This is a genomic window from Bacillus sp. KNSH39 (assembly GCF_052656585.1).
Map to the genome: position 1 here is coordinate 5118409 of NZ_JBQXYO010000001.1, position 57671 is coordinate 5176079.

Here is a 57671-nt window from a genome sequence, read left to right on the forward strand (position 1 = left end):
ATTCAGCAGATTATGAGGAAGTATACGAAAGGCTACGATTATACAAAGAGGAAGTGCTACAAGGAGAAGAAACTGAAGTAAATGCAATACAATCCACATTATCATTCACTTCTTCTATAACGGAAAAAGAGTTTTGTGGGATGGTAGAAATGGCGAAAGAACATATAAGAGCCGGAGACATATTCCAAGTCGTACTGTCACAGCGTTTACAAAGTGAATGTATTGGTGATCCATTCGCGTTATATCGAAAACTTCGAATTGCAAATCCATCACCATATATGTTCTATATCGATTTTCAAGATTATGTTGTACTCGGTTCTTCGCCAGAAAGTTTGCTATCAGTAAGGGAGGATAAAGTGATGACGAATCCAATTGCTGGTACAAGACCGAGAGGGAAAACGAAGAGGGAAGATGAGGAAATCGCAAAAGAACTGTTAGACAATGAGAAAGAGCGAGCAGAGCATATGATGCTTGTAGATCTTGGGCGAAACGATATTGGTAGAGTGAGCGAAATCGGCTCGGTTACGATAGATAAATATATGAAAGTAGAAAAATACTCTCACGTTATGCACATTGTATCTGAAGTTTACGGAACATTGCGAAAACAAATGAGTGGATTTGATGCATTAGCGTATTGTCTACCAGCAGGAACAGTGTCGGGAGCTCCGAAAATTAGAGCGATGGAAATTATAAATGAGCTAGAGAATGAAAAAAGAAATGTATACGCGGGTGCAGTTGGATACGTTAGTTTTTCAGGGAATCTTGATATGGCGCTCGCTATTCGAACGATGGTCGTAAAGGGTGAAAAAGCATACGTTCAGGCAGGAGCGGGAATTGTTTATGATTCAGACCCAGTAGCTGAATATGAAGAAACGTTAAATAAAGCGAGAGCACTATTGGAGGTAATGAAATGATTGTACTAATTGATAATTATGATTCATTTACTTATAACTTGTATCAACTGTTAGGTGAATACGAAGAAGATATTGTAGTCGTAAGAAATGATCAAATAACGATAGAACAGCTAGAAGAGATGAATCCAAGAGGAATTGTACTTTCACCAGGACCAGGAAAACCAGAGGATGCTGGCATTTGTATCGATGTCATCCGCCATTTTTATAAGAACGTTCCCATATTAGGTATTTGCCTTGGTCATCAGGCGATTATATCAGCATTTGGAGGAGACATTGTTAGAGCAGAACGTATTAAACATGGAAAAACATCACGCGTGAAACATAATGGAACGTCAATTTTTTCATACGTTACACAGCCGTTAACAGCGATGCGCTACCATTCCCTTGTTGCAGCGCAAACGAGCTTGCCAGAGTGTTTTGACATATTAGCGACAGCGATGGACGATGGAGAAATTATGGCAGTTCGTCACAATTATTATCCGCTATTCGGATTACAGTTTCATCCGGAATCAATCGCGACAGAAGAAGGCGGAAAGTTAATACGTGCCTTTTTAACAGAAGTGAAGGAGGAGGAAAGAGTATGAATAGCTATCTTCGTAAATTAGTGGAGGGGAAACATTTAACAGAAGAGGAAATGTATAGAGCAGGGCTTCTTTTATTAAATGAAAACATATTGGAAAGTGAAATTGCAGCTTTTTTAGTCTTACTGAAAGCGAAAGGTGAAACTGCAGAAGAAATATACGGCCTTGTTCGAGCTCTTCGCGAAAAGGCACTACCATTTTCGAACCATATACAAGGAGCGATGGACAATTGTGGAACGGGTGGTGACGGTGCTCAAACGTTTAATATTAGTACAACATCGGCATTTGTACTGGCAGGAGCTGGCGTAAAGGTTGCAAAACATGGTAATCGTGCTGTTTCTAGTAAAACAGGAAGTGCGGACTTATTAGAAGAATTAGGTGTAAATATTAGCAGTACGCCAAGCGAAATTGATTATTTACTAGAGCATGTGGGCATTGCATTTTTATTTGCACCAGCGATGCATCCAGCACTAACGCGCATTATGAAAATAAGAAAAGAGTTAAACGTGCCGACGATCTTTAATTTAATTGGTCCTTTAACAAATCCGGTAAATTTAGAAACACAATTTGTCGGCATTTATAAACGAGATATGTTACTACCAGTTGCGCAAGTATTACAGAAGCTGGGAAGAAAACAAGCGCTTGTCGTAAACGGAAGTGGATTTTTAGATGAAGCATCATTACAAGGAGAGAATCATGTTGTCATTTTAAAAGATAATGAAATAGTAGAAATGAGTATTGATCCAGAAAAGTATGGTTTTTCAAGAGTGAAAAATGAAGAAATTAGAGGGGGGAATTCAAAAGAAAATGCAAAGATTACGCTTGAAGTATTGAGCGGAGAAAAGAGTGTTTATCGCGATACAGTTTTATTAAATGCAGGTCTAGCTCTTTTCGCAAATGGAAAAACGGAAACGATTGAAGAAGGAATTAAACTCGCGGCACATAGCATTGACTCTGGAAAAGCATTAGCCAAATTAAACTTATTAATTGTAGCAAGCAACGAAAAATTAGAAAGGGTGAACTAAAGTGGGGACGATTTTATATAAAATTGTAGAACAGAAGAAAAAGGAAGTTGCGGAGTTATATGAAATATATACACCAGTAAAAACAAAAAGAAAGACACATTCACTTGTAGAAGCGTTACAGCAGTTTACTGTCATTGCAGAAGTAAAGCGAGCATCACCATCAAAAGGAGATATCAATTTACACGTTGACGTACGAAAACAAGTGGGAATATATGAGAAATGTGGTGCAGGAGCAGTATCTGTTTTAACAGATGGTCAATTTTTTAAAGGATCGTTTCACGATTTACAAACAGCAAGAGAAGAAAGTAACATTCCGCTTTTATGTAAAGATTTCATAATTGATAAGATTCAAATCGATAGAGCGTATGAAGCGGGAGCAGATATTATTTTACTAATTGTAGCAGCGTTAACGAAAGAGAAGTTAAAAGAGTTGTATAGCTACGTGTTAGAAAAAGGATTGGAAGCGATTGTTGAAGTTCATGATGAACAGGAATTAGAAACTGCGATTGTATTAAATCCGCACGTTATTGGCATTAATAATCGTAATTTAAAAACGTTCGAAGTAGATTTAAGCCAAACTGAAAAGCTTGGAAAAAGATTGAATGAGGAGAAATTATTTTGGATTAGTGAGAGTGGCATTCATTCAAAAGAAGATATTATCCGTGTTAAAAGAGCTGGAGCAAAAGGTGTATTAGTTGGAGAGGCACTTATGACATCATCTTCTATTAGTAGTTTTTTTGAAGATTGTAAGGTGAATATATGAAAGTGAAAATTTGCGGCATCACTGATGTGGAAACAGCGAAAAGTGCGTGTGAATATGGCGCAGATGCACTCGGATTTGTTTTTGCAGAAAGTAAACGGAAAATCACTCCAAAGAGAGCGAAAGAAATCATTCTGGAGCTTCCAGCCAACGTGTTAAAAATCGGTATTTTCGTAAATGAATCAGTAGAAGTGATCCAGAAAATTGCAGATGAGTGCGGGTTAACACATGTACAACTACATGGGGATGAAGACAATTATCAAATTAGAAGATTGAATATTCCGTCTATAAAATCGCTGGGAGTAACTTCAGAGAGTGATATGGAAAACGCTCAAAGGTATGAAACGGATTATATATTATTTGATAGCCCGAAAGAAAAGTTTCATGGAGGAAATGGAAAGACATTTTCATGGGAACTACTTGGGCATATGCCAAAAGAATTGCGAAAGAAAATGATATTAGCTGGTGGATTAAACGCTCTTAATATAGAAGAAGCAATTCGAACTGTTCGGCCATACATGGTCGATGTGAGCAGCGGAGTAGAGACAGAAGGAAAGAAAGATGTAGAGAAAATAAAACAATTTATTATAAAAGCGAAGGAGTGTTCCAAATGAACTACGCATATCCAGATGAAAAAGGACATTACGGTATATACGGAGGACGATATGTTCCAGAAACGTTAATGCAATCTGTACTAGAACTAGAAGAAGCATATAAAGAAGCGATGCAAGATGAAGCATTTCAAAAGGAATTAAATCATTATTTAAAAACGTACGTCGGAAGAGAAACACCGCTATATTATGCTGAAAATATGACGAAGTATTGCGGTGGTGCAAAGATTTATTTAAAACGTGAAGATTTGAATCATACAGGAGCTCATAAAATTAACAATACAATCGGTCAGGCACTACTTGCAGTGCGAATGGGCAAGAAAAAAGTTGTCGCTGAAACAGGAGCTGGACAACACGGAGTTGCAACAGCTACTGTATGTGCTCTTCTCGGATTAGAATGCGTCATTTTTATGGGAGAAGAAGATGTAAGACGTCAAAAATTAAATGTGTTCCGAATGGAATTACTCGGAGCGAAAGTAGAAAGTGTAGCGGCAGGTAGCGGTACATTAAAAGATGCGGTAAACGAGGCGCTTCGTTACTGGGTTTCACATGTGCATGATACGCACTACATTATGGGATCTGTTCTCGGACCACATCCATTCCCGCAAATTGTACGTGATTTCCAAAGTGTAATTGGAAATGAAACGAAAAAACAATATGAGGCGTTAGAAGGAAAGTTACCAGAAGCAGTCGTTGCTTGTATTGGCGGTGGCAGTAACGCGATGGGGATGTTTTATCCATTTGTACATGATGAAGAAGTTGCTCTTTACGGCGTAGAAGCAGCTGGAAAAGGCGTTCATACAGAAAAGCATGCAGCAACTTTAACGAAAGGAAGCGTTGGCGTTCTCCACGGATCAATGATGTATCTTCTGCAAAACGAAGAAGGACAAATTCAAGAAGCACACTCTATTTCAGCAGGACTTGATTATCCAGGTGTTGGTCCAGAACATAGCTTGCTAAAAGATATTGGCCGCGTTTCTTATCATTCGATAACAGACGAAGAAGCATTAGAAGCATTTCAATTATTAACGAAAAAAGAAGGCATTATCCCGGCGTTAGAAAGCTCGCATGCTGTCGCATACGCATTAAAATTAGCTCCGAAAATGAAGGAAGATGAAGGACTTGTTATTTGTTTATCTGGCCGTGGTGATAAAGATGTAGAGAGTATAAAACGTTATATGGAAGAGGTGTAAAAAATGGGAGTAGAAAAAATTAAAGCAGCGTTTGAAAATGGCAAGAAAGCATTTATTCCGTACGTAATGGGCGGAGATGGTGGCCTTGAAAAATTAAAAGAAAGAATTCGTTTTCTAGATGAGGCTGGAGCAAGCATCGTTGAAATTGGTATTCCGTTTTCAGATCCAGTCGCAGATGGCCCAACGATTCAAAGAGCAGGGAAACGAGCGCTAGATAGCGGCGTAACATTAAAAGGCATTTTTCAAGCGTTAGCAGAGGTAAGGAAAGAAGTACAAATGCCTTTTGTTCTTATGACATATTTAAATCCGGTACTTGCATTCGGAAAAGAGAGATTCATTGAGAACTGTATAGAAGCAGGTGTAGACGGCATCATCGTTCCAGACTTACCGTATGAAGAACAAAATATTATTGCGCCGTTACTTCGAGAGGTAAACATTGCGCTCATCCCACTGGTTACCGTAACGAGTCCTATTGAAAGAATTGAAAAAATTACGAGTGAATCAGAAGGGTTCGTTTATGCTGTTACAGTAGCGGGCGTAACGGGAGTACGTCAAAACTTTAAAGAGGAGATTCATAGTTACTTAGAAAAAGTAAAATCACACGTCAACTTACCAGTAGTCGCTGGATTCGGCATCTCAACAAAAGAACATGTAGAAGAAATGGTTACAATATGCGACGGAGTTGTCGTTGGAAGTAAGGTCATTGAGCTTTTAGAAAATGAAAAGCGAGAAGAAATATGTGAATTAATATATGCAACAAAACAAAAAGAAGAGGCATAGTCTCTTCTTTTTGTTTTGCGTAATAAGTGTTAAAATATACAGAAAATACATATAATTCAGAGGGGGGAGAAGGCATGCTAAGACGTAAATTACTATATCTATTTTTAACTGTACCATTATACGCTTGGCTCATTAGCATGACGAAAATAGAGTTAATGGCTCTATTTTTAGGGTATGTATTCATCTTTTCCAACTTAAATCGCATTCAAGAACAGTCTATTTTAGAAATATGTCTATTTTCGATTAGTATAGAATTATTTAGTATCGTTTCGATTGTATTATTAAACGAACTATTTCTACGGATTCATTCATTTACATTAATGAAATTTTGGAATATTATATTGCAAGCAATATGTACTTACATTGTGTTTGTTGTGTTGAAAGAAATAGTCGGAAAGCAGACAGTTTTTCAGGATAATAGAAAATGGGAGTGAATGAAAAGGAGCCGTTTGGTTCCTTTTTTGAATCTGTTTTAAAAACAATTGAAAATTATAGCATCTGTTATATAATAGTTAAAAATTGTATTTTAAACGAAATGAGATGATAACATGGCCATATTGTTGGCACTTATCCCAATTATGATGATTTTCATTTGTTTATTTTTATTTAAACAAACGTCATTAAGGTCTTCGTTAATTTCTTATGCTGTGTCTGTTGGAATCGTTTTACTCTCGCCAACGTTTCAATTAGGGATAAGTGAAACTGTACACGCAACGATTAAAGGATGGTTAATTTGTTTTATTGTCGGGTACGTTTTATTTTTCGGTATTTTTTTATTTCACCTCATGAACAAAATGGGGTACATCGATCAAGTGGCACTTTTTCTAGAAGCAGTTACTCAGGATCGCTTATTACAAATGCTGCTTATGTGTTTTGGCATTTGCCCGCTTATTGAATCAGTAAGTGGATTCGGTATCGGCTTCATGGTTGCTGCACCTATTTTTCTTTCACTAGGATATAAACCATTTCAAGCTGTACTACTCTCATTCATCGGCTTACTAGCTAGTTCATGGGGCGCAATGGCAACTGGTACGATTATCGGTTCGCAGCTAATAAATATGCCTCTTACAACACTTGGCACAAATACAGCGCTATTAAGTATTCCGATGTTTGCTTACTTCGTTATTCTTTCTTTACACGTTGTTGGCGGCTGGCAAGCGGTTATAGAAAAGTGGAAAGAAGGAGTAGGATTCTTTCTATTATTTTCTCTCGGAATCTATCTTTCTAATGCATACGTAAGTGTTGAACTAGCAGGGATATTAAGTTCTATCGTTACGATTACATTTGGCTTTCTTATCATTAAATTAAAAGGAAAAAGTGGGCAAAATCTTATAACAGAACATGCGGCTGCAACGGAGAGAGAAATATCCATTATAAAAATTATTAGCCCTTATATATTTCTAACAGTTTGTATTTTACTTTCCCGCCTCGTTCCAGCATTACATGATTTGTTTAGATCATATGCGGTTCTTGATTTGAAATCATACTCTTACAAACTAGAGTTACTATATTCACCAGGATTTTGGCTCGGTATGACTTGCTTATTTACTATTATTTTCTTCCGCATCCCGTCTAATATTATTAAACAATCACTCTCACAAACGATCAAACAATGGATTCCTTTTGCGATTACGACGACAATGTTTATCGCCATTTCAGAACTAATGGGTGCATCAGGCATGCATTCATTACTCGCAAAGACAGCTGGTGATACATTTGGAACATTTTTCGTTTTCGTTGCGCCGTTTATTGGCGCTATTGGTGGATTTTTAACAGGTAGTAACGCAGGATCAAATGCAATGTTTATAAAACTACAAATGCAAACCGCACAAAACGTAGCACTCCCGTGGCAATATGTCACAACACTTCAAAACACCGCATCATCAGTAGCGACAATCGCTTGTCCATCACGGATTACACTAGGTGCTTACTTATGTAATATCCCTTACCGTGAAAATGAACTATTAAAGAAGACGACGTTAATGATCTTTGGTGCGGTTTTGCTTGTAGTGGTAGAGGTTATTGTTTGGTATATGTTGAGAAATTAAAAATCCTCCTAACATAGGAGGATTTTTTTTTTGAATGGATAATGTTTTAAATATGAAAAGCTTCTACTAGATGAATAGGAGATGAAATGTATGCCCTTAAAAAATTATGGTGTGTTAAAAGGTACCGTTATACAATCTAAGATCGGAAAAGGGAAAACTCCTCATTATCAAGTTCATTTACAAGGCGAAGCAGAAGTAGATTATCGTATTGCAATTAACGTAAAATCGCAAAGTTATCCGTCAGAAGTTTTATATTTTGCGAGTAACAATATTAAGTCAGAGGCGATTCATATTTTACCGACATTACCATTCGGTTTTACAGAAATAAAAAACAATGAACCGAAAGTAGCTTTAGATTATGTAAGAGGAAATCTATTTGACTCAAATCAAATGATTCCTTTGCCTCCCGAAAAAGCAGGAGCAGATAATGATTTAAATGAAAAAATAGAACGTTATATAAAACGAGCGATAGAAGAAAAAGCAATTATTTACGCATTTGGCGAAAGATGGGGACCAGAAGAAAATACACCAGATTCCTATTTTCATTTCAAACCAGGAAACGGTATACATGATATTCACATGAATCAAGGAAATGTAGAGAAATGGAAAGCTGATAATGGCATATGGCAAGACGGAGGAATACTCATTCACTTCGAGAAGGAAGAAGAATGGATTGGTATCTTTCTGGCATTCCAATCACAGTCATGGTGTACCGATGAAGAAGGGCATGCTCGTGTGCCTGTTGAGCATTGTGATTATAAGGGGAATAAGTGAGGAGAAGAGCTAGTCTGAAATGGACTAGCTCTTCTAGTTGGAGTACATTCTGTTCTAAAAAAATTGTTGTTAATTTGCAATACTAAATAATAGGGAGATGATTTGAATTTTTAAACATTATATATTAATATAATGTTATATGTATTGTTTAAAAATGCTAGGAGGAGATTTTTTCTTGGGTAAAACTGAATATTTAGAAATGTTGCGAAGGACAAAAGAATTTTTACAAAAGAATTTCTCTTTTATAAAAGTAGGATTCTTTGGTAAGCGGATTATTTCAATTATAATCATTTTAATATCATCGTCAGTGGCATATTTTTCCGGATATCTGTTTTTATGGGGATACTATTTTGGAGGTGAAAAGGACCAATCACTGTTATCAGTTGCAGTTAATTTAGTGCCTATTGATCGTGTGATAGCTTTTTCTGTGGGCTTCTTTTACATCATCTTAATTGGAATTATTGTTTTGTTTTTTGTAGCTATATTAAAAAATAAAGATAGTTTTGACTCAGCTTTTTTAATAGCGTTGGCATTAGGTTTAACAAACATAGCGATTGTATATTTTTTTGCAGCAGAAATAACATTTATGGCATATATTCAGACGTTATTACTTTGGGTGTTACCTTTACTTCTTGTACTTATAAGTGCAAATTTTTATTTTTGTTTTAAAGATTTTTATACTTTTATAAGTTATGAGGTATATTGTTACACTACATATATTAGTTTTATAATAATATCCAAATACTTTAATTTAACATCGCTAGGGGATTTATTATCCAGATTTGAATTTTTTATATTAATGTTTATTATTGGTGCACCAACGATATTTCTAATAAATCAGATAAAAAATCAAATGATTTTATTTACAGTGAAAAAAATATTGAAATCCATTGTGATAATTCCGATACTTTTAATGCTAGGGTTACATATTTATGTAGACGCATGGGCTAAAGCAATTTTCACTGTATTTATTATTAATACTATGATTTATATAAGAGTACGGAGGGGAGAAGATAAGACGACAAAAATATTAGCAGATGAAGGGCGTAGGGGAGTTACAAAGCCACTATATATTACGAAACCGTTCACGGTAATATTATATATGTTAGTGGTGTTTTTTATTATAAGTAATTTAACTCTATATTCTTTGGTTCAAGGAGGAAAATATATGTATTTAATTCTTCAACCAAATAATTATCAGACAATAGAGTATATATGGGATGGAAAATTGAAACGTATAAAGGGGAATATTATTTCTAGTCAAAATGATACGTATTATATATCAACAACTGAGAGAAAATTAATGATTTTAAAAACAAAGGATATAATTATAGATTCAAATCAATAAGAAGAGGGCGTTCAAAACGAACGCCCTCCTCTTATTTTATAAAACCCAAAACTAACAAGTGTAGAAAGGCAAGAGAACAGCAGTGCTACACTAGAAAACGCAATGAGATACATATTATATTTCATAACCTGTCCAATTAGCTGGTTACTGTCGTATTGAAATAGTCCTGCGATTATGTTGAATAAAAATAATACGATAAACATGACGATCACACCGTCTATTGATCCTTTAATATCTGGTTTACTTAAAGCGATATGTGCAGAAATACAAATGGCGATAAATAAAAATAGCCAAAAGGAAGGATTCAATAAATTACTTATTGTAAATAAGCTTTTCAATAATACAAACGTCGACAAGAGCATGTTTTGAACCATTTCTATATTAATAGAAGTAGAAGCGATTGTTTTTTCGAGAGTTGTATTAAATAAGAAATATGAATTCGGTACGAAATAGCGCATTAAAAGGATTAACGCAGTAATACCAGAAATAATAGGACCAATTCCAATGAAGAAGTTCCCAATTCGTTGATATACACTTTTTTGATTGTATTGATGTTGTACGTATCCTAAAGCACCTTGACTTGTATCTGTTGGGAAAAACTGCGTTCCTACAATTTTATGACGAAATAGCACACACATAATGGCATGTCCAAGTTCGTGAATCGGAACACCAATCCAAGCCGTTAAAAGGAATCCTTTTCTTCCGAAAGCTCTCGACCAATACATGCGTGTGAGAGATTCTAAATAGCCTAATAAAAATCCAATTACAATGATAACGCCAATTAAAGATAATAATTGGATTACGCTTGTAAGGAGTATTTGAAAAATTGAGGTTACCAATTCCATTGCCAGTCATCCAATCTGTTAAAAATATTATTTATTCTGTTTCATAATAGCATTTTTTTCAAGATTACTAGCACATATATTTTCTTTCGGAAGAAGGATTTCAGAATCTTTTTCTTGTAGTCATGTTTTATGTACAAATTCATATATTGAATTTGTAACACCCTATACGGTATATCCTTAAGGAGGGATAAGAGAATGAAATGTCCGTCATGTCATACAGAAAATGCAGCGGAGGCAAAATTTTGCGGGAATTGTGGACATTCGTTAACGGAAGAAGTAGTGGCAAGTAGTGGCCAAGAAGAAGGGCCGGAACAAGTACGTGCGGCACAAGCAAAGGAAGCTCGGCCAAATGAAACGGTAGAGCAAGCGAAGCGGTTCGCGAGCGGCTATTTTCAATTTTTTAAACATGCATTACAAGCACCCACAGCGATTATGAAAAGCGGCGCTATTGAAGTGCGAAATGGAATTGTAAGTCTTGTTCTTATTTGTTTTTTAGGAGCATGTATTTTTTATAGAATGATGAGTGCAGCATCAGCAGTTACGAGAACATTTGCACCAGATATATCTACTCCCACGTTTTTTGGAGAATCTATAACGGTCTTTTTCTTTTTATTAATTTTAACTTTATTTGTCGGATTTATTATTTTTGTAAGTGGTAAGATGATGAAATCGTCTTTTTCGTTTCTTGAAGTATTTGGTATATGGGGAACGATAGCGACGCCGACTATTGTCATATTAGTCCTTTCTTTTCTTTTTAGTTTCTTATTAATCTTTTTCTTACCTATATTATTATCCGTAGCTGCAACTTATATAGGGATTAGTATAACTGTAGCCGTATTAAAGCTAGACAATGGCGGATTAGATCTCGTTTACACACTTATTATTGCAAATGTTTTAATTGGAATTGCAACGTTCATTGTACTTTGGTCTTACATTAGTACGATAATTCAAGCCTTAACAAAGGGAATAACTGGCTTCTAATGAAAAGGTGGTTGACTGAATGAATGTATGTACAAAGTGCGGAGCTCAGTTTGAAGATGGTGTGCAATTTTGTCAAAACTGCGGGTCGAAGAGGGGACGTCCTGTAGTAAAGAAGAACATGAGCGGTGGTGCAAAAGTTGGCATTACACTGTTAGCGCTATTTGTTATAGTGATTATTGGATTGTATTTGTACGGATCGTCGTATTATACGCAGCTGGCACAAGTAGACCGGATGATTACGATTTTACAAGAGCAAGACGGAGAGAAATTAGCTGAGATCGTTACGGCAGATGATCCATCGGTTATGATAACGAGAGAGAGTTTAACGCCTCTATTTTCATATATAAAAGAAAATCCATCTTACGTAAATGAATTAAAAGGATATTTGAGACAAGGTGAAAAACAACGGGACGGAATAGAAAGAGTTGATTTTTCATTAACGAAAGACGGAAAGTATTTCTTTATATTTGATCGATATAAATTGAAAGCGAAGACGTACTATACAACTTTGCTTACAAATGAAAAAGGCGTATCGTTAAAAATGAATGGAAAAGAAATTGATAAGACAGATGACAAAAAGTTTGAGAAGCAATATGGGCCATTTCTTCCGGGAAATCAAGTGTTTCAATCAGATTATAAAAATGACTATGTAAAATTATCTCGTGAGGAAAAGGTTGTACTTATGAAACAAAGCCAATATAACGTAACGATAGATTTAACGTTGCAAGGTCAATATATTACAGTTCAAACGAACGCGCCTGGTGCAACATTGTACGTAAATCAAAAACCGGTTACAGCGCTGGCAGGAGAAGAAATTACATGGGGGCCTGTAGCGACTGATGGAAGTGCGACGATTTATTTAGAACGAAATGGAGAAAGCGGACGAGAAACGACACAAGTAGAGACGATAACGACACTTTCGTCTTATAATCTTCCATTCCAAAAGAAAAGTACAGAAAAAACAGTTGTTTATAATGTTACTCCAACGCCAGCGATTGGGCATGTATATAATGGTTTCATCTTTCCTGATAGTGATATTCGAAAATTAACGAGTGCAGATTTAACATATTTATCGAAAGAGCAGTTGAAAATTGCTAGAAATGAAATATATGCAAGGCATGGACATATTTTTCAAACGAAAGATATGCAAGCGTATTTTGCAAAACAGTCTTGGTATAGAGAAAATCCTTATTTTAAAGGAACGTTAACAGATATTGAAACTTATAATATTGAACTAATCAAATCAAGAGAATAGAACACAGGAAAAAAGGTACAGTGCATAACTGTACCTTTTTATGGTTTTTTATCTGAACCAGGATCCCTTGAGAAAAAGATATGAAAGAGAAATGTGACTTTACTTGCTCCTCCTGATGTACTTGCTTGCACATCAGATAAACCATTAGATGTTAAAACACCTTCAGAATGAGGGGGTACGACTATTTTGAGATTATCATCTGATTCTGATGATGCAGTAACTGTTATTGTATCATCAGATAAGTTCAAAATTTTTACAGTGCCGATTGGTAAGATGGACTTGCCAACGTGTGATGCTGAAGCGAAGCGAGAGCCTTTCCAAATCGTTTGTGGGAAAGTCTCATCATTAGATAACCAAGCACGAGCACTATAGATGGTTGCGTTAATAGAGAATTCTTGATCAAGCGACAAGGCGGGTTTTGGTTCTTTCGGTTCCTCTGGAGTTTGAGCGAGAAGGCCGGCGCACATGTATGTTTCACCTACTTTCAATTGTTACTGTTATAGCATATTAAACATATTGTTTATAAGACACGACAGTTACCTATTCAAGCATAGGTTTGTGCACAAAATTTGAAGATGAAATTTTCTTTCTTTACAATGGAAGTAGGTGTTATTTCTATAAAATATGGAAAACGTAAAGAGTATGTAAAAAAGAAGGAGTGGTAAAGTGAACTATGTCATTATTGGCGGAGATGCAGCTGGTATGAGTGCAGCGATGCAAATTGTTAGAAACGATGAAAATGCAAATGTTGTAACTTTAGAAAAAGGTGAAATTTATTCATACGCTCAGTGTGGATTACCGTATGTCATTAGTGGTGCTATTGCTTCAACTGAAAAGTTAATCGCGCGTAACGTAAAGACGTTTCGTGAGAAATATGGAATTGATGCGAAAGTGCGTCATGAAGTAACGAAAGTAGATACGGAAAAGAAAATGGTGTACGCAGAGCATACGAAGACGAAAGATGTCTTTGAATTTCCGTACGATCGATTATTAATTGCGACTGGAGTGCGTCCTGTTATGCCAGAATGGGAAGGACGGGAATTACAAGGCGTTCATCTTTTAAAAACAATTCCTGATGCTGAGCGCATATTAAAAACGCTAGAAACGAATAAAGTTGAAGATGTAACGATTATTGGCGGTGGCGCAATCGGACTGGAGATGGCAGAAACATTCGTCGAACTTGGTAAGAAAGTAAGAATGATTGAGCGAAATGATCATATCGGTACGATTTATGATGCAGATATGGCAGAGTACATACATAAAGAAGCAGATAAGCATCATATTGAAATTTTAACGAATGAAAATGTAAAAGCGTTTAAAGGGAATGAACGAGTAGAAGCAATTGAAACGGATAAAGGTACGTATAAAGCAGATCTTGTTTTAGTGTCGGTAGGAGTGAAGCCAAATACTGATTTTCTTGAAGGGACAAATATACGTAAGAATCATAAAGGGGCAATTGAAGTAAATGCATATATGCAAACGAATGTGCAAGACGTATATGCAGCTGGTGATTGCGCAACACATTACCACGTTATAAAGGAAATTCATGATCATATCCCGCTCGGAACGACTGCCAATAAACAAGGCCGACTTGCTGGACTGAATATGCTTGATAAACGAAGAGCATTTAAAGGTACGTTAGGTACAGGCATTATTAAATTTATGGATTTGACGCTTGCAAGAACAGGATTAAATGAAAAAGAAGCGAAAGGGCTACACATCCCGTATAAAACAGTCAAAGTAGATTCGACTAATATGGCGGGCTATTATCCAAATGCGAAACCACTTTACTTGAAATTACTATACCGTTCCGACACGAAACAATTATTAGGCGGACAAGTAATTGGAGAAGAAGGTGTAGATAAACGGATTGATGTAATCGCAATGGCACTCTTCAATAAAATGAGCATTCACGATTTAGAAGATGTCGACTTAAGTTATGCCCCACCATATAACAGCGTTTGGGATCCAATTCAGCAAGCGGCAAGGAGAGCGGAATAGCACTTTTTAAAGTGCTATTTTTTTTACAATGAGGGAGTAAATAAAGTTTCACTTTATTTTGAATATACCGTTTCCCCTTGAAAACATATTACGTATCGCTTATATTTTCATATAGTATTTATTTTTTAAACGAAGCAATGAACGAACCAGGGGGCGCAGTATGGCAATTAACATGAAAACAATCGAAGAATGGATTGCTGAATCAAATGCAAGACATGAAGAAGACTTTGGACACGTTGTGGAAGAAATGAAAGAAGTATGTGTCGGACTTGATAACGCGACATTAATTTATACGAAAAATGTATTTTGTTTCGGTAAAAAAGTAGAAGTATTTTTCTTCTTCCAAGACCATGTCGTGATTGGACAAGAAAAAGACGAATATGTTGAGATTGAAAAATTAAAGTATGATGCCATTACAAATAGTAACTTAAAAACAAATGACAAAAATACTACGTTAGAATTAAAGTTTGCTAACGGACAATCTATCAATTTAGATAGTTTAAATGATAACTACGGTACGAAAAATTGGTTATTTGCTAGACAAATTAAGAGTATTTTTAAGTTAATCTAGTAAAAAAGCACGCCGTCTACCGGCGTGCTTCTAATTATGCAAAGCCCCTTTTAACCAATTCCGCGCCCGATATGCCCCAACTGGAACTTGAATAAGAGATGTTTCATTCCCAGCATCTATTCCGTACAATTGATCACATGAATTTGTATCAAAACTAAGTAAAGGATGCCCGCCCATCCCCATCGCGGTCGCTGCAAAAACGAGTTTATGAACAAGTATACCTGCTTCCATTTGATGAATACGATACCCTCTATAGCCTAATGCATTTGTATAATAATCTTTCTTTCCAACTACATGTAGGCAAAGTGATACTTGAAAAAGGTTTACGTTATCCATCGTCATACTAGATTGAAGATGATAACGAAGGTCCCCATATCGAAGTGGTTGTATGGAATGCGTTTTACTGTTATAAGTGTAAGAGCCGTTTTTTATATCTTTTACATTATAGAAACATCCATATAATGAGACGCGCGCATTTTCATTTATATACTTACCATCAAGGTCGTTGGAATAAGGGAGGGAGAGGCTCGCTTCTTGTAGTAAAGTAGCGAGCTCGGCTGCATCCCATTTCGTTAAAGTAAAGTCAGCATCAGGGGAATACCGTTTTCTGCAAAGTTGTAAGAAATCATAAGATAAACGCTCTACTTTCGGCAGTTGTACAGCATGCTCATGATATTGATAGTGCTCTTCATGAGCTAGTGTTTGGAAGTGTGCTGTCGATTCGATCATAGAAGCTTCATTTATTTTTGTTATCATCGGATATTCATCTACATGTTTTGAGCGAACGAAATGTTCATGTGCGAGCGGCGGAATTTGTTGCAACAACTCACGAGAAGTAAATGTTTTATTTTCATGGTAATCATTGTGAAACCAATTAGTTTCTGGCTCTGTACTTAAAGGAATAACGGCATACACACTTTCTTCACCTTCTGACAATCCGAGTAAATGGTTCAGTGCACGGTCTAGAAATTGAAAGTATACGCCGTTCGTATAACCGAACTGTTTGGCACATTCAAGTAATTGTCCAATGAGAACCCCGCTATCTAATCCTTGAAGGCGATATGAAAAGTTATTGTATTTAAAGAAGTTTTTCCAAAACATAGTGGATACGAATGCGGCACCGAAACAATCATGTATATTACAGCGGTTACCGAGTGCGTCTGCTAAATAAGAATCGAAATTTCCTTCGCGAAGTAAAATAAGCCGGTGATGCGCGGCGTCATAATGGTAAATGCCGTCTGGATAATCGTCAATCTTTAAATAGATATACAATTCATTAGGGTATAAGGCACCGCCTGAAGGAATGGATCTACGTAATACATTTCTCCCGCTATTTAGCTGACATAATTGTGTTACACCAAATGAATACCAAAGGTAGTGACCAATCTCATCTAAAGTAGGTGTAGTAGAAGAGTTCGGTAAAGATAATGGGATTTCTAAGGAGAGCGGGATGGTAGGTAAATTTCGATATAATTTATAAGGAAGCGGTGCGTCTTTCCAGTCCACCTCATGATTCGGCATAATTTCATCGATAGAGAAATGGAGATGATGTAAAAAAGTATCTAGCTGCATGAAATCCCTCCTTTACTATGGAAACGGATGTGGATGTGGATTTAATCTTTCATTCGTTAAAGGTTCGTCTGTATATCCAAGTGTCATCGGTACGGTATATACCCGGTCCAGTCCTGTAACTCGAGTAAGATGGTGACCAAACGTCATCGGTAGCATGCCTGGAATAATAACTTTTACACAATGTAATCCATTCTTTTCTATGGGGGGAACGGTTTGATCTACAACGATTATTTCAAGATTAGATTGATGCAAACGATTTAAAAGTTGGTGGAGATCGGATGTTAAATCCATATCAAATGATTGTGATACATTCATTTCTTGGAACGTTTGCACCGGTGCATCTTCCCGTAAAAGGAAGTGAAGACGTTCTTCTGTTTCTTTCAATCCATACAGCATACTATGGTCTTCCATTTTATTAACGAAATAAGGATCTTGTAAGCATTTTTCGTAGTATTCTCTTTTGTGCTCGAGCTCATCGTCTGTTATAAGTAACATGCCTGCTATTTCTTGAATGGCGCTTTTTAAGGCTCGAATAGGATCTAAATGAGCGCCTCCTGCACAAACAACGTTCATTCCATTTTCACGCGTATTTTTTGCAATTACCCATAAGCTAGGGATGCCGTGTTCCATCGTCGCGTTAAAAGCGTGTAATTCATATCCGGTAATCGTACGTAACCGCTGAATCATTAATTGTAATTCTGTATCATTTGCTGAACTCAGATCAAGGCGGGGAAGAGGTAATTCTGCATACCAAGTGAGTAAGAAGGCATCACGCTCTACAATTTCTAAAATGCCGTGAAAAATCGCTTCTTCTAAACTACCGCCAATTGCACATCCATTTGATGTTTCATACACGAAAGCGTCTCGATGACCGAGGCTATAATAAGCAATTGATTCAGGAACTAAAAGCGGTCTGTTTTGTGATAAAGAATATCCCCATACCCAGTTTTGCTCATAATCAGGATCAAACGGTTTAAATGGAAAATTATCACGATTGTAATGTTCATTTGTATGTACACCGAGCGAGAGGGGATTTAGTGCGTGTTCCTCTAAATCATGAAAACTACCATGCACATTTGTCTTTTTCCCGCGAGGCGACATCCCGCAATATCGTTCTAAACCTTCTAAAATAGCAGTTGCTTCACTCGCTGCAAATGAATGAGTTCGGCCTGCAACACCTTCATTTCCGAACATTAATGGCATGTTTATAATGACGTCAGCGAATGGTAATAATGAATGCTGCATTTTGCCGTTCAACATACCGACCCGATAATCTAAATAGTCTCTCGTTAAAAATGTGTTTAATTCATGAATGGAACGGCAGCGATACGTTTCGGTGCTTACTTTTAAACTCGGTTGTAAAGAAATTTCCGCCGCATCCGCAGTATCATTAGGTAAATTACTACATACAGGACAGAGAGGATCTGGAAGAAAAGAATGCCGCGTACATTGTAATGTTTGTAAGTTTAGTAAAATAAGTTCATTTTCTAAAGAAGAATGGTTATGAGTTAATATTTTTTCTGTTTCTGCGCAAATAAGATGGCACATTTGTAACATTCCATTTTGGGTGGCACGTACATCACGCCTCGTTACATCATCTGCTTTAAAGGCATATTTCCGCTGTAGTTCCCACATTTCTTTTTGGTCAAAGCCAGCGATAAAACGGCGTCCATCAGAACAATGGGAACATCCGGGCGTAAGAGGATGAATGTAAGGACCGATAATACCTTCGCCAAATGAAGTAAAACCACGTAGCCATGGAATATGATTTGACCGAAAAATTAGCTCAGCGTCATGATGAATAGTAGAAGGAGATCCGTCATGTAATACGAGAGCGAGATGAATATTTTCAGGAAGTACTTCTGGAAGGGTATGCTGACGAATGATGGAATATTGTTTGCATAATTGATCATGTACATAGTCTGCAAGAAGGCCATCTCCTATAAGCAATATATTTTGAGTCATAGACCGTCCTCCTTTGCAATTAATACCCCATACACACCGTCTAAGTTTTCTTTCAAAAATGGTTCGATTGCTAAATCAAACACGAAGGGATAAAAATTATGTTCTTCTAAATGCTGTAAGGCAAGCTGTAAAGATTGCACACTTGGAATTTCTTCTTCCGCTTGTATTTCCACTCTAAAAGAATCCGTGTCATATAAAATAATAGATGATTCAGGCAAGATATTAGCTCTGTAAGGAGTCTTTTCACTTTGAATGTGGAGCAGTGATAGTTGTAGTGCGTTCCGTAAGGCTAACGTCATATTAATATTAGATGCACCGTACCATCTATCATTTATACCAACCCAAATGACTGGAAAACTGAGAATCTCTTCACTCATTGCAATTTTAGGTGTTTCATGAATTGTAGCAAGAGCATCGTAATAAAATCTACAATGTTTATCGTGAATATCAGTTAAATCAATCGTTGTAAGTTCTTCTAGCATATGTGACTGCCGCTCATACAGTTTGTTGTTTAAATGTTGTTGTAGTGCCCGGTAAAATCCTTCTGTCATCGTTTCTCCAGCACCGATACCGATATCGTTATGTTCAGGAATAAGGCGGTGAATGATTTCTGCTACATATGTTTCAATTCCTGTTAAACCGGCTTCTCGGCGTGCTTCATTATGAGTCAATCCACTGCAAGTCATAAGAGGCAGAAGGGGAGCTGGGCCATCTGATAGTGGAGTGGCTACTTGAATATAGCACTGTGATAACGGTAATTGATATGAATCTTGTTCATCCCATACATGGAATATACCGGCTTCTTTAGAAGTTAATGAGTCGAAAAAGCGGAATATATCAGTTGAAGTATGTTGGCCATACCGATGCTCAAGTTTTTCAGAAAGATTTTCTATCGTATCAATTGTAAAACTTTCATCAGTTGCAAGAGGATGTTTTATAAAAGAATGCCACGTTCCTTCAAGTGTTTCATAGTTTAATAAAAAGAATTGTGCTTCTTTTTCCCGATAAGAATCATCTGCGACATGCTTAAATAATTCAAAAACGATTACATTTGCTAACATGGCAGATGTAATTGGTGAGAAGGAATTAGATGAATTTTCATTTTGTAAAGTCGTTTCATGTAGTCGATGCCATGCGGATTCCCAGCATTCATCACGATTTTCCGTTACGACAGGCCCAGCTATACCGAGTGTAGATAAACAAATAGCTGGTATAAAATTCTTTTTCGTTTCTCTACAAATAGTGTGAACTGTTTTTAAACCGTCAATGTCTCCGTTTTGAGAAATATATAAAATCCAATCAAAAGGTTCGAATACTTCATGCAAGGGACGGTCAATTGTAGTATCGATTTCTTGAAGGAGTACACTGTTATCAACTTCATATGCACGTTCTATTAGCTCATGTATTCTGTCATAGTTTGTTTCATCTCGATCTGTAACGAGGTAATGAAATGTAGGTAAACCAGATTCTAATAAAGAAGAAACTAAGGAAGTAAGCATATCCCCAGAACCAAGTACAAGGACATTTGCCCCGCGGTACGTTTCAAATTTTAAAGCACCTGAATGAGAATCAGCTTCTAAAAATTCAATTTGTGAAGCATATCTGTCGAGTAATGTACTGTTTAATTCATGAGGTGCATCTTGATTTGCATCGCGAACGAAACCATTTTCATATAAAATCTCTCCAATTTCAAATACACGATTTTGATAGGGGAGAGGGAGGCCATCGGTTATTTCTGCTAAAGAATAATTCCCGTTAAACATTGGCATTAATTTTTCAATCCAGTCATAAATTCCATCACCGTCCATGCGAAATGAACTGGCGTTATTTCGAAAATAGACACCCCCGTTTGAATCGGGGAGGAAGAAAGTATCCTTATTTACTTTAAGTTTTGCATGAATTGGAAGGTTATTCATTTTAATCCTCCTTACGTTTAGGCATACATTATTACCTTATGTCATGAAATTTGTCCCGTATGAACACAATAAAAAAAGGCTGTAGAATGAATCATTCTACAGCCTTTAATAGATTTTTAATCTATCAACCTTCTAATAATAATGACTTTGGATCTTCAAGCATATCTTTAACAGCAACAAGGAAGCTAACTGCTTCTTTACCATCAACAATACGGTGATCGTAAGATAAAGCAATGTACATCATTGGGCGGTTTTCCATACGCTCGTTATCAATTGCAACTGGGCGTACTTGGATTTTATGCATTCCTAAAATACCAACTTGAGGGCTATTTAGGATCGGTGTTGACATTAGAGAACCGAATACACCACCGTTTGTAATTGTAAATGTACCACCTTGTAGTTCTTTTAATGAAAGTTTGTTATCGCGTGCTTTTTTACCTAATTCACGAATTTCGCTTTCGATTTCAGCGAAGTTTAATTGGTTAGCATCGCGTACAACTGGAACAACTAATCCATCTGGAGCTGCTACTGCAATACCGATATCATAGAATTTTTTAATGATAAGCTCGTCACCTTGAATTTCAGCATTTAATAATGGGAATTGTTTTAATGCTGCAACAACTGCTTTTGTGAAGAATGACATGAAGCCAAGACGTACATCATGTTTTTTCTCGAAAGCATCTTTGCGTTCTTTACGTAATTCCATGATCGCACTCATATCAACTTCGTTAAATGTTGTTAACATTGCAGATGTTTGTTGAACTTCTACAAGACGTTTTGCAATTGTTTGACGGCGGCGGGACATTTTCACGCGCTCAACTGGTTTTTCAAATTCCGTTTTTGCAACTGGAGCAGGAGCTGGACTCTTTGGAGCAGCTGGTGCTTCTTTTGGTGCTGCAGCATGAGCTTGTACATCATGTGGTCTCACGCGTCCAAGTGGATCTGTACTACGTACGTCGTTTAAGTCGATTCCTAATTCACGAGCCATCTTTCTAGCAGCTGGTGATGCGATAGGACGGTTTGTATTTGGTAACCCTTGTAGTGTTGCAGTTTGCTCAGCACTTGGTGCCGCAGCTTTCGGTGCTTCAGCAGCTGTTTCTTGTTTTGGTTGCTCAGCAGCCGGTGCAGGTGTACTTACTGCAACTGGTGCTCCATTAGCATCTAAAATTGCGATAGTTGCGCCAACTTCAACTGTATCCCCAGGTTCGCCTAGTAACTTCGATACAATACCTGAATCTTCTGCAATGATTTCTACATTGACTTTATCAGTTTCAAGCTCAACAACGCTGCCACCTTTCTCAACTTTGTCGCCTACGTTGATAAGCCATTGTGAAATAGTTCCTTCAGTAATAGATTCTGCAAGCTCAGGTACTTTAATTTCGATCATTTTAAATGTCCTCCCCTTATTTGCCTAACGGTGTGTTTTTTCTTCTTTTGTCTTCGGTAATCTCCATTTGTTAGCCTGGCCTTGGGCAGATATTCTGCCCAAGGAACAAGCTAGAAACCTTCATTGTTACTTTTTAGTTGCTGTAAACTTCAATTTCTTGTTTATCTTGACGGAAGTTATACTTCACATCTAAAGCATGTGCAACAATTAGCTCTTGCTCAGCTTTGTGAGCGAATGGATCGCCGCCAGATGGACTAGAGCGATCAGGACGTCCAATGTAGCCTGTTTTCACTTTATCTCCAGCAAGTTCGAACAGAATTGGAGCCATGTAATGCCATGCGCCCATATTACGAGGTTCTTCTTGAACCCAAATGATTTCTTCTAAGTTTTTAAAGCGTTTAATAATAGATTGAACTTTCTCAGCAGGGAATGGGTACAATTGCTCAATACGAACGACATGAACTTCGTCTAAGTTGTACTCATGTTTACCCGACTCGATTTCTGCTGCTAAGTCAATCGCCATTTTACCTGTGCTTAAAACAAGACGCTTTACTTTATTTGGTTTCATGCCAAGGTTTTCTTGTTCTAAAGCAGGTTGGAAACGTCCTTCGCTTAACTGACTAGCAGTTGAAAGCGTAAGTGGGTGACGTAATAAACTCTTCGGCGTCATCAATACTAATGGTCGAACAGCTTCTGTTCCTAAGATAGATGCTTGACGACGCAGGATATGGAAGTATTGAGCCGCGCTCGTTAAGTTTGCAACTGTCCAGTTATTCTCAGCAGCTAACTGTAAGAAACGCTCTGGACGTGCACTAGAGTGCTCTGGTCCTTGACCTTCATAACCGTGTGGTAATAGAAGAACTAAGCCAGATTTTTGACCCCATTTTGCTCTTCCAGCTGAAACATATTGATCAAATAATGCTTGCGCAGTATTTGAGAAGTCACCATATTGCGCTTCCCACATAACAAGAGTTTCTGGAGCGAATACGTTATAACCATATTCGTAACCAACAACAGCAGCCTCTGATAACGGACTGTTATGAACAGAGAACGATGCATTAATGTTTGGTAAGCGATGTAACGGTGAATATGTTTCATTTGTATCAGTATCGTGTAATACGATATGACGGTGTGCGAATGTACCACGCTGTGAATCTTGACCAGTTAAACGAATTGGCGTACCTTCTTGTAAAATAGAAGCGAATGCTAACGATTCAGCAAGTGCCCATTCAATTTTACCGTTCTCTTCAAGAGCATCTTTACGGCGCTCAAGAATTTTCTTCACTTTCGGATATACGTTAAATCCTTCTGGCCAAGATAGTAGACCTTCATTAATTGCACGAAGTGAGTCAATCTCAACACCAGTATCAATTGGTTGAATACCTTTTGCAACAACATCTGGTACTTTAACGTGAATTGTTGCGTCGCTCGTATCAGCTGGTGGTACTTGTGCATAGTCGGATTTTAATTGCTCTTGTGTAAACTGTGTAATTGTTTCAACCTCATCTGCATTTAGAACACCAGCAGCTTGTAATTGATCTGCATAAATTGCCCTTACAGTTGGATGGTTTTTAATTTTTTTGTACACTTGTGGTTGCGTAACTGCTGGATCATCCATTTCGTTATGACCGTAGCGGCGGTAACCAATTAAATCGATTAAGAAATCTTTTTTGAACAACATGCGATATTGAATCGCAAGGTTAGCAGCTGCAAGACAAGCTTCCGGATCATCAGCGTTCACGTGAACAATCGGAATATCGAAACCTTTTGCAAGGTCACTAGAATATTTCGTAGAACGAGAATCATAGCTATCAGTTGTAAAACCAACTGCATTGTTTGCTATAACATGAATCGTTCCGCCTGTTTGATACGCGTTCAATCTGCTTAAGTTGAGTGTCTCAGATACAATACCTTGACCAGGGAATGCAGCATCACCATGAACTAAAATTACGAATGATTTTGAAGTATCTTGATCTGGAAGACCAGATTTTTTACGATTCTCTTGAGCAGCACGTGCGAAACCTTCTACTACAGGATTCACGAACTCAAGATGACTCGGGTTATTTGCTAATGTCACGCGAGTGCTAACTTCTTCGTTACTAACGACTTGTTCTCTACCTAGGTGGTATTTCACATCGCCAGTCCAGCCAGAATTAGCCACTGCGCCTTCTATTTTTGCATGTTTGAACTCAGCAAACATGTGGCTATATGGTTTTTCTAATACGTGAGCAAGTACGCTTAGGCGACCGCGGTGAGCCATACCAATCATGACATCCTCTACGCCGTTCTTAGCACCTTCTAGAACAATTTCATCTAAAACAGGTACAAGCATATCAACGCCCTCGATAGAGAAACGTTTTTGCCCAACGAATGTTTTATGCAAGAATTGCTCGAAACCTTCAACAGCTGTTAAACGTTTTAAAAGAGCAGTTCGTTTTTTATTTGATAGTGGTTGACGCAATGAATTTGATTCCACCATTTGATGCAACCACGCGCGTTCTTCACTATCTTGTATATGAGAAAATTCATAAGCTAAAGATTTTGTATAAACGTCTTTTAATCTATGAATTACATCAAGTGCAGTGTGAATACCTTCTGGTGCATCTGGCCATACTGTTTTCGCTGGAATCGCTTTCAAGTCAGCGTCGCTCAGTTCGTTCAATGCTTTCTCAAGAAGAGATTGTCCATTTGCAGCATCTTCCATCGGGTTGATGTGAGCCAACGTGTGCCCGAAAGAACGAATCTGCTCAACAAGTTGAACGACTTTAAGAATTTTTTCAATGTTACCTGTGTTTTGAGGAGAAAAATGTGTTGCTGTGTTGTCCCCTGTTACGACATCATCTTGAAACGAAGGAGCTCCAAAAATTTCAAAAAGCTCTTGTAATTCCGGATCAACAGAACCTGCTCCAGTTACGTAAAGATCATACTGTTCAATAACATAACCAAGGTTCGGACCGTGGAACTTGGCCCAAGGGTTTGTCGTTGTATTCTTCCTCGTCATTTGTTTAAACCTCCCAATGCATATAATCCTTTTCCATACAAAGGTGCATTTTGCTCTTTTTCAATAAGTAATGAATCAATAATCAATGTAAATGTTTTCTTTACTCTTATGTTATTACAATAATTTACATAATACCAAACACTATTACTTATCTGTTTTGTAAAAAAACATTCACAATAACTTATCACCCAAGTTAATCTTTCATGTTATAAAGTAATTTTACAGAAAAATGGGGTGGATATATTTGGTATGCCTATACTAATAGCTATAATTGTTGCATTTAAATATAGGTATAATAGTTAGAATGTTTCGATAAAATTAGTTTGAATTATGTATATTGAAATAATAAGCGCTTTCATAGATATTATACAACAATATAACGGAATATAGTATAAAAAATAAAAAATTATGAATTTATCGTAAACTTTATTTAGATAGTGTTAAATATTGAAAGGAAAGTGAAGGATTTCTACAAAAAAAGTTGCTAAACATAAAAAATGCTCCATAAACAGTTAGTTTCTATAAATATGACGAAAAACACCGTAAAACAAATAACGTATTTCGTGAAATAAAGAAATAAATGAAATGTTTTAAAAGGATAAAACAAATATGGAGATATTAAATTTTAAAAAAAGAAGTGAGGAGATATAGTAACAGTTATTTACAGTGTTCCGTGTTTCGCTTCAAAATAGACGTGCTGAAATTGAAAAAAAGTTTCTTCTATATAAATAGCGTGAATAATAATCAAAATATATGTAAAGGGAACTTGACGTAAAGTTTCCTTTACATATATACTCGGTATATGGAAGGAGGGAGAAATTTCCTTGGAAAATAAAATGGTCGAATACCGAAAAAAATTTGGACTATCTCAAGAAAAGTTGGCTGAGAAACTTGGAGTTTCCAGACAAACCATTATCTCAATTGAAAAAGGGAAATACGATCCATCACTTCCGCTAGCATTTGAAATAGCGAAAACATTTCAGACAACAATAGAACATGTATTTATTTATAAAGGAAAAGAAGAGGGGGAATAGGGATGAATTATTCACAAAAGTACTTTGTAATTATGGGGATTATTTTTCTATTTATGAGTGGATTTATGATATTAACAGGTATAATGACGCATTCTGCACCGCCAGCCATAACGTATCCATTGCTTGGGATGATGATTATGTGTTTCTGTCTAAGCTACTTGCATCCGCAATTTAAAGAAAAAGACGAGCGAATGAAACTTATTCGTTATAAAGGAATGTTTGTAACCTTTTTTGCATTAACGGCATATTATCTTCTTTTCTCTATCGGCTTAAACTTAAAAATACTTACACTATCTGCTACTGAATTATTGAATATACTTATGGCACTTACGATGAGTACCGTCTTTATCTCATTTGTTGTTTTGGCAAAAAGATATTAAGATGGAAGAGAGAAAGGAAGATTAACATATGCAAATGATGTATGCTTTTGGCATTGGGCTTGTATTATTTTTAGCAGTATTCTTATTTATTCGTAAAGACGTTCAAGGCGGGACGTTAACGAAACGAGGATTTTATAAAATGATCGGCTGTTTAGTTGTTATGTTTATAGCGATTATTGTAATGATTGTTTTAATAAGTCGGTCACTATAGAATGTAAAAACGAAACCTTACTTCGGTAAGGTTTTTTCTTTATTGTTCAACCTAAAAATTACCACTAAATCCATTTACTATAAATAACTTATATTATATAATCCAATGAAATGATAGATAAGGAGTGTAGTATATGAATAAAAAAACTATCTTCTATTTATTAACTTGTCTACTACTTGTAGCTAGTACTACTTATATAATATGTAACAAACGAGAACAAGTGCCACCTATGTTAGTATGGGACGAACAAGAATACTATGTTACGAATGAATCTGCCAAAATAGAAGAAGTTGGGCAAAAACTTGGCGAAGTAACAAAGAAAATTAAAACAAGTAAAAAACCTACTAAAAATAAAGAATCTAATACATTACAAGAGAAAACAGAAGTATTCACAATGATTGAGGAAGAAAAAAGTGATTACCCGCCTTTAATCATAAAGGAAGCTTATAGTGATAAATATAGGGTAGTGAGGCCGATTTTGAAGCAAGTATTATGATGAAAAGGAGATTCATATGCAGACAGTAATTTCGTATCCGTGGGTGTTAAGAAAAATATTTGTCTTTTTCCTCCTATCGGTGCTGTTTACATTTTGATGAATAGAGGAGTGCTACAAAAGAGAGATTTTATATTTATTATTTGCTGCTATGAATATATCACTTTGGTTATTGCTTATGATTTTTGATTGGAGTATGTGGATGGTAGTAGGGCATTATTTGTTTGGAGCAGTTGTTATTGTTTTTTCGAATATGAATAAGAGCTAAGCCAGCAACCTTAAAGTTGCTGGTTTTTATTTTGCTATTTATAATGAAGAAACAAATTTTTAATAGAGAGTAGTGGGCGTTATGAGATGGAAAGAAGGAACGTTTGAAAAAATAGACACGAATAACTCATCTGTTGAGCAACTTATAAACACGTTTAAGGAACAAAACTTAATTGGTGGAGCAATAATAAGCTGTTTTAAAGTGCATAACGAAAATTTTTTTAAAGAAATACCACATTCGAAAGATGGACATGAGCACTTCTTTAGAAGAATCTTCAACTCTTTAGATATAATCAATAACTTAGAAGAGTTAAAAATACATACATCAGACAAATATAAGTTTCGTTTTAAAGAGCAGCTGGCAGTTATGCTTGATGGTAGCATTGCTGCGCAAATTTTGTGGGGCGGAGTATATGAAGGGTTTAAGGAACGACCAGTTATCGCAAAACAATTAGCAGTCAATGTATGTCAATATATGTTCCAAGATCGATACGAAGATATTAAAGTGTTCGAAAGCTATCGCCCTTGGACAGATTGGTTTTACGATGTTGCGTGGGATGTTACTTGGATGGTGTTAGATAGTAGGGAGCGTAAAGTGTGGTTTATTTGTGTTACGGATTGATGGGGGGATGGACAAACAATGATATCAGTTGTCATCAAGCAACTATAAGATAGCAACTTGTGAAATTGAATTTAAATAAAGACAAGGAGTGCGACTGTGACATCTTTGGAGAAGCTGTTTGGTTGGAAGTGATTGACTTGTATAAAGAAGAGAAACCATATCACGTAGAAGGTTGATATGGTTTCTCTATTTATGAACCCGGAGAGGCTCGAACTTACGATGTTCTTCATTTTGACACATATATTAAATTACATGGGTATATACGGAGTATCTCGTATCATTATTAATTTTAATTTTTTTGTAAAGCTCCTTTGTTACTCTCCATAAAATAAACTCAAACCATTTTGAACAGAGCGTTGTAATCGTTTAAGTTCAAGTTCTAATACCTCTTTGCCTAAAGGGGTAAGCACGTAACACTTCTTTCTATCTATCGATGCTACCTCATCAATTAGTTCTTCGGTTAATAGCTTTTTAATAATCCCATACAATGTGCCTGGTCCAAGTTTGACTTCTCCATGGGTAAGGTTTTCAACCTCTTGCATAATTCCATAACCATGTATAGGTTTTAGTAATGACAGTAAAATATAGTATTGTGGTTCTGTTAATGGGATGTATTGTTCTACTGCGGTCTTCATTATTACCACCTCCGATATATCGTATATCGATATCTTAAGCCGTTTTTTCAATAAATGCAACCAAGGAAATGGACTTACATATATATAGGGAGAAAGTAGAATAGAAGTGTACAATATGTGTAATCAATTTATGAAAAATTGGATTTTTTTTGAAATATGCAGTATTGCATATTTATACTTCGTAATCTTATGGTATCCTGAAATTGTTAGATATGGTATATATTTTATTTTCCTCAATGCCAGTTGAAACGTAGTAAATAATAGTCATATCTAACATCACTTATTCTGTTTATTTATATAGTATGTATAAGTGATTTTAAAAATAATTGAGTAGACATAATGAAAGGAGATGAAAACATAATGTTAAATTTAAAATTCATGGAAATCGAAAATGAAGAATTAAACTGTGGTTGGTGTATGGCAGGTGGCGCGGTTGTAGGTGGCGGCGCAGCAGTTGGAATTGGTATTCTTTTAACTTAATAAAAGGGGTTTCGTCATATGAAACAGTTATTCTATACAGAAGTTGAATTAGAAGAATTGAACTCAGCAACTAGTTGGGCTCAATCGGTAGCTATGGGCGGCGTTGGAATTTACGTCATTTTAACTTGATAATATAAAAAATATCATTGTTTTAGAAGGTGAAAAGCATGAAAACACTAACTTTTAAAGAAGTACAGTTAGAAGAACTAAACTCAGTACCGTGGAATGTGAAAATTGCGGTAGCGGGTGGCGTCGGTGTAGCATCAGGTGTTGCAGCAGTACTTATTATTACTTGATTTTTGTACAAATAAGCTATTTGTATGAAAAAAGGAGGTGACAACATGAAAACATTATCTTTTAAAGAGGTTGAATTAGAAGATTTAAACGTATGGGACATGATTGGTTACGGTCTTGGCGCAGGTGCACTAGCAGGTGGAGCAATCCTTGTACTTACATGATTTTAGCTAATAAAATTAGTTTTTTGAAAATGTAATAAGGAGGTGAAAAACATGAAAACATTATCTTTTAAAGAGGTTGAATTAGAAGATTTAAACGTATGGGACATGATTGGTTACGGTCTTGGCGCAGGTGCATTAGCAGGCGGGGCAATCCTTGTACTTACATGATTTTAGCTGTGGAGAATTGTATTTTGAAAATGTAATAAAGAGGTGAAAAAAGTGAATACATTATACTTCAAAGAAGTTGAATTAGAAGAAGTAAACTCTTATACAGATGCTGCTGGATTTGCGATTGGATTTGGTATTGGAGTAGGTCTAGTATTAACTTGATCTTAAATAATATTAACGTAAATAATTTAAAAAGGAGGTAAACAAATGAATACATTATACTTCAAAGAAGTTGAGTTAGAAGAAGTAAACTCTTATACAGATGCTGCTGGATTTGCGATTGGATTTGGTATTGGAGTAGGTCTTGTACTAACTTGATCTAAAATAATGATGGTAATAAACTAAAAAATTTAAGGAAGGAGGCGAAAAAGATGAAAACATTATTCTTTAAAGAAGTTGAATTAGAAGAATTAAATTCACATGGTACAGATTTCTGGACTGGAGCAGGTATTGGAGCAGGTGTTGTTGCTGCTGGAGCTGCCGTAGCTGGTGTACTAATTGTAACATGATTAATGTTGAGTGTTTAATATCACTTTTGATATTGTAACCTACGATTACATGCTATTTTTTGTATATTAAGTTATTAAACGAATATGCAACATTGCATATTCGTTTTTCTTTATTTCATGTTATTCTCAAATAGTTATATATGGTATTTAATGGTACCTCGTATTTCTATGATATAAAAGTTATTAAAACCATCTATAATTTCATTCATTTAGTATTTTTATATCTATATATAATGATGATTTTCTAGTTGATACCTCTGAAGACTTTATGGGAGGAGATGAAAACACAATGCTAAATTTAAAATTCTTAGAAATTGAAAGTGAAGAATTAAACTGTGGCTGGTGTATGGCAGGTGGCGCGGTTGTAGGTGGAGGCGCAGCAGTTGGAATTGGTTTTATTTTAACTTAATAGGGTAGTGAACGATCAATGCTGAAGAGATAGGCACATACTAACCTGATTATATATCCAAATAGATTTTTGGGAAGCTTAAAACAGGAGGCGGAAAAAGTGAAAACATTATTCTTTAAAGAAATTTCGCTAGAGGAATTAAATTCACATGGTACAGATTTTTGGGTTGGAGCAGGTATTGGAGCAGGCGTAGTTGCAGCTGGAGCAGGCGTGGCTAGCGTACTGATTTTAACTTGATGGATATGAATAAAAATCTACTTTTTATTATAATTCCAGCTTTAATAGTATTTGGTTTAATTGTTCTTGTTAATAGTAGTAATTTATATATGAACATTGCTTTAGCAACTACAATAACGCTAGCTTCTGGCATTTTAGTGGGCAGAGTACTACAATTACGAAAAAATTAAATAGTAACACACTATAACATAAAATGTTCCAAATATTCACTGTATAATCGCTGGTTTAAAGTGCCTGTTTCGTTACTTTAACAAAATTCACATGATCTCACCTGTAAGAATTTTTATATTCAAAACGAGAGGTGAAGAGTATGAAGAAATTGCACTTTAAAGAGGTTGAAGTAGCAGAGTTAAATTCATTCTGGACTGGCGCTGCTGTTGGAGCTTTAATTTCTGGTGGTGGAGTAATTTTACTTACATGATCTCAGCCGTAAAAATAGAATTTTCTTAATGAAAAACGTGAGGTTAAAACATGAACAAACTACACTTTAAAGAAGTTGAATTAGAAGAATTAAATTCAAAAACTGACATCATTTACTGGGCTACAGGAGCAGTTCTTGTTGCGGGTCAAGTAATAATAATAACTTGATTTCTGTAGTTAAATATTGATGATTTATAAAATAATAATTTTCAGAGGTATCAACTAGAAAACCAGGGGGACGAACTAATGATTGGAATTTCGTGCATAATTGAAGAAAACGGTTTATTTAAAAATATCAATGAAGGTAACGCAAAAGAGCTATTTTCTGCTAAAGCCAAAGATATACACTTTGATAAATTTGATTTTGAAAATAACACTTTTATTGATTTTGTTGACTATCTAGACTTTCAAGAATACCAAAAGTATATATTTTTCGTTGGTGGGAGCTTGCAAAGAATATATAAATTAGTTCAATTTTTAGAAACTGAGTTAGAAGAAACAGATTTTTGTATAGTCGATGATAATTTAGAAGTAAAACATGGGGATTTTGAATTGATAGACATGTTACAGCCGTTAAAAGATATGTTCCAACTAGAGAAAGAAAAGGCTAAGTTGTCTCACATGCAATATTTAAGAAATGGGTTAATGACATTATTTTCAGGCGTATATCCAGCTGTTATTAATAAAAGAACGCTAAAACATCTCTATGTAGAAAATTGTAATGTCATTCAGAATATCGAACCAGATGTGTATTATAACATGGCTGTAAACAGTTCAATTTTTATTGATCAATCTAGTGAAGAAATTGAACTAAATAGCAATGACTTGAAAGACATACCAAACATTATATTATTAAATAATTCTGTTCCGAGTTTTCAAAAAGAAGATTTGACGTCATTAGATGTAGAAGAGTTAGAAGAATTAATAAGCAAGTTTAAAAATTCAGGGGTTATTGATAACAAAGAAAGTAAAAAAGCGATTTTTGATTATGCGACTATGACAAAGACTAGTACAAATAATAGATTGTTTGTCTATTCTGACGGGATTTTCAATGATTACTTGAAAGAATATATAATTTCAAAAAACATTAAGCTAAATTACTTTGATATTGTTTCAAAATATCAAAATAATGAAGAACAAGATAAAGTAGAGGCGATGATTAAGAACATCATTCCGATGATGTATAATTTGGCAGCATCATTTAAAGGTGGGGCAACTACTTTTACTACGCCTTATACAAAGAACAAACTGGACCTAGTAGTAGATTCAATCGTTGAATTCAAATTAATTGGAATTCAAAATAATAGAGGTTGTTTTGTTTATAATATCCGCACTAATAAAGTTTTTGAAACGGATGAAACTTTCCTTGAAATTTTAGAAGCCGATCTTAAAAATAACCAAAGCTACCTAAAAGATCGTTTCAAAGATCAATATGATGCAATTATGAATGAATATAAGGGGTTGGTGGAACATGCATAGTAAGTATATATTTGGCCCCTTTTTACGAAAAGTTAAAAGAGGAAACGTGGAAATTTCGGATGATATTTATTCAGATACCGACTTTGCTGATTTTTATAACCGCTCGATAAATGAAAAATTTGAAATAAATGATTTAGATTTCTATAGAGAGAAAATCAATAATGATGATGTAGTACTAGAAATAGGATCAGGTAATGGTCGGGTATTTAATGTTCTATCTAGAGAAGGTGTCAATATTTACGGGATTGAACCACAATTGGAAATGATTAAATATATCGACACTAGTTACAGGGATAAGATTTTCAATATTGGTATAGAGGACCTGGATACGATTAAAGGTATTAAATTCACAAAAATTATTATACCAGCCACGACTGTTTCTTTATTTTCAGAAGAACAATTTAAAAGTTTTTTAATTAAAACAAAAGATTTATTGGATATTCATGGCTCCATCATTTTTGATTTCCTTAAACCTTCGTGTATAAAAGAAAATTGTGATAAAGTTTTAAATTTTAAAACAGATGATAGTGTGTTTTTTGTAAGTAATGCCATTATAGAAAATAAATATGTTTTAAATATATTTATGGAAGGCAATGGTGTTAAAAAAGTGGGATATTCAGTGAAAAATCTACACACTATTGAATATTTTGAGAAAGTCTCTGAAGAGTTACATTATAAATTTAATATATTATATAGCGGAGAAAATATATATTTCTTGGAGTTGGAAAATTGTGAAGAATAATACCTATGTTGTTCCAATGGGGGATATTACGCAATCCCCTTTTTATAATATGATAATCGAAGAAGCTAAAGATAGTTTTTTACTAGATACAACTGGAAAAAAATATTTAGATCTTAGAAGCGGTTTATGGAATGTTTCATTGGGATACAAGGAAGAGTTATACCAAAGAATTTCATCTCAATTTAATGAGTATTTACAAAAATCATTAACTTTTTTAGATATCCATGCATACAATCATCCTTTGTATAATGATTATAGTAATGCCTTGCTACAGTTTATTAATGAAAAAGATTCTGCGTATACTAAAGTCTTTTTCACAAATAGCGGTTCGGAAGGAACAGAGTTAGCAACAAAGGTTGTAAGACATTTAAACAACAAAGATAAAAAAATTATTACGTATGATAAAAGTTATCATGGTACCTTTTTTGCAGGGGTATCAGCTAGTGGATTAGATGAGAAGATTACGGAAGATTATCAACCAAAACTAGATGGATTCTTAAGTGTAAAAACTCCTCAAAATCGTGATGATGAAGATCATGTGTTGAATTTTATAGAGGAAAATCATCAAAATATATCTGCTTTTTTATTTGAACCTATTATTGGTTCAGGCGGAGTGTATATTTTTAATAAAGAATTTATTAAAAAACTACACAGCACATTAAAAAAATTCAACATACTACTAATTTTTGATGAGGTGGCAACAGGTTTTTATAGAACGGGCAATCGCTTTTTCTTTAAAGAATTAGGGGTGACTCCAGATATTTTAATTTTGAGCAAATCGATTAACAATGGAATTCTCCCATTTGGAGCAGTCGTAATTTCAAAAGAAATTGAAGACGCTCTCAAAGGTAAGCATATCGAGCATTTCTCTACTCAAAACGGAAATCTGCTAGGGGTACTATCAGCAAAGATTACATTAGAATATATTTTAGAAAATGAGACAAGTATTATTAGCAATGTTCGAGAAATCGAAAATATAGTAACAAATACGCTTAAGATGAAAAATATTGGTTACACGGGTATCGGGGGGATGTATTCGATCCCTGTGAATGATCCAATTAAAACTATGGAAATAGTTAACGGATTAAAAGAACTCGGTATTTTAGTCTATCATTACATGGATAATGATGAAGGTAATGGCATTACACTATTTCCTACCCTTTTAATAGATACGAAGGCATTTTCAAAAGCTATGAAAATAATTGCAAAGAGGGTATTAGTTTGAAAGAAGTAAATAACTTAAATGTTTGCAATGTAAATCTTGAATACCACATAGACGACTATGTTTATATATATAACCCTAAGAATGAGAGAATGATACAAGCAGATCAGAATACACTAGAGTATCTTAGGAGCTATAATACTGAAACTAGCGAAAAAGTAGAAGGTTTAGAAAGATTTTTGCATGGCAAAAAAAAATACAATCTATTAAATTTTAAGTTGCTAAAATTAAGTATAAGCACAAAGGGATTTGAAACGCTATATAAAATCGAAAACATTAAGATTTTTAAGTACTTGTTCGTATGTTTACTTTTATTTTTTGCAATTACTTTTCCTGTAGTAGTGAAAAAGGGTTATACGATCTTCAATAGTGGTGCAATGAACTTTAATGTATATCATTTGATATACATATACGTAGCACAGTTATTTATCGTTTCGTTCCATGAATTTTCGCATTATTATACTTACAGAAAATATATTAGATCTGACAAAATGCGTTTTGGAATAATAATTCGATATTTCTTTTTATTATTATTTTTTACAAATGTTAACTATATGAGGACGCTCGATAAGAGAAAAAAAATAGCAATAATGTTGTCAGGTGTTATGGGACAAATGATTTTAGGAAGTCTATTAGCAATCATGTATCTTTTGTCAAGTTCTGACGTGATATTATACATATATATTACTAATTGTATAATTATTTTTACTAATATGATGCCATTTTTAAAGTTAGATGGTTATTGGATTATAAATCAAATGATAGATTCAGAAGATTATATGAATAGTTTCAAACAATTTATATTTAAACGACAAAAGATAAAATCTTCTGAGTTACTACTCGGACTAGTAAATTGTATTCTCATAGCCACAGTTATTTTAAGTGGTGTTTATTGGGTATTCGATGTTGTAAGGAGAGGAATAATGTGAGTGGTAATATACTGATACTAGGCGCAGATGGATATATTGGTAAAGACTTACAAACGGTAATAGATGATACAAAAAATATATACTGTATCGATAAAACGTATAAAGAAAAAGTAATGAAAGAAACCAATAAAGTCTATTTCAATTTAGATGTTAGCCAAGAAGAAGATATTAGATTTTTATCCACTTACTTTGAAGAGAACAATATAACAATAGATGGTGTTATCAACCTAATCGGGGTTAATACTTTATCTAATTTTTATAATGTGACAAATGAAGCGTGGGATAAAACATTTGATATAAACATTAAGAGTTTTGTATTTTTACTCAAGTCCATCTATAGCTCACTTTCACACCGCGTTTCAATTGTAAGTGTAGCTTCACAAAATGGTATAGTGGCACATGAGGATAGAATTGCTTATGGTACTTCAAAAGCAGCGCTGATTCACTTAACAAAAAATTTAAGCATTGATTTTTTGAAAGATCAACAGAGAGATATTAAGGTGAATTGTGTGTCGCCGTCCTATATTATCAACGATAATAACGAAAGTTATTTGAAGTCCTTTGAAGGAAATAAGTTATTGAAAAAAATTCCATATAGAAAATTTGTTGAAATTTCAGATGTAACAAATGTCATTTTATTTTTAATGTCTGATAAAAGCGATGCCATTAGAGGGCAAAATATTGTGGTTGACTATGGATATACAATTGTATAAATAAATCATCTTGGGAATTAAGGGTGTGGATAATGAGTTTACTAATTAAAGATTTAACAAAGAAATTTGACGAGCATGTTGCAGTGAATAATTTGAATATCGAGATACCAAAAGGTGAAATATTTGGATTCTTGGGCGGGAATGGAGCAGGTAAAACGACTACATTTCGAATGATACTTGGACTTTTATCGAAATCAAGTGGGACCATTTCATGGAATGGTAAACCTATAAATTATGGTGTTACAGATAAAATTGGGTATTTACCGGAAGAACGTGGTCTTTATGCGAAAATGACTGTCAAAGAACAAGTTAACTTTTTTGCAAAACTAAAGAACATGAAAAGTAAAGATGCAGAAAAAGAACTTCACTATTGGCTGGAGCGTTTTAATATTACTGAGCATCTGAACAAAAAGGTAGGAGAACTTTCTAAAGGGAATCAGCAAAAAATCCAGCTGATAACAGCGATTATACATAAGCCTGAACTCTTAATTTTAGATGAACCATTTAGTGGTTTAGACCCAGTAAATGTTGAAATGTTAAAAGACGCTGTTCTTGATATGCAAAAACAAGGGTCGTCAATTCTTTTTAGTTCACATCGTATGGAACATGTGGAAGAGTTATGCCAACACATTTGTATTATGCACAAAGGTGTACCTGTTGTTCAGGGTGACATTGCCAAAATTAAAAGTGATTTTGGTAAAAAGAACGTTGTAATCGTTGGCGATCATGACTTTGACCATTTGAAAGAAATAAAAGGTGTAGAAAGTATGAAGAAACGTAAAAATGCAGTTACTCTTAAAATTTCATATGAAGAAGTGTCACATGTTTTATTTAAAGAGATAACAAAATTAGGGTATGTTAAAAAGTTTGCAGTAGAAGAGCCTACATTAAATGATATCTTTATTGCGAAAGTAGGTGCACAAAATGAGTAGTTTCTGGACAATTTTTTTACAAAACTATAAATCTAAAGTGAAATCAAAATCATATTTTGCTATTACAATAATAGTTTCTATGTTAATTATAGGATTGATGAATTTTGACAAGATTTATAACTTGTTTGCAGGGAACGAGGAGGATCAAGTTGTTGTTGTTACAGAAAAAGAAGAATTATATTCAACCATTCATCAAGTGTTTAAAAATGTCGATAGTAAGATACAAGTTAAACGTAGCACGGATAAACAAAAAGCAGAATCAGGTGTTAAAAATGGTGATTATACATATGCAATCGTTGTAGAGGAATTGAATAATAAACAATTAAAGGCTACGTATATAACTGAGACGGATGTAAATCAGCAAGATGTTAGCAAGGTTCAAACGATTTTATCTCAAATACAATCTTCTAATTTCGCCCAGCAATTGAATCTATCTCAAGATGAATTAAAGGTGTTAACAACGCCAGTAGAAATTCATACCAAAACGGTTTCAGATAAGGTTAAAGATGGAGAACATACTGAGGGTGTAGGGATTTTAATTAATGTCTTTATCATGCTAAATTATCTAATGATATTAATGTATGCTGCACAATTAGCAACAGATGTTGCAACAGAGAAATCTTCTCGTGTTATGGAGTTAGTTGTTTCGAGTATTTCGCCTACCAAACATTTATATGCGAAGCTATTCTCAACATTATTGGCTGGTATTACGCAAATCATAATTTGGGGCTTGGTCGCAACTGTTGGATATAAAACAGCAATTAATGATTCGAAAAATGATATTTTAAATAGTATTGATTTAAATTCTGTTGCTCCAACTCTAGTGTTTTATGGGATTCTATTCTTCACATTAGGATTCTTATTATATGGCTCATTATCTTGTCTATTTGGCTCTATCATTACGCGTATAGAGGAATCTTCTCAAGCTGTTATGCCGCTGATGTTTATGTTACTTGCTGCTTTGTATATAGCAATTTATGGAATGTCAAACCCAAGCAGCATGGTTGTTACCGTTACTAGTTATGTACCTTTCTTCACTCCTATTGTTATGCTTGTACGAATTGGATTCCTCAATATCCCAGTATGGGAGATTGCGCTTGCATTAGCAATTCTAATTGCAACAATATGTATGATGATTGGTTTAACGAGTCGTGTTTACCGCGGTGGCGTATTAATATATGGTAAAGGTGCATTTAGTAATATCAAAAAGGCAATCAAATTAGGGCAAAAATAGGATTCGTCTATTCATTTCTAAACTTAAATTTACAAAGATCTGCATAGTTAAACTGTGTAGATCTTTTTTGTTGAGAAATTTATATAAATAAATATAAAAATTGCTGTATTAGGCTATTTTTCAAAGAGAATTTTAAAAAGCTCCCAAAAGAGAGTAAAGAATCGAGTTCTAGCGAACAACGTAGAGCGATAATTAATATAATTTATGTCTTTCTCCAAAATGGAGAAAAGAAGTAGGGAAAATTTAGTTTTAATAATAATCATTTATTTGCTACATAAAGAAAACCCCTTGACTATCAAGGGGTTTTTCATATGACCCCGGAGAGGCTCGAACTCACGACCTCCACCCTGTCAAGGTGGCGCTCTCCCTGCTGAGCTACGGGATCCCAACTATAAATGTTACCATCAGCAATGTATTTTCATTTCATTCGTGTAATCGGAGGATTTGTACAATTTGTTGAGTATTGTAACATTTGATGTATTCCTATAATAGCAACGAACTTTAATGGTGTAAAGATGTAATTTTCCGAATATTTATATTCTAATTTTTGTATAAAAAAATAAGCCCCGAAGAGCTTATTTTAATAATAATATCAACGCAATTATCAATGATATTTTCAAAAATACAATCATAAATAATGGAGCTTGTTCATAAGCTATCGTCCTGTAACTGTCATTCCTGCTGTGTAAATTGTATCAATAGAACCGTCAGCGCCTTTTATTTCGACTTTATAACGATATGTTCCATCCTCATAAATATCATCGCCATATCCTGTGAAAGTTGCAATTTCATCATTGCTTCCAGCTGGGACCCATTGATTTTGCCAACGGAAGTTGGTTTCAAATTCTCCCCATCTATCGCCATATTTCTTTTCAAGGCTGACATTGTAATGAATTTCTTCAGCTCGGTCATTTGTAATTCTTGCAATTACGCTGTTACCAAAAGTAACTTGTGTAGAGTGTACCTGAACTGTAACACCGTTCACCGTTTCACCAGGACCACAAATGTAATGACAACCATCCCATTCGTCAGCATGTGCTTTTGGTGTTTCAATGTTCATAGCTGTTAAACCGCCTAAAGCTAAAGCTCCTGTTAATAATACTTTACTAAATGTTTTCACTTGAAATTCCCCCTAAGTATATTCTCAATTCGTTCGATAGATATCACATTAATCTAATGGAACGTTTTTTCCTTAAGTGTATTCGCTATGAATCTTTCATCTTGTAGTAATCTAACCTCTACATAAAATTTCATAGTTTTGATTCCATATATGTATCATGATTTACATAGAATAAATCTGTTAATACGTTTTGGGTATTTGCTTATCCCACTACTCTTTATTACCTTTTATTGGTAAAACGTTGGTTTTATTATATACCATTATTATCTATTTACAAGAGAAAACAATACTGTATGCAAAAATGCATAATAAAAAACACTACTTGTATTCTGAATTACAGAATACAAGTAGTGTTGGGTTTCAATTAATATTTAATTGGAACCTAATGCTAATTTTTTATGTTTAACAGTATACATATATCACTGTTTTTTTAGTCATAATTGATAAAATTTGGTCAGGGGACACTCTTCCTGTTGAGCTATGGGATCTTTAAAAGGGAAAGTATAAGCGATTATGAGAGTAATGTATGAAGGGATAATGATGAGAAGCGAATTTAGTAGAAAGTAGTCTTTGGATGTAGAGGTTATATTATTTCCGATACCAATCCAAAGGACCTTCATCACTCAAATCAACAAGAAAAGGGAACAAGAAGTGTAAAGGTAAGCTTATAAGTTCTGGCATAGCGTTCACTGTTTTCTTTGATAGATATTGCCTCCCAAAACAATACGGACAATCTTTTTCAAATGTTATGAGAAGCGACCATACATCTTTTACTTTCCACTTCGTTTTACAATACGTACAACGCGCCATTGAGTTCCTCCTCAGTTTAAGGTGTTTTCTAATATATTCTACTTTATTGTACGAAAGTCATTTGAATTTGATGTGGTAAAATGCAAAACAAGCCTAACCTCGTTCTACATTCAGGGAGGGGCTAGGCTTGTTTTAATTCCGTTCAATGTCTCTTTGTATCAGGCTGTTTATACATTGCCTAGATAGCTTCGTGTTAAATTCGGGAGAATAATTTTTCCATCTTTACTGTATTTTTCGAATAGCTCTGATAGGAGAAAAATAAAGTTTTTATACTGTTCGTCATTTTCTTTCGGAGCATAAGATGCTGATAAATTCCTTCCCAAAAACCCTTCATAATCAAAAAGTAAATAATTTTGATATTCTTTAAAATCATACTTTCCATCTTTAAAAAAGTTGTTAAATACTTCTGGAGTTTCATCTATTCCACCGCTAAAGCCTTTAAAGTTTGGACAGGTTTTCTGGCAAATTTCTGCATTCTCTTTAATAAGTGGACTAGTTAAATCTCTACTATTCCAAACAAGTGCAACATTTGCTTTTTGTTTTAAAATTCGTTGGCATTCGATTTTGAAAGCCTCTTTATCAAACCAATGAAATGCTTGGGCAACAGTTACTAAATCTACACTATTTTCTTTTAAAGTGGTATTTTCAGCAGTTGCTTTTATGGATTGAAAACGAGAATATAGTTTTAATGATTGCTCAGCCATCTTTCTCATATCATCATTTGGCTCAACTCCAATAACATGTAAACCACTTTCAAGCAGCTGGTGGCTAAATATCCCCGTACCTGAACCAATATCAGCCACAATCTGATTCCCTTTCAGTTGGTTAGCTGAAAGCAAGTAATCAATATATTCATTAGGATAACTAGGGCGATATTTTGCATATATATCGGCCCTGTCAGTAAAATTTTCTGTTGTTTTCACAGTACTACCTTCTTTCTTACGATATGATGTACAGAAATAGAAATTAAATATGAATTCAGGCATCAGTCTTTAAGTCTACAACTTAAGAATCCAGCTAAATAGAGGGCCTCAGTTTCTTTATTCAAATATCCTTTATCCGTTTAGTATACTATTTTAGATAATATCTTCCAAAAGACTAGAATGGCTTACTCAATTATGTTTTAAAGTGTATATTTTTATGGATTTATTTAATAATTTATGAGCGATTGTATGTCGTATTACGTTTACGTAGGTAAGAGATTTTTATTTTTGCTATTTAAATTGGCCAATATATCCTTTTTACAATTTACTGAAAATCATGTATAACAGAGATACATGATTATTTTATCTCGCTATTTGCGGGCAGTAAGATCCCTTACCTCGAAATTCAGCAAAAGTAAAGAAGTTAGGTTCGGGTCGGAATGCCCGTAAAAGTCCGATTCGTGAGGGTTGATGAAAGTTTCACTTTATAAATATTCAGAAGTAGAGGGAGAAAAGTTGTAATGGTAAGAAAAACGTTCAAGATGCGCGTGTCTAAAAATAGAACGATTTCGATTAATGGATCGATTCTTGATGTGGATGTTACACATGATGAATTTTTACAAGAGTTTGTTGAGTGGGTTGATTCTAAAGGTTGGTCGTTTATGGGAATAACAGATGAGATTACGCCCGAGGAAGCTAGTCAAAAGTTAATAGATTCGTTGATTGATGAGAAGGATAAGAAAGAGTAATTCCTTCTTATTTTTATTGTATATTTATGTTCTTTATCGTAAAAATATGATATAGTAAAAAATAGTGAAATTTCTTCCAATATAATACAAATTACATATGATTGGTAGATTTATTATTTTGTTAAGGAGTAAATGGAAAAGGGAGAGTCATATGGTAAATTTTAAGAAAATTTTGGTTTTTATTACAGTTATTTGTTCGTTTTTTTTGACGCCCATAACATTGCGTGCTGAGACGAATATTGGAGTAAATCCAGAACAAGTTGCACCACCACCTGCGGAAGGACCGAATGTTTTTAGTCAGTTTGCAACGACAATTGATGCGAAAACAGGAGATGTTTTGTATGATAAAAACGCATATCACCGAGCATATCCTGCTAGTACGACGAAGGTGTTAACAGCGATTTTACTCATGGAGCATACAAAGCCAGAGGATCAATTTACATTTTCACAATTAGCATTAGATCAAGAGAAGAGTAATTATCAAATTGAGTTTCAACCTGGAGAGACAATTAATAGAAATACTGCGCTTATGATTTTAATGGTGCTGAGTGCGAATGATGTGTCGTATGCGATTGCGGAGCGGATTGGCGGGAGTGTTGAGAATTTCGCTAATATGATGAATGAGAAAGCGAAGCAATTAGGAGCGAAAGATAGCCACTTTGTAACACCGAATGGATTGCATGATCCGAACCATTATACGACGCCGTATGATATGGCTATGATTACGAAGGGTGTGCAAAAGTATCCTGAAATTTTACAAGCGATGAATACGAAAAGAACGACAGTTACGACGTCTAGGCAGACGGTGTCTATTTTTAATAAATCTAATTTTTTTGAAAATCCATATAGCATTGGCGGTAAGACAGGGTTTACGAATGAAGCACGTAATACACTTGTTTTATTAAATGAGAAAGATGGAAATCGTATTATAAGCGTAGTAATGGCTTCTCAAAGACCTGAAATTTATGAAGATTTGAAGCAGATGGCGGAATATTCTTTCGGTCAATTTACGAAGCAAATGGTGCTTGATAAACATAATTGGCATCAAAAAACAACATATTTAAATAAAGATGTTAATTCTGAGTTGGAACAAAGTGCGGAGCTTATGCTTAAGAAAGATGAAGGGAAAAATGTGAAAACTATTTTCCGGGCGGCTTCATTAGATAAAGAATCTTTATATCATAAAGGAATACATCGTGGTGAGGTAGTTGGTGCAGTTGATATTACGAAAAATAATCAAACAATTGCGACGGTAAATGTTCTTTCAACAGAAGATGTCACTTTTACGATGCCTAAAAAAGATACAACTATGCCTGAAGTAAAAGACTCAAATGTGAAAGTAATAAGTGTTGGGATAGGTGCGATTATATTATTTGGAGCAATTTTATATGTAGTGTTGCGCCGAAATACAAAAGGAATGAAATCAGAAGATAAATAAATTACTAATAAAAAGACTGTGTAAAATTTTGGCACAGTCTTTTTTCTATATTTTAAATAACTAATAATTGTAAATTTTCTTATTGCAATAACTTAAAGTTCGTTATATCATTTACTTGTGTTCTTGTTAAAGAACAAAGTGGATGTTGCATACTTCAAATAATATAAAACAACGGAGAGGGAGAGAGACGATGAAATTAATATGGAAGATAATTAGCAACGCGATCTCATTTGTTTTATTTGCATTGATGGTTTTTTTAGCTTTTGTAGTTATTTCTTCAAAAGCAAGCGGTGGTGATCCGACAGTGATGGGATATCAATTTAAGAGCGTTCTTTCAGGATCAATGGAGCCGACGTTTTTAACAGGATCAATCATTGCAATAGAACCAAACAAAGATGGTTCTAAATATCAAAAAGGTGATGTTATTACCTTTAAAGAGAAAGATCAAAAAATTATCACTCACCGTATTATCGGTGTGAAAGATACAAATGGAAAAGTAATGTATGAAACAAAAGGGGATAACAACAACGGACCAGATTTAGAGCCAGTACTTGCAGAAAATGTAGTTGGAAAGTATGCAGATATTACAGTTCCATATGTTGGTTATTTACTGAATTATGCGAATTCGAAAGCAGGAGCAGCATTACTTCTTATTATTCCAGGAGTCTTTTTGCTTGGTTATTCCGCTATTTCTATTTTTGGTGCTATTCGTAGCATTGACGGAGAAAAGAAAGATAAAAAAGTAGAACAATCCGTCTAGTTCGTTTGGTTATACTTTCCATTTAGGAAGTTAACAAATATATATTAAGGGGATATGGACATGACTTTAAAGAAAAAATTAGGAATGGGTATTACATCAGCAGTATTAGGAGCAGCTTTAGTTGGTGGAGGAACATTTGCATTTTTCAGTGATAAAGAAGTGTCAAACAATACATTTGCGGCTGGAACACTGGATTTAGCATTAAATCCATCAACAGTTGTTAACGTATCGAATTTAAAACCTGGGGATACAATTGAAAAAGAATTTAAACTAGAAAATAAAGGTTCTTTAGATATTAAAAAGGTTCTACTGAAAACAGATTATAATGTAGAAGATGTAAAGAAAGATAATAAAGATGATTTTGGTAAACATATTAAAGTAACATTCTTAAAAAATGTAGATAAGCATGAGACAATTGTGAAACAAACTACTTTAGATAAATTAAAAGGTGACACACTTACAGCTGTAGATAATGATTTATCGGCTTGGTTCTGGGATGAAAAAGGTATTTCAGCAGGTAAATCTGATAAATTCAAAGTGAAATTTGAGTTCGTTGATAATGGAAAAGATCAAAATCAATTCCAAGGCGATAAGTTACAATTAAATTGGACGTTTGATGCACAACAAACAGCAGGTGAAGAAAGATAATAATAAAAAGGGCTATCACATGGATAGCCCTTTTTCTATTTTTCTAGTATTTGTCTATCAATTTTAATAGTTCTTTACTATAATATAGATAATGTTCTGTATAAAGAACGTAATGTTCGATGGGAGAGATTAAGATGCTGAAAAGACCGCGTAATTTTAAAAAGATGCTTATATTGCCGTGTATGTGTTCTATTACGTTTTATTTAGGATCTCAAATTATGACGCATACAGAAGCGGCGTTCATTCATGAAACGAAAGTAGAAGCGACGCTTTCTACAGCAATTATATTTCCGAAAACAGTTAATACGTTAAAAGAGCAATCTGAGAAACATAAACAGTTTATTGAGCGTGAGTATGGAACGATGAAGGGGAAATTGAAAGCAACTTCTATTGAAGAAATAAAACAGGCGATTTCTGTATGGCAACAAGGGCGTGAGAAAATTGTTGCTGAGAAGGAAGCTCTGCAAAATGTATATACTGAAATAGAAGCTCCTTACAATCAAATACAAGAAGAATTAAAGGTAAATAAAGATGAGTCGATGCAGCAAGTGTCCATATATGTAAATGAAGGATTTCGCAGTATCAAAGAGAAGCGTGACTATATTGAGAAAGAAATTAGCTTGAAAGCTATTGATGAGCAAATTCAGGCTCTTCAGCAACAATTAAACGTTGCAATTGAAGCGGAAGGACAAAAGAAAGTAGAAGAACAAAAGAAAGCAGAGGAACAGAAGAAAGTAGAAGAACAAAAGAAAGTAGAAGAACAAAAGAAAGCCGAAGAACAAAAGAAAGTAGAAGAACAGAAGAAAGTAGAAGAACAGAAGAAAGCCGAAGAACAAAAGAAAGTAGAAGAACAGAAGAAAGTAGAAGAACAGAAAAAAGTAGAAGAGCAAAAGAAAGTGGAAGAACAGAAAAAGCTAGAAGAGCAGAAGAAAGCGGAGTAACTGCTTTAGTGAAACAGCCAGAAAACAAGAATGTGGTGTAAGAGAGAGTGAACGAATAAGCAAGACTAGTAATATTTATACGAGTGTGAGGGAACGTTAGCCCTCACCTCTTTGTTTTTCTTTTTTCTTATAGTATTAAATGATTTGAGTGTGAAAAAAGTTATAAATTATCATTATTTTTCTGAAAAGTCTAAAAAATATTGAGAAATAAAAATAACTGAAAATATTAATAAATATGTGTTGTGTTTATATAGAGTTGTTCGTTATAATGAACATAAGGTTTTTAAAAAAGAACGCATATTAGCTAAGCTAATATAGTTTTCTTTACATCTCTTATTGAAAAATAAGTGATAAAAATATAAAAAAAAGCTAGGGGGAATTGATTGTGAGTCTGAAAAAGAAATTAGGTATGGGAGTTGCATCAGCAGCATTGGGGTTAGCTTTAATTGGTGGAGGAACATTTGCATTCTTTAGCGATAAAGAAGTATCAAACAATACATTTGCAGCTGGGACGTTAGACCTTACATTAAACCCTAAGACGCTTGTAGATATTAAAGATTTAAAACCAGGGGATTCTGTTAAGAAAGAGTTCTTATTACAAAACAGCGGTTCGTTAACTATTAAAGACGTTAAATTAGCAACAAAGTATACTGTTAAAGATGCAAAAGGTGATAATGCTGGTGAAGACTTTGGTAAGCACGTTAAAGTAAAATTCCTTTGGAACTGGGATAAACAAAGTGAGCCTGTATATGAAACAACTTTAGCAGACTTACAAAAAGTTGATCCAGATCTTTTAGCTAAAGATATCTTTGCTCCTGAGTGGGGAGAAAAGGGTGGATTAGCAGCTGGTACAGAGGATTATCTATGGGTACAATTTGAATTCGTAGATGATGGAAAAGACCAAAATATCTTCCAAGGTGATACATTGAATTTAGAATGGACATTCAATGCCAACCAAGAAGCTGGGGAAGAAAAATAATAAAAAAGCGGGTATTCCCGCTTTTTTTTATAAAGAAAAAGAAGTGCTGGTTGTAAGCACTTCTTTCTATTATTATTTTTGATTTTGCTTCCACTTTGTAAATTCAAGAAATTCACGAAATTGTTCTTTGGAGACACCAGAGTTCATTGCATCTTTAACGAGTTGTGTCCATTCGGAGTCTAGGTTAGTTTCCTTTGTTGTTTCATCATGAAGTAAAGTATCAACTGGAATTTGTAGAACTGCTGCGATCTTTTCAAGAAACTGAATGGAAGGGTTTTTTTGTAAATTTCGTTCTATAGAACTAATGTAAGATTTAGCAACGCCAGCTTTTTCGGCAAGTTCAGTTAATGAAATCCCTTTTTGTAAACGAAGGCGTTTTATACGTTCTCCAATCATATTTGCGCACCTTTCTATCAATATGTAGTTGTCTTATGATGTCATTATTATAACATAAACTTCGTTAAAAAGAACAAACCTATTGAGCCTGACTGGATGGCTTCATACGTTGGAAAAATTGCTCGATGTCTTGCATGGCGATACCAGCATCTAGAGCTTCAAGTATTAAATCAATCCATTCTTGATCCAGTGCGTCTGTCTTATCTTTGTACAAATGTAATTCCTCCCTAATTATCGGTCATAATTGCTGCTACAGAATACATGATAATGCAATCGGATTTTGTGTTTTATATAGTGAATTATCAAATATTGTGTAGATGAAACAAAGATAAAATCCCCATTAAACTCCCTCTATGGAAATTATAAATTGTTCGATAAAAACTTTCAATATTTTCAGAAAACATTGTTGAATTGTGATATATTCGTATGCTAACTATGAAATTTTTACAAATATATTAAAAATATTACATAATATGACTAAATATTGAAAAAATATTGAATTTTTAATAAAATTCAATTTGTAATACATATTATTTATTAGGGGAGGAAATAAGGGATGAACAAGAAACCGTTCAAAGTTTTGTCATCAATCGCTTTAACAGCTGTATTAGGCCTTTCATTCGGAGCTGGTACTCAATCTGCATATGCTGAAACGCCTGCGAATAAAACAGCTACGAGCCCAGTTGATGATCACTTAATTCCGGAAGAACGTTTAGCAGATGCGCTAAAAAAACGTGGGGTAATTGATTCGTCAGCTTCAGAGAAAGAAACAAAGAAAGCTGTCGAAAAGTATGTAGAGAACAAAAAGGGTGAAAATCCTGGGAAAGAAGTACCAAATGGGGATCAACTTACGAAAGAAGCATCTGATTTTTTAAAGAAAGTGAAAGATGCGAAAGCAGACACGAAAGAAAAATTAGATAACCCTGCAACAGGAACACCTGCAGCGACAGGCCCAGTTAAAGGCGGTCTAAATGGTAAAGTACCAACTTCTCCAGCGAAACAAAAAGACTATAACGGTGATGTACGTAAAGATAAAGTACTCGTTTTACTTGTAGAGTACGCTGACTTTAAACATAATAATATCGACAAAGAGCCTGGATATATGTATTCTAACGATTTTAATAAAGAACATTATGAAAAAATGTTATTCGGCAACGAGCCGTTTACATTAGATGATGGAAGTAAAATTGAAACGTTTAAACAATATTACGAAGAGCAATCTGGTGGTAGTTACACAGTGGACGGAACAGTTACAAAATGGTTAACAGTTCCTGGTAAAGCTGCTGATTACGGTGCAGATGCTGCTAGCGGCGGTCATGATAATAAAGGACCAAAAGGCCCACGTGATTTAGTAAAAGATGCATTAAAAGCAGCTGTAGATAGCGGTCTTGATCTATCAGAGTTTGATCAATTTGATCAATATGATGTAAATGGTGATGGAAATAAAAATCAACCGGATGGTTTAATTGATCACTTAATGATTATTCATGCAGGTGTTGGACAAGAAGCAGGTGGTGGTAAATTAGGTGATGATGCAATTTGGTCACATCGCTGGACAGTTGGACCAAAACCATTCGCAATTGAAGGTACACAAGCGAAAGTTCCATATTGGGGTGGAAAGATGGCAGCGTTCGACTACACAATTGAACCAGAAGATGGAGCAGTTGGTGTATTCGCGCATGAATATGGTCATGATTTAGGTTTACCAGATGAGTATGATACACAATATAGCGGTGCTGGTGAGCCAATTCAAGCTTGGTCTATCATGAGTGGCGGAAGCTGGGCTGGTAAAATTGCAGGTACAACACCAACGAGCTTATCACCACAAAATAAAGAGTTTTTCCAAAAAACAATCGGTGGTAACTGGGCAAATATCGTAGAAGTAGATTACGAGAAATTAAATAAAGGTATCGGCCTAGCAACATATTTAGACCAAAGTGTTACGAAATCTAACCGTCCAGGTATGATTCGTGTTAACTTACCAGACAAAGATATAAAAACAATTGAGCCGGCATTCGGAAAACAGTATTACTACAGCACAAAAGGTGATGATCTTCATACGAAGATGGAAACACCACTGTTCGATTTAACAAATGCAACGACTGCAAAATTTGACTTCAAATCATTATATGAAATTGAAGCAGAGTATGATTTCCTTGAAGTACACGCTGTAACGGAAGATGGTCAACAAACGTTAATTGAAAGACTTGGTGAGAAAGCAAATAGTGGAAATGCAGATTCGACAAATGGAAAATGGATTGACAAATCATATGATTTAAGCCAGTTCAAAGGTAAGAAAGTAAAATTAACATTTGATTACATTACTGATGGTGGTTTAGCATTAAATGGTTTCTTACTTGATAATGCTTCATTAACAGTAGATGATAAAGTAGTATTCTCTGATGACGCAGAAGGTACGCCACAATTCAAATTAGATGGTTTTGCTGTTTCTAACGGAACAGAGAAGAAAAGCCATAACTACTATGTTGAGTGGAGAAACTATGCTGGTTCAGATAACGCGTTAAAATTTGCACGTGGTCCAGTATATAACGCTGGTATGGTTGTATGGTATGCAGATTCAGCTTACACAGATAACTGGGTAGGTGTACATCCAGGACACGGTTTCCTAGGTGTAGTTGATTCTCATCCAGAAGCAATTGTAGGAACTTTAAATGGTAAACCGACAGTGGAAAGTAGTACGCGATTCCAAATCGCAGATGCGGCGTTCTCATTCGATAAAACGCCAGCTTGGAAAGTTGTATCTCCAACGCGTGGAACGTATACGTATGATGGTTTAGCAGGTGTACCGAAGTTTGATGATTCTAAAACGTATATTAATCAACAGATTCCAGATGCAGGACGTATTTTACCGAAGCTTGGTCTGAAGTTTGAAGTAGTAGGACAAGCTGATGATAATTCTGCAGGTGCTGTTCGTTTATATCGTTAATACTGTAAAACTACCGAGAGATTTTCTTTCGGTAGTTTTTTTGTGAGCAATGAATTTTATATAGCTGAAAAAGTCATATATAATGTAACCTTAAGAATAGAAATTTGTTATATATGAAGTCTATATAAATAATGAAAGAATTGGATAAAAATAGTGGGAGAAGGTGAGTGAATGAGTATTTCCTCTATTGTAAGTAGGCAAAAGGAATATTTTTTAAAAGGGCATACGAGAAGCATCGAAATGCGAAAGAATAATTTGAAGAAGCTTTATGAAGGCATTCAGCATTTTGAAGAAGAAATATTTCAGGCATTGAAATTAGATTTAAATAAGTCAGTTCACGAGTCGTTTACAACGGAAGTTGGATATGTATTAAAAGAAATTTCCTTTCAATTGAAACATATGTCATCGTGGAGTAAACCGAAACGAGTTCGAACAGCACTTACTCATTTTGGATCAAAAGGAAAAGTAGTGCCAGAACCGTATGGTGTGACACTTATTATTGCACCGTGGAACTATCCTTTTCAATTAGCAATTGCACCACTTGTAGGAGCACTGGCAGCTGGAAATACAATCGTTTTAAAGCCGTCAGAGTTAACACCAAGCGTTTCAAAAGTGCTTAAGAGAATGTTAGATGAATTATTCCCAGAAGAGCTTGTAGCGGTAGTAGAAGGTGGCGTTGAAGAGAGTACATCTTTGCTGAGGGAACCATTTGATTATATTTTCTTTACTGGTAGTGTTGGCGTTGGAAAAGTTGTAATGGAAGCAGCAGCGAAACAGTTGACGCCGCTCACTTTAGAACTTGGCGGGAAAAGTCCTTGTATTGTACATAAAGATGCAAAGATAGAGATGACAGCAAGAAGAATTGTTTGGGGTAAGTTTTTAAATGCAGGGCAGACATGTGTAGCGCCTGATTATATGTATGTGCATTCTTCCGTGAAAGAAAAGCTAATTGAGGCACTGCGACATGAAATTATAGAGCAGTATAGTAAAGAACCTTTGCAAAATGAAAATTATGTGCGTATTGTAAGTGAGCGTCATTTCGAAAGATTATGTGGATTTTTACAAGATGGTCAAGTCGTAATTGGTGGAAACTATAAGAAAGATACATTACATATTGAACCGACAGTACTAGCGGATATTACATGGAAAGATACTGTTATGGAAGACGAAATTTTTGGTCCGATTTTACCAATCATAGAGTACGACAACATAGAAGATGTAATTGGCACAATCCAGCAACATCCGAAGCCGTTAGCGTTATATGTATTTTCTGAAGATAAAGAAGTACAAAAGAAAGTGACGAGTAATATTTCATATGGTGGAGGCTGTATTAATGATGTTGTCTATCATCTTGCCACGCCATATTTACCTTTTGGGGGTGTTGGAAGTAGTGGATTAGGGGGTTATCATGGGAAAGAAAGTTTTCGGACTTTTTCACATTATAAAAGCATTTTAGCCCAATCTACAGCATTCGACATGAAAATTCGTTACTCTTCTACAAAAAGTGCTTTAAAATTCATACGAAAGTTGTTAAAATGATGATGGTGTTTATCAGTAGGCGTAGCCGTATGATAATAGCCCCTTCGCAATGGAAGGGGTTTTTCTGTTCGACGTTATGTATCATGCGAAAATGAATCAAACATACTACATAAAGAATAGAAACGAACGCTTGTTAAATAACCATTTTTGTTTGGATCGAAACAAAAAATAGTCTATAGAACATAAATATTTATTCATGAATATAAAAATTTAAAATTTAAGGTAGATAGGACGGGAAAATGAAAAAGATTATTAAAGTTGAAGCAGTTGAAAAACATTTTGGAAATCAAGTGATTATCCCACCTCTTTCTTTAGATATTAAAGAGGGAGAGTTTTTAACAATTTTAGGGCCGAGTGGCTGCGGGAAAACGACTTTACTTCGTATGATCGCAGGATTTGAAACTCCAACTAAAGGGAATCTTTTATTAGATGATGAAAGAATTAACGATTTGCCGCCATATAAGCGTCATATGAACCTAGTGTTCCAACATTACGCACTATTCCCACATATGACAGTAGAGAAGAATATTTGTTTTGGTATGAAAATGCAGAAAGTATCAGCAGCAGAGCAGAAAGAGCGTGCTGAAGAGGCAATGCGTTTAACGCAGTTACTTGAGTTCCGTAATCGTAAACCTGCGAAGCTTTCTGGTGGACAACAGCAGCGTGTTGCAATTGCAAGAGCGATTGTAAATAATCCGCGTGTATTACTATTAGATGAGCCACTTGGAGCGCTTGACTTTAAGTTACGAAAAGACTTGCAACGTGAATTGAAAAACTTACAACGTAATTTAGGAATTACGTTCATATACGTAACGCACGATCAAGAAGAAGCAATGAGCATGAGCGATCGTATTGTCGTTATGAATAAAGGACATATCGAACAAATCGGAACGCCGAAAGAAATTTATAATAAGCCGAAAACATTGTTCGTTGCGACATTCATCGGTGAAAATAATATTGTGAAGAACGGGGAAGGCTATGTAGCAATTCGCCCTGAAAATGTAAAAGTACGTTCGGTTGAAGAACCAATTTTAAAAGAATACCATCTTGGACATATTGAAGATATTGAGTTTGTCGGAAATATGGAGAAGCTTTATGTACGTGATGAGAAAACATCAGAATTACTAATGGCATATCAAACTGCTGAAGAGGCAGCGCAGTGGAGCATTGGAGATAATGTATATGTAGGCTGGGAGCAAGAGGACGAGGTGACCTTAAATTGAAAAAAGGGAAATTACTCGCACTACCTACAGTCGCGTGGCTGCTAATTTTCTTCCTAATCCCGCTCGTATTCGTATTAGGATTCGCCTTCATGCAGCGCGGAGCTTACGGGACAGTAGAAATGCAATTTACGCTGGAGAATATATCCCGTGTATTTGATCCATTGTACTTAGGAACGTTATGGGAAACTGTTAAGATCGCAGTTATTACAACAGTAATATGTTTATTAATTGGTTATCCGTTTGCGTATACAATTACAATTGTTGACCGCAAATACCGCTCTATTCTTTTATTATTGGCAACGATCCCGTTTTGGATTAACTTTCTTGTTCGTTCATACGCATGGATTGTTATTTTACGTTCACAAGGTCTTGTGAATACGTTGTTATTAAAGCTTGGCATTATTAGTGAACCGTTAAATTTATTATATAATACTCCTTCTGTAATACTCGGAATGGTCTATTCTTTATTACCATTTATGATTTTACCAGTGTATGCAGCAATTGAGCAGCTGGATAAGCGTAAGCTAGAAGCGGCTTATGATTTAGGAGCAACACCAATAAAGGCATTTTGGAATATAACAGTGCCGATGACGATGTCAGGAATTGCGACTGGTTCTATTTTAGTATTCGTTTCTTCTATCGGAATGTTTGTTGTATCAGACGTGATGGGCGGATCGAAAGTAGCATTAATCGGAAACGTTATTCAAAATCAATTCTTAGGTGCACGTGACTGGCCGTTTGGATCTGCGTTATCGATTATCGTTGTTCTATTCTCTGTTCTGTTAATTTACTTATATTATCGTGCAACGAAAGTATATAAATATAATGAGAACGGAGGGGAATAGGCAAAGATGAAGAAGTTTTTAGTTTCTTATTCTTGGTTAATTTTGTTATTCTTGTATTTTCCAATGATGGTTTTAATGGTCTATTCTTTCAACGACTCTCGCATTAATGCGGAGTGGGAAGGTTTTACATTCCATTGGTATACAGATTTATTTCAAAAACAAGATGTTATTGATGCATTTGTAAATAGTATTACGATTGCAGTTATAACAACGATTGTGACAACGGTACTTGGTGTATTCTTTGCAATTGCTTTACATCGTTATAAATATCGTTTCGAAGGGGCTATTAATGGCCTTGTATATTTACCAATTTTAATTCCTGATATTTTAATGGGATTATCTTTACTAATTCTTTTCAGTCAGTTAGGAATGGAACTTGGACAAACAACGATTATTATTGCACATATTACATTTAGCATTTCGTTTGTTGTTGTTATTTTAGCTGCGCGTCTTTCAAGTATGGGACGTGACTTAGAAGAAGCTGCAAATGATCTAGGAGCAACGCCTTGGCAAACGTTTCGTTATGTAACGTTCCCAGCAATTGCACCGGGAGTTATTTCGGCAGCATTATTAACATTCACATTATCAATTGATGATTTTGTAATTAGTTTCTTCGTATCAGGACCAGGATCAACAACATTGCCACTATACATTTACAGTATGGTTAAGCGCGGAGTATCACCAGAAATTAATGCTCTTTCTACAATTTTAATTGTTGCTATCGTAGGATTAATGGTTCTATCTGAAATCTTCCGAAACAAAGGTGCAGATGGTGAAGAAAACTCTGGAGGACACCTTCCTTTATAATACGAACGATATAGAAAGTACAAGGGGGTAATAAACCGATGAAATTAATGAAAAGAATAGCTGGCGCAGCAATTAGCTTTAGCCTTGTTGCTGGTGTGCTTGCTGGTTGTGGTGAAAAGAAAGAAGAATTAAATATTTATAGTTGGGCTGACAATTTTGATGAGCAAGTGCTAAAAGATTTTGAAAAGAAGTATAATGTGAAAATTAACTATGACAAGTACGCAAGTAATGAAGAAATGCTTGCGAAATTACAAGCTGGTGGCGCAAAGTATGACTTAATCCAGCCGTCTGATTACATGGTTAAAACAATGGCGAAAATGGACTTATTAGCACCGTTAGATAAAAAGAATATCCCGAATATCGAAAACATGGTTTCTAATTTTAAAACACCTGCGTTTGATCCAGAGAATAAATATTCTTTAGTGTACACTTGGGGTGTAACAGGGATTGCATACAATAAAAAGTATGTGAAAGAAGCACCTACAAGCTGGGCTGACTTATGGAATGAGAAATATAAAGGACATGTAACGTTACTAAACGATTCTCGTGAAGTATTAGGAATGGGTCTTAAGAAGCACGGGTTCTCAAACAGTACGAAAGACGATGCACAATTAAAGACAGCAGCAGATGATTTAAAGAAGCTGCTTCCAAACTTATTAGCGTTTGATACAGATAACATTAAACAAAAATTCATTACAGAAGATGCTTGGATCGGAACAGTTTGGTCTGGAGATGCAGCATTTATCGCAAAAGATAATAAAGATGTAGAATATGTTGTACCAAAAGAAGGCGGCACAATTTGGGCTGATACGTTAGCAATTCCAAAAGGTGCAAAACATAAAGAGCTTGCTGAGAAATTTATGAACTACTTACTAGATGAAAAAGTAAGTGTGAAAAACTACGAGTCAATTGGTTACAGTAATCCAAATGAAAAAGCTCATCCTCTTCATAGTAAAGAATACCGTGATAATCACATGATTTTCTTAACGAAAGAAGAGTTAGATCGTACAGAATGGCTTGTTGATGTAGACGATAAGTTAAAAGACTATGATCGTTACTGGACAGAGCTAAAAACAAAAGGTAAATAAGCAAGGAAATGCGGTTTCTAAAGTAGAAATCGCATTTTTTCATAGTAGGAGGAAATCGTTTGAAGAAGAAGTTACATCAGTATGAGGTAATGTGTATCGGTTTGTTATTTGCTGTATTTGGTATTGTTGCTTGGCGCGTACATGCAGGTGGCGTTACAGTGATGGATACATATGTCCGTGGATTAGTAAGAGGGCTACAAACGGAAAGTTCTCTTACATTTTTCTCGTACTTTACAAAATTGGGATCAGCAATTGGGATAGTCGCTACGCTCGTTATAAGTTTGCTTGTTTTTTGGAAGAAGCGTTATTATGCTGCGATGATTGTATATCCAATGGGAATTTTAATAACACATCTTGTGAATAAAGGGATAAAAGAGATTGTAAAGAGAGAACGTCCGTCATTAAATGAAGCGCTAGATGCACTTGGATATAGTTTTCCTAGTGGACATGCAATGCTATCAATTATGACATTTGGATTTCTTACTTATATCATTGCTGCTAATTTGAAAAGCGTAGCTGGGAAATGTGTCACAACGATTTTGATGGGTATAGTAATTCTATCGATTGGATTAAGTAGAGTCATTTTAAATGTACATTACCCAACTGATATTTTAGCTGGTTACTGCGTAGGTGGTATTTTGTTAATTATCGCGATTTACTACCATCGTTTACTTACTGAGAGATTAGGGCTTAATAAAGAGAGATAGAAAAACGTCTGGAAAAACTATTATTATAGTTTTTCCAGACGTTTTTTGTTTATATCAAGATGTGATACAGTATAAGTGACAATTGAATTATGTAAAGTAGGTGAAAATGTGTGAAGACAAATGTACATAAAGTTGATAAGTGGGGGAAGTTAGGAGCCTTTTTGTATCAGTTTCGTTATACAGTAATTGTAGCGTTACTGTTGCTCGCAATCGCACTTGGGATTTTTGCTCCAAAGCTACCGGGAGTATTAGGTGGTGACGGTTTCCAAACGGAAGGCGACTATCAAAAAACGAAAGAAATTTTAGATAAAGATTTTAAGAAGTCTCAAGATACGCTGCTGCTCGTTTTTGAGAAAAATAAAGATGCTTCGCATGAGGAATTTAAAAAGCGAATAAATGAAATTGTAAAGAATGTTCAAGAGAAAGAGAACTATGAATCTTTCCATCACCCAATCCAAAATAAAGAAATGCTACAAGATGACATCGGCTATGCGACAATTTTATTTTCCGGGAAAACAAATAAGGAACGAATGGAAAAGACATTACAATTTGCTGATGAGATTGAGAAAGAAAGTAATATAGCATTAAAAGTAACACCTACAGGGTTTCCGAAAATTAATAAAGAGATTAATGAAAGAACGCAAAATGA

57 protein-coding genes, 1 tRNA gene and 1 pseudogene (2 of these 59 only partly in view) are annotated in these 57671 nt (G+C 35.0%); 45 read left to right on the plus strand and 14 right to left on the minus strand.

Features of this window, described 5'->3' with window-relative positions:
- From trpE to ACUL40_RS26325, 11 genes are all read left to right on the plus strand, one after another.
- Nucleotides 1–914: the 3' portion of an anthranilate synthase component I gene (gene trpE, locus ACUL40_RS26275; RefSeq protein ID WP_229174925.1), read on the plus strand. The gene continues 505 nt to the left of window position 1, outside the view; the window shows 914 of its 1419 coding nt (coding positions 506–1419); its start codon lies off the left edge, out of view; the stop codon is at nucleotides 912–914.
- A complete protein-coding gene (locus tag ACUL40_RS26280) occupies nucleotides 911–1498 on the plus strand; it encodes an aminodeoxychorismate/anthranilate synthase component II (RefSeq protein ID WP_229174927.1) in 588 nt (195 codons plus the stop codon). The genes trpE and ACUL40_RS26280 overlap by 4 nt, the downstream gene beginning before the upstream one ends.
- Complete coding sequence (gene trpD, locus ACUL40_RS26285; protein WP_001089853.1) at nucleotides 1495–2520, plus strand: anthranilate phosphoribosyltransferase; 1026 nt, start codon at nucleotides 1495–1497, stop codon at nucleotides 2518–2520. The genes ACUL40_RS26280 and trpD overlap by 4 nt, the downstream gene beginning before the upstream one ends.
- Before the next feature lies 1 nt (nucleotide 2521).
- Nucleotides 2522–3283 (plus strand): indole-3-glycerol phosphate synthase TrpC, encoded by a 762-nt coding sequence (gene trpC, locus ACUL40_RS26290; RefSeq protein WP_229174930.1) that lies wholly within the window; start codon nucleotides 2522–2524, stop codon nucleotides 3281–3283.
- Entirely contained in the window at nucleotides 3280–3894 is a 615-nt protein-coding gene (locus tag ACUL40_RS26295; protein ID WP_229174933.1) for a phosphoribosylanthranilate isomerase, read from the plus strand. The genes trpC and ACUL40_RS26295 overlap by 4 nt, the downstream gene beginning before the upstream one ends.
- The gene (gene trpB, locus ACUL40_RS26300) at nucleotides 3891–5084 is read left to right on the plus strand and encodes a tryptophan synthase subunit beta (protein ID WP_001105035.1); all 1194 of its coding nucleotides are present in this window, start codon (nucleotides 3891–3893) and stop codon (nucleotides 5082–5084) included. Before ACUL40_RS26295 ends, trpB begins: the two co-directional genes overlap by 4 nt.
- Nucleotides 5085–5087: 3 nt before the next feature.
- Nucleotides 5088–5864 (plus strand): tryptophan synthase subunit alpha, encoded by a 777-nt coding sequence (gene trpA / locus ACUL40_RS26305; protein WP_000537825.1) that lies wholly within the window; start codon nucleotides 5088–5090, stop codon nucleotides 5862–5864.
- A 74-nt stretch (nucleotides 5865–5938) separates the two neighbouring features.
- Entirely contained in the window at nucleotides 5939–6298 is a 360-nt protein-coding gene (locus ACUL40_RS26310; protein ID WP_000946131.1) for a DUF4029 domain-containing protein, read from the plus strand.
- 114 nt (nucleotides 6299–6412) lie between these two features.
- Entirely contained in the window at nucleotides 6413–7912 is a 1500-nt protein-coding gene (locus tag ACUL40_RS26315; RefSeq protein ID WP_229174934.1) for an L-lactate permease, read from the plus strand.
- Nucleotides 7913–8002: 90 nt separating this feature from the next.
- Nucleotides 8003–8686: a DUF2278 family protein gene (locus ACUL40_RS26320; protein ID WP_229174935.1), complete on the plus strand. Its 684-nt coding sequence runs from the start codon at nucleotides 8003–8005 to the stop codon at nucleotides 8684–8686.
- Nucleotides 8687–8861: 175 nt separating this feature from the next.
- Nucleotides 8862–10034, plus strand: coding sequence for a hypothetical protein (locus ACUL40_RS26325; protein ID WP_000520587.1), 1173 nt, complete (start codon nucleotides 8862–8864; stop codon nucleotides 10032–10034).
- 11 nt (nucleotides 10035–10045) lie between these two features.
- Here the strand turns inward: ACUL40_RS26325 and ACUL40_RS26330 are convergent, their stop codons facing one another.
- Entirely contained in the window at nucleotides 10046–10879 is an 834-nt protein-coding gene (locus ACUL40_RS26330; protein ID WP_000424614.1) for a hypothetical protein, read from the minus strand.
- A 195-nt stretch (nucleotides 10880–11074) separates the two neighbouring features.
- Between ACUL40_RS26330 and ACUL40_RS26335 the strand changes: the two genes are divergently transcribed.
- Together ACUL40_RS26335 and ACUL40_RS26340 are read left to right on the plus strand one after the other, a co-directional pair.
- A complete protein-coding gene (locus ACUL40_RS26335; protein WP_000650098.1) occupies nucleotides 11075–11860 on the plus strand; it encodes a zinc ribbon domain-containing protein in 786 nt (261 codons plus the stop codon).
- A 19-nt stretch (nucleotides 11861–11879) separates the two neighbouring features.
- On the plus strand, nucleotides 11880–13115 hold the full coding sequence (locus tag ACUL40_RS26340; RefSeq protein WP_445422681.1) for a TcaA 3rd/4th domain-containing protein: 1236 nt from the start codon (nucleotides 11880–11882) through the stop codon (nucleotides 13113–13115).
- A 38-nt stretch (nucleotides 13116–13153) separates the two neighbouring features.
- On the opposite strand, the gene ACUL40_RS26345 is transcribed toward ACUL40_RS26340, so the two are convergent.
- Nucleotides 13154–13582: a hypothetical protein gene (locus ACUL40_RS26345; RefSeq protein WP_445422680.1), complete on the minus strand. Its 429-nt coding sequence runs from the start codon at nucleotides 13580–13582 to the stop codon at nucleotides 13154–13156.
- Nucleotides 13583–13781: 199 nt separating this feature from the next.
- On the opposite strand from ACUL40_RS26345, the gene ACUL40_RS26350 reads away from it, so the two are divergent.
- Nucleotides 13782–15116 carry a CoA-disulfide reductase gene (locus ACUL40_RS26350; RefSeq protein ID WP_001110229.1) on the plus strand — a complete coding sequence of 445 codons (1335 nt, stop codon included), beginning with the start codon at nucleotides 13782–13784 and terminating at the stop codon, nucleotides 15114–15116.
- A 160-nt stretch (nucleotides 15117–15276) separates the two neighbouring features.
- Nucleotides 15277–15687, plus strand: a complete 411-nt coding sequence (locus ACUL40_RS26355) for a DUF3908 family protein (RefSeq protein WP_000996782.1) — start codon at nucleotides 15277–15279, stop codon at nucleotides 15685–15687.
- Between the two features lie 30 nt (nucleotides 15688–15717).
- Here the strand turns inward: ACUL40_RS26355 and ACUL40_RS26360 are convergent, their stop codons facing one another.
- The 5 genes from ACUL40_RS26360 to odhA form a co-directional block, all read right to left on the minus strand.
- A complete protein-coding gene (locus ACUL40_RS26360) occupies nucleotides 15718–17259 on the minus strand; it encodes a SagB family peptide dehydrogenase (protein ID WP_445422679.1) in 1542 nt (513 codons plus the stop codon).
- A 15-nt stretch (nucleotides 17260–17274) separates the two neighbouring features.
- Entirely contained in the window at nucleotides 17275–19224 is a 1950-nt protein-coding gene (locus tag ACUL40_RS26365) for a TOMM precursor leader peptide-binding protein (protein ID WP_445422678.1), read from the minus strand.
- Nucleotides 19221–21140, minus strand: coding sequence for a putative thiazole-containing bacteriocin maturation protein (locus tag ACUL40_RS26370; RefSeq protein WP_417051725.1), 1920 nt, complete (start codon nucleotides 21138–21140; stop codon nucleotides 19221–19223). Before ACUL40_RS26370 ends, ACUL40_RS26365 begins: the two co-directional genes overlap by 4 nt.
- A 124-nt stretch (nucleotides 21141–21264) precedes the next feature.
- Nucleotides 21265–22527: a 2-oxoglutarate dehydrogenase complex dihydrolipoyllysine-residue succinyltransferase gene (gene odhB / locus ACUL40_RS26375; RefSeq protein ID WP_000569891.1), complete on the minus strand. Its 1263-nt coding sequence runs from the start codon at nucleotides 22525–22527 to the stop codon at nucleotides 21265–21267.
- 133 nt (nucleotides 22528–22660) lie between these two features.
- Nucleotides 22661–25528 (minus strand): 2-oxoglutarate dehydrogenase E1 component, encoded by a 2868-nt coding sequence (odhA, locus tag ACUL40_RS26380; protein WP_000197120.1) that lies wholly within the window; start codon nucleotides 25526–25528, stop codon nucleotides 22661–22663.
- Between the two features lie 824 nt (nucleotides 25529–26352).
- On the opposite strand from odhA, the gene ACUL40_RS26385 reads away from it, so the two are divergent.
- The 6 genes and pseudogenes from ACUL40_RS26385 (at nucleotide 26353) to ACUL40_RS26410 (ending at nucleotide 28535) form a co-directional block, all read left to right on the plus strand.
- Complete coding sequence (locus ACUL40_RS26385; RefSeq protein ID WP_000428513.1) at nucleotides 26353–26562, plus strand: helix-turn-helix transcriptional regulator; 210 nt, start codon at nucleotides 26353–26355, stop codon at nucleotides 26560–26562.
- Between the two features lie 2 nt (nucleotides 26563–26564).
- Complete coding sequence (locus ACUL40_RS26390; RefSeq protein ID WP_001109895.1) at nucleotides 26565–26942, plus strand: hypothetical protein; 378 nt, start codon at nucleotides 26565–26567, stop codon at nucleotides 26940–26942.
- A gap of 28 nt (nucleotides 26943–26970) precedes the next feature.
- The gene (locus tag ACUL40_RS26395) at nucleotides 26971–27153 is read left to right on the plus strand and encodes a DUF3976 domain-containing protein (protein ID WP_001178303.1); all 183 of its coding nucleotides are present in this window, start codon (nucleotides 26971–26973) and stop codon (nucleotides 27151–27153) included.
- Between the two features lie 133 nt (nucleotides 27154–27286).
- A complete protein-coding gene (locus tag ACUL40_RS26400) occupies nucleotides 27287–27649 on the plus strand; it encodes a hypothetical protein (RefSeq protein WP_065382373.1) in 363 nt (120 codons plus the stop codon).
- Between the two features lie 16 nt (nucleotides 27650–27665).
- A pseudogene (locus ACUL40_RS26405) lies at nucleotides 27666–27914 on the plus strand (hypothetical protein).
- Nucleotides 27915–27995: 81 nt separating this feature from the next.
- Nucleotides 27996–28535 (plus strand): hypothetical protein, encoded by a 540-nt coding sequence (locus ACUL40_RS26410; RefSeq protein ID WP_139245338.1) that lies wholly within the window; start codon nucleotides 27996–27998, stop codon nucleotides 28533–28535.
- Between the two features lie 314 nt (nucleotides 28536–28849).
- Here the strand turns inward: ACUL40_RS26410 and ACUL40_RS26415 are convergent, their stop codons facing one another.
- On the minus strand, nucleotides 28850–29170 hold the full coding sequence (locus ACUL40_RS26415) for a PadR family transcriptional regulator (RefSeq protein WP_030024068.1): 321 nt from the start codon (nucleotides 29168–29170) through the stop codon (nucleotides 28850–28852).
- A gap of 647 nt (nucleotides 29171–29817) precedes the next feature.
- Here ACUL40_RS26415 and ACUL40_RS26420 point away from each other — a divergent pair.
- The 10 genes from ACUL40_RS26420 to ACUL40_RS26465 all read left to right on the plus strand — a co-directional run bounded on the left by ACUL40_RS26420 (nucleotide 29818) and on the right by ACUL40_RS26465 (nucleotide 39102).
- Nucleotides 29818–29946 (plus strand): hypothetical protein, encoded by a 129-nt coding sequence (locus ACUL40_RS26420; protein WP_255309924.1) that lies wholly within the window; start codon nucleotides 29818–29820, stop codon nucleotides 29944–29946.
- 701 nt (nucleotides 29947–30647) lie between these two features.
- Nucleotides 30648–30785 (plus strand): hypothetical protein, encoded by a 138-nt coding sequence (locus ACUL40_RS26425; protein WP_165775606.1) that lies wholly within the window; start codon nucleotides 30648–30650, stop codon nucleotides 30783–30785.
- Nucleotides 30786–31293: 508 nt separating this feature from the next.
- Nucleotides 31294–31431, plus strand: a complete 138-nt coding sequence (locus ACUL40_RS26430) for a hypothetical protein (protein ID WP_162840212.1) — start codon at nucleotides 31294–31296, stop codon at nucleotides 31429–31431.
- Between the two features lie 666 nt (nucleotides 31432–32097).
- Nucleotides 32098–33330, plus strand: coding sequence for a hypothetical protein (locus ACUL40_RS26435; RefSeq protein ID WP_048655958.1), 1233 nt, complete (start codon nucleotides 32098–32100; stop codon nucleotides 33328–33330).
- Entirely contained in the window at nucleotides 33323–34072 is a 750-nt protein-coding gene (locus ACUL40_RS26440; RefSeq protein WP_445422677.1) for a hypothetical protein, read from the plus strand. The genes ACUL40_RS26435 and ACUL40_RS26440 overlap by 8 nt, the downstream gene beginning before the upstream one ends.
- A complete protein-coding gene (locus tag ACUL40_RS26445; RefSeq protein WP_048655960.1) occupies nucleotides 34062–35297 on the plus strand; it encodes an aminotransferase class III-fold pyridoxal phosphate-dependent enzyme in 1236 nt (411 codons plus the stop codon). Before ACUL40_RS26440 ends, ACUL40_RS26445 begins: the two co-directional genes overlap by 11 nt.
- A complete protein-coding gene (locus tag ACUL40_RS26450) occupies nucleotides 35294–36223 on the plus strand; it encodes a M50 family metallopeptidase (protein ID WP_048655961.1) in 930 nt (309 codons plus the stop codon). The genes ACUL40_RS26445 and ACUL40_RS26450 overlap by 4 nt, the downstream gene beginning before the upstream one ends.
- A complete protein-coding gene (locus ACUL40_RS26455) occupies nucleotides 36220–36936 on the plus strand; it encodes an SDR family oxidoreductase (RefSeq protein WP_048655962.1) in 717 nt (238 codons plus the stop codon). Before ACUL40_RS26450 ends, ACUL40_RS26455 begins: the two co-directional genes overlap by 4 nt.
- Nucleotides 36937–36968: 32 nt before the next feature.
- Nucleotides 36969–37868, plus strand: a complete 900-nt coding sequence (locus ACUL40_RS26460) for an ABC transporter ATP-binding protein (RefSeq protein ID WP_000054722.1) — start codon at nucleotides 36969–36971, stop codon at nucleotides 37866–37868.
- On the plus strand, nucleotides 37861–39102 hold the full coding sequence (locus ACUL40_RS26465) for an ABC transporter permease (protein WP_065382159.1): 1242 nt from the start codon (nucleotides 37861–37863) through the stop codon (nucleotides 39100–39102). The genes ACUL40_RS26460 and ACUL40_RS26465 overlap by 8 nt, the downstream gene beginning before the upstream one ends.
- A gap of 312 nt (nucleotides 39103–39414) precedes the next feature.
- On the opposite strand, the gene ACUL40_RS26470 is transcribed toward ACUL40_RS26465, so the two are convergent.
- The 4 genes from ACUL40_RS26470 to ACUL40_RS26485 form a co-directional block, all read right to left on the minus strand.
- Nucleotides 39415–39487, minus strand: a tRNA-Val gene (locus ACUL40_RS26470).
- A gap of 270 nt (nucleotides 39488–39757) precedes the next feature.
- The gene (locus tag ACUL40_RS26475) at nucleotides 39758–40222 is read right to left on the minus strand and encodes a hypothetical protein (RefSeq protein WP_048534153.1); all 465 of its coding nucleotides are present in this window, start codon (nucleotides 40220–40222) and stop codon (nucleotides 39758–39760) included.
- Between the two features lie 588 nt (nucleotides 40223–40810).
- Complete coding sequence (locus tag ACUL40_RS26480) at nucleotides 40811–41032, minus strand: hypothetical protein (protein WP_065382160.1); 222 nt, start codon at nucleotides 41030–41032, stop codon at nucleotides 40811–40813.
- A gap of 167 nt (nucleotides 41033–41199) precedes the next feature.
- On the minus strand, nucleotides 41200–41955 hold the full coding sequence (locus ACUL40_RS26485) for a class I SAM-dependent methyltransferase (RefSeq protein ID WP_065382161.1): 756 nt from the start codon (nucleotides 41953–41955) through the stop codon (nucleotides 41200–41202).
- A 521-nt stretch (nucleotides 41956–42476) separates the two neighbouring features.
- On the opposite strand from ACUL40_RS26485, the gene ACUL40_RS26490 reads away from it, so the two are divergent.
- The 6 genes from ACUL40_RS26490 to calY all read left to right on the plus strand — a co-directional run bounded on the left by ACUL40_RS26490 (nucleotide 42477) and on the right by calY (nucleotide 47470).
- Nucleotides 42477–42704, plus strand: coding sequence for a hypothetical protein (locus tag ACUL40_RS26490; RefSeq protein ID WP_000251856.1), 228 nt, complete (start codon nucleotides 42477–42479; stop codon nucleotides 42702–42704).
- Between the two features lie 151 nt (nucleotides 42705–42855).
- On the plus strand, nucleotides 42856–44142 hold the full coding sequence (locus tag ACUL40_RS26495) for a D-alanyl-D-alanine carboxypeptidase family protein (protein WP_000247030.1): 1287 nt from the start codon (nucleotides 42856–42858) through the stop codon (nucleotides 44140–44142).
- Nucleotides 44143–44332: 190 nt separating this feature from the next.
- Nucleotides 44333–44902, plus strand: a complete 570-nt coding sequence (gene sipW, locus ACUL40_RS26500) for a signal peptidase I SipW (RefSeq protein WP_000767792.1) — start codon at nucleotides 44333–44335, stop codon at nucleotides 44900–44902.
- A gap of 60 nt (nucleotides 44903–44962) precedes the next feature.
- On the plus strand, nucleotides 44963–45550 hold the full coding sequence (locus ACUL40_RS26505) for a CalY family protein (RefSeq protein WP_000172852.1): 588 nt from the start codon (nucleotides 44963–44965) through the stop codon (nucleotides 45548–45550).
- Between the two features lie 134 nt (nucleotides 45551–45684).
- Nucleotides 45685–46491, plus strand: a complete 807-nt coding sequence (locus tag ACUL40_RS26510) for a DUF4047 domain-containing protein (protein ID WP_139245422.1) — start codon at nucleotides 45685–45687, stop codon at nucleotides 46489–46491.
- 385 nt (nucleotides 46492–46876) lie between these two features.
- A complete protein-coding gene (gene calY, locus ACUL40_RS26515) occupies nucleotides 46877–47470 on the plus strand; it encodes a biofilm matrix protein CalY (RefSeq protein ID WP_000053713.1) in 594 nt (197 codons plus the stop codon).
- A gap of 72 nt (nucleotides 47471–47542) precedes the next feature.
- On the opposite strand, the gene ACUL40_RS26520 is transcribed toward calY, so the two are convergent.
- A complete protein-coding gene (locus ACUL40_RS26520; protein ID WP_000578885.1) occupies nucleotides 47543–47866 on the minus strand; it encodes a helix-turn-helix domain-containing protein in 324 nt (107 codons plus the stop codon).
- A 79-nt stretch (nucleotides 47867–47945) separates the two neighbouring features.
- Nucleotides 47946–48080: an anti-repressor SinI family protein gene (locus tag ACUL40_RS26525; RefSeq protein ID WP_000276219.1), complete on the minus strand. Its 135-nt coding sequence runs from the start codon at nucleotides 48078–48080 to the stop codon at nucleotides 47946–47948.
- A gap of 342 nt (nucleotides 48081–48422) precedes the next feature.
- Between ACUL40_RS26525 and inhA1 the strand changes: the two genes are divergently transcribed.
- The 8 genes from inhA1 to ACUL40_RS26565 form a co-directional block, all read left to right on the plus strand.
- Nucleotides 48423–50813: a M6 family metalloprotease immune inhibitor InhA1 gene (gene inhA1 / locus ACUL40_RS26530; RefSeq protein WP_001035936.1), complete on the plus strand. Its 2391-nt coding sequence runs from the start codon at nucleotides 48423–48425 to the stop codon at nucleotides 50811–50813.
- 171 nt (nucleotides 50814–50984) lie between these two features.
- Entirely contained in the window at nucleotides 50985–52352 is a 1368-nt protein-coding gene (locus ACUL40_RS26535) for an aldehyde dehydrogenase (RefSeq protein WP_000028375.1), read from the plus strand.
- Nucleotides 52353–52591: 239 nt separating this feature from the next.
- Nucleotides 52592–53575, plus strand: a complete 984-nt coding sequence (gene potA / locus ACUL40_RS26540; RefSeq protein WP_000720333.1) for a spermidine/putrescine ABC transporter ATP-binding protein PotA — start codon at nucleotides 52592–52594, stop codon at nucleotides 53573–53575.
- Nucleotides 53572–54420 carry a spermidine/putrescine ABC transporter permease PotB gene (gene potB, locus ACUL40_RS26545; protein WP_000715500.1) on the plus strand — a complete coding sequence of 283 codons (849 nt, stop codon included), beginning with the start codon at nucleotides 53572–53574 and terminating at the stop codon, nucleotides 54418–54420. The genes potA and potB overlap by 4 nt, the downstream gene beginning before the upstream one ends.
- A 6-nt stretch (nucleotides 54421–54426) precedes the next feature.
- Entirely contained in the window at nucleotides 54427–55227 is an 801-nt protein-coding gene (gene potC / locus ACUL40_RS26550; RefSeq protein ID WP_000714192.1) for a spermidine/putrescine ABC transporter permease PotC, read from the plus strand.
- A gap of 38 nt (nucleotides 55228–55265) precedes the next feature.
- Nucleotides 55266–56315, plus strand: coding sequence for a spermidine/putrescine ABC transporter substrate-binding protein PotD (gene potD / locus ACUL40_RS26555; protein WP_000772484.1), 1050 nt, complete (start codon nucleotides 55266–55268; stop codon nucleotides 56313–56315).
- Between the two features lie 59 nt (nucleotides 56316–56374).
- Entirely contained in the window at nucleotides 56375–57022 is a 648-nt protein-coding gene (locus ACUL40_RS26560; RefSeq protein ID WP_000727792.1) for a phosphatase PAP2 family protein, read from the plus strand.
- Nucleotides 57023–57132: 110 nt separating this feature from the next.
- On the plus strand, nucleotides 57133–57671 hold the 5' portion of the coding sequence (locus ACUL40_RS26565; protein WP_000856407.1) for an MMPL family transporter. Its footprint extends 1654 nt past the window's final position; only the first 539 of its 2193 coding nucleotides appear in the window; it begins with the start codon at nucleotides 57133–57135; the stop codon falls past the right edge of the window.

Coding starts and splice junctions, on each gene's coding strand:
- sipW (WP_000767792.1), top strand. CDS start 44,333: ATGAAATTAATATGGAAGATAATTAGCAACGCGATCTCATTTGTTTTA.
- ACUL40_RS26355 (WP_000996782.1), top strand. CDS start 15,277: ATGGCAATTAACATGAAAACAATCGAAGAATGGATTGCTGAATCAAAT.
- trpB (WP_001105035.1), top strand. CDS start 3,891: ATGAACTACGCATATCCAGATGAAAAAGGACATTACGGTATATACGGA.
- ACUL40_RS26495 (WP_000247030.1), top strand. CDS start 42,856: ATGGTAAATTTTAAGAAAATTTTGGTTTTTATTACAGTTATTTGTTCG.
- trpD (WP_001089853.1), top strand. CDS start 1,495: ATGAATAGCTATCTTCGTAAATTAGTGGAGGGGAAACATTTAACAGAA.
- ACUL40_RS26465 (WP_065382159.1), top strand. CDS start 37,861: ATGAGTAGTTTCTGGACAATTTTTTTACAAAACTATAAATCTAAAGTG.
- ACUL40_RS26390 (WP_001109895.1), top strand. CDS start 26,565: ATGAATTATTCACAAAAGTACTTTGTAATTATGGGGATTATTTTTCTA.
- ACUL40_RS26535 (WP_000028375.1), top strand. CDS start 50,985: ATGAGTATTTCCTCTATTGTAAGTAGGCAAAAGGAATATTTTTTAAAA.
- ACUL40_RS26320 (WP_229174935.1), top strand. CDS start 8,003: ATGCCCTTAAAAAATTATGGTGTGTTAAAAGGTACCGTTATACAATCT.
- ACUL40_RS26435 (WP_048655958.1), top strand. CDS start 32,098: ATGATTGGAATTTCGTGCATAATTGAAGAAAACGGTTTATTTAAAAAT.
- ACUL40_RS26315 (WP_229174934.1), top strand. CDS start 6,413: ATGGCCATATTGTTGGCACTTATCCCAATTATGATGATTTTCATTTGT.
- potD (WP_000772484.1), top strand. CDS start 55,266: ATGAAATTAATGAAAAGAATAGCTGGCGCAGCAATTAGCTTTAGCCTT.
- ACUL40_RS26505 (WP_000172852.1), top strand. CDS start 44,963: ATGACTTTAAAGAAAAAATTAGGAATGGGTATTACATCAGCAGTATTA.
- ACUL40_RS26460 (WP_000054722.1), top strand. CDS start 36,969: ATGAGTTTACTAATTAAAGATTTAACAAAGAAATTTGACGAGCATGTT.
- ACUL40_RS26410 (WP_139245338.1), top strand. CDS start 27,996: ATGAGATGGAAAGAAGGAACGTTTGAAAAAATAGACACGAATAACTCA.
- ACUL40_RS26370 (WP_417051725.1), bottom strand. CDS start 21,140: ATGAATAACCTTCCAATTCATGCAAAACTTAAAGTAAATAAGGATACT.
- ACUL40_RS26420 (WP_255309924.1), top strand. CDS start 29,818: ATGAAAACACTAACTTTTAAAGAAGTACAGTTAGAAGAACTAAACTCA.
- trpA (WP_000537825.1), top strand. CDS start 5,088: ATGGGAGTAGAAAAAATTAAAGCAGCGTTTGAAAATGGCAAGAAAGCA.
- ACUL40_RS26480 (WP_065382160.1), bottom strand. CDS start 41,032: ATGGCGCGTTGTACGTATTGTAAAACGAAGTGGAAAGTAAAAGATGTA.
- ACUL40_RS26415 (WP_030024068.1), bottom strand. CDS start 29,170: ATGAAGACCGCAGTAGAACAATACATCCCATTAACAGAACCACAATAC.
- inhA1 (WP_001035936.1), top strand. CDS start 48,423: ATGAACAAGAAACCGTTCAAAGTTTTGTCATCAATCGCTTTAACAGCT.
- ACUL40_RS26330 (WP_000424614.1), bottom strand. CDS start 10,879: ATGGAATTGGTAACCTCAATTTTTCAAATACTCCTTACAAGCGTAATC.
- odhB (WP_000569891.1), bottom strand. CDS start 22,527: ATGATCGAAATTAAAGTACCTGAGCTTGCAGAATCTATTACTGAAGGA.
- ACUL40_RS26520 (WP_000578885.1), bottom strand. CDS start 47,866: ATGATTGGAGAACGTATAAAACGCCTTCGTTTACAAAAAGGGATTTCA.
- ACUL40_RS26395 (WP_001178303.1), top strand. CDS start 26,971: ATGCAAATGATGTATGCTTTTGGCATTGGGCTTGTATTATTTTTAGCA.
- ACUL40_RS26280 (WP_229174927.1), top strand. CDS start 911: ATGATTGTACTAATTGATAATTATGATTCATTTACTTATAACTTGTAT.
- ACUL40_RS26310 (WP_000946131.1), top strand. CDS start 5,939: ATGCTAAGACGTAAATTACTATATCTATTTTTAACTGTACCATTATAC.
- odhA (WP_000197120.1), bottom strand. CDS start 25,528: ATGACGAGGAAGAATACAACGACAAACCCTTGGGCCAAGTTCCACGGT.
- ACUL40_RS26295 (WP_229174933.1), top strand. CDS start 3,280: ATGAAAGTGAAAATTTGCGGCATCACTGATGTGGAAACAGCGAAAAGT.
- ACUL40_RS26340 (WP_445422681.1), top strand. CDS start 11,880: ATGAATGTATGTACAAAGTGCGGAGCTCAGTTTGAAGATGGTGTGCAA.
- ACUL40_RS26400 (WP_065382373.1), top strand. CDS start 27,287: ATGAATAAAAAAACTATCTTCTATTTATTAACTTGTCTACTACTTGTA.
- ACUL40_RS26335 (WP_000650098.1), top strand. CDS start 11,075: ATGAAATGTCCGTCATGTCATACAGAAAATGCAGCGGAGGCAAAATTT.
- ACUL40_RS26345 (WP_445422680.1), bottom strand. CDS start 13,582: ATGTGCGCCGGCCTTCTCGCTCAAACTCCAGAGGAACCGAAAGAACCA.
- potA (WP_000720333.1), top strand. CDS start 52,592: ATGAAAAAGATTATTAAAGTTGAAGCAGTTGAAAAACATTTTGGAAAT.
- ACUL40_RS26365 (WP_445422678.1), bottom strand. CDS start 19,224: ATGACTCAAAATATATTGCTTATAGGAGATGGCCTTCTTGCAGACTAT.
- potC (WP_000714192.1), top strand. CDS start 54,427: ATGAAGAAGTTTTTAGTTTCTTATTCTTGGTTAATTTTGTTATTCTTG.
- ACUL40_RS26360 (WP_445422679.1), bottom strand. CDS start 17,259: ATGCAGCTAGATACTTTTTTACATCATCTCCATTTCTCTATCGATGAA.
- ACUL40_RS26510 (WP_139245422.1), top strand. CDS start 45,685: ATGCTGAAAAGACCGCGTAATTTTAAAAAGATGCTTATATTGCCGTGT.
- ACUL40_RS26490 (WP_000251856.1), top strand. CDS start 42,477: ATGGTAAGAAAAACGTTCAAGATGCGCGTGTCTAAAAATAGAACGATT.
- ACUL40_RS26425 (WP_165775606.1), top strand. CDS start 30,648: ATGAAAACATTATTCTTTAAAGAAGTTGAATTAGAAGAATTAAATTCA.
- ACUL40_RS26440 (WP_445422677.1), top strand. CDS start 33,323: ATGCATAGTAAGTATATATTTGGCCCCTTTTTACGAAAAGTTAAAAGA.